Below are 54671 nucleotides of genomic sequence, written 5' to 3'. Positions count from 1 at the left end.
CGGTCTCGCCCGCGCGTGCATTGCGGCGGCCGATGCGCATCTTCTGGCCCGACGGCGCCGGCAGCACGTCAAGCCCCGCGCTGCGCGCCAGCCGGATCATCGGATTGGTGTCGGGATTGTGCATCCAGCGCGCGCCGCGGTCGAACGGCGCGTCGAAGGTCGTGCTGTCAGTGATACAGCGGCCGCCGAGCTGGGACGCCGCCTCCACCACGATGACCTTGCGGCCCGCCGCCATGATCCGCCGCGCCGCAGCGATGCCGGCGGCCCCCGCACCGATCACCACGATGTCGGCCTCGCGCGGCAGGTTCGCTGCGGTTGCGCGCAGGACGGGCACCGCGGCAAGAACCGCCGACGCCGAAAGGAAACCGCGGCGCGTGATTGTCATGTCATGGTTTCCGAGGACTTGCGGCGAACGGGAACAGTCCGCGAACCTTGCCGCATCTGATGTTGCACGGCAACCATCATGGTGAATCAATCATGCTTGATGGCGCAGGCTGATGAACCGAATTGCAACACGTTCCGACCATGATAGAGAAGGGAAAAAGACGGCCGGAAAAGGCCGTGGGGGGAGTTTTGAAATGGGGACGGTCCTAGATTCAGTCGGCAAGCTGATTGCCGCGTACCTCTCCAAGGAGGTGCCCGGCTACGAGCCGTTCACGCCGAGCGACCCGGAGCATCTGCGCGGCGTCATCGAGCCTGGCGACGTACTGCTGGTCGAGGGCAACAACCGCATCTCCGGCATCATCAAATATCTGACGCAGTCGACCTGGTCCCACGCCGCACTCTATGTCGGTGCGATCGAGGGCGCCGAAGAGGCGGATGGCGAGCCGCATGTGCTGATCGAAGCCAATATCGGGGAAGGCGTCACCTCGGCGCCGCTGTCGAAATATTTCCCGTATCACACCCGCGTCTGCCGCCCGGTCGGGCTGTCCTATGAGGACCGCACCACGGTCTGCCGCTATGCGATCAACCGCATCGGCTTCGGCTACGATACCAAGAACATCGTCGACCTCATGCGCTTTCTGTTTCCGCTGCCGATTCCGCAGCGCTGGCGGCGCCGCATGATCTCGATCGGCTCCGGCGATCCCACCAAGATCATCTGCTCGGCGCTGATCGCGCAGGCCTTCGACGCCGTGCGCTATCCGATCCTGCCCAAGATCACCAAGGCCGGCAGCCGTGCTGCCCGCCGCGAGATCCTGCATATCCGCGATTCCTCGCTCTACATGCCCCGCGACTTCGACATCTCGCCCTATTTCGAAGTCGTCAAACCCACCATCGTGCACGGCTTCGACTACACCGCCTTGCATTGGGCCGACAAGCAGAAGCCGCTCGAGGAGGTAGCCGGCACCTTCGGTGTGTTTCCAGAAACGCTCCGTGCGCCGCCGCTCGTTCCTGAGGCGATTGACGAAGAGGCGTCGGTTGAGACTCCGGCTGAAGAAGTGAGGACGCAGCCTGCGGAGATGACGACCAATTCCTCCGAGCACTTTGTGCAGCTGAGCGAACTTGCGATGTACCGCACGCGGCGCCGGGGAGATATCTGCGAGATCGCGGCGTAGCCCCGGTGCAGCGTCTAGCATCGTCATTGCGAGCGAAACGAAGCAATCCAGAATCCGTCGGCGGTGGGATTCTGGATTGCTTCGTCGCTACGCTCCTCGCAATGACGAAATAAAAACCTACCGCTCTGCCCGTCCGATCACCGCCATCAGCTCCGCGATCTTCTCGCGCTGTTCGGCCTTGTCGCCGCTCGCGATGGCGTGCTCGACGCAATGGGCGACGTGGTCCTTCAGGACCTCCTCCTCGACCCGGCGCAGCGCGGCACGTACCGCCGAGAGCTGCGTCACGATGTCGATGCAGTAGCGGTCTTCTTCCACCATTTTGGAGAGGCCGCGAACCTGACCTTCGATCCGTCCGAGGCGTTTTCCGACAGATGCCTTGATGTCCTTGCGCATGGGCTCTATATACCCCCCTAGGGTATATACCGCAAGGCCGGAGCGTCGCCATGAAACACGGGGATCACGGGCACCATCACAAGCCTGAAACACATTCCGGATGCGGCTGTTCCAGCAAAGCTGCGCCGGCGGCGAAGCCGGCGCAGGCTTCCTGCTGCGGCGGACACGGCGATCACGCCGGCCACGCTCATCATCATGCGCATGACCATGGTGATGGCGCGACCAAGGTGCTCGATCCGGTCTGCGGCATGACCGTCGATCCCGCCACCTCGAAGCACCACCTCACACATCACGGCGAGACCTTCCATTTCTGCTCGGCCGGCTGCCGCACCAAGTTCGCTGCCGATCCCGCCAAATATCTTGCCAAGGAGAAGGCGCCCGCGCCGGAGATGCCGGCGGGCACGATCTACACCTGTCCGATGCATCCGGAGATCCGCCAGGCCGGACCCGGCAGCTGCCCGATCTGCGGCATGGCGCTGGAGCCGGAAGTGGCGAGCCTGGAGGCCGGCCCCAATCCGGAGCTTGCCGACATGACGCGGCGGTTCTGGATCGGCGGTGCGCTGGCGCTGCCGGCCGTGGTGCTGGAGATGGGCGGCCATCTGGCAGGTCCCCACAACTGGATTGATCAGACGCTCTCGAACTGGATCCAGCTCGCATTCGCCACACCCGTCGTGCTGTGGGCCGGCTGGCCGTTCTTCGTTCGCGGCTGGCAATCGCTGCCGACCCGCAACCTCAACATGTTCACGCTGATCGCGATGGGCACCGGTGTTGCCTATGTCTACAGCATCATCGGCACCGTCGCGCCGCAGATTTTTCCTGCCACCTTCCGTGGCCATGACGGCGCGGTCGCCGTCTATTTCGAGGCGGCTGCCGTCATCACCGTGCTGGTGCTGCTCGGTCAGGTGCTGGAGCTGCGTGCCCGTGACGCAACCTCGGGCGCGATCAAGGCGCTGTTGCAGCTGGCACCGAAGACCGCGCGCCGCGTCGACGCCGATGGCAGCGAGCATGAGGTCGAGATCGATACGCTTCACGCCGACGATCGCTTGCGCGTCCGTCCCGGCGAGAAGGTGCCGGTCGATGGAATCATCCTGGAGGGCCGCTCCTCGCTCGACGAATCCCTGGTCACCGGCGAGTCCATGCCGGTCACCAAGGAAGCCGGCGCGAAAGTCATTGCGGGCACGCTGAACCAGTCGGGCAGCTTCATCATGCGTGCCGACAAGGTCGGACGCGAGACGCTGCTGTCGCAGATCGTGCAGATGGTCGCGGACGCGCAGCGCTCGCGCGCGCCGATCCAGCGGCTGGCCGATCAGGTCGCGGGCTGGTTCGTGCCGACCGTCATTGCCGTCGCGCTCGCCGCCTTTGCGGCCTGGTCGTGGTTCGGTCCGGAGCCGCGGCTCGCCTTCGGGCTCGTCGCTGCCGTCAGCGTGCTGATCATCGCCTGTCCCTGCGCGCTGGGCCTTGCGACCCCGATGTCGATCATGGTCGGCGTCGGACGCGGTGCGCAAGGAGGCGTGCTGATCAAGAACGCCGAGGCGCTGGAGCGAATGGAGAAGATCGACACGCTGGTGGTCGACAAGACCGGAACGCTGACCGAGGGCAAGCCCAAGGTGGTCGCGATCTCGCCGGCATCCGGCCTTGCGGAAGACGACATCCTCCGGCTTGCGGCCAGCGTCGAGCGCGCCAGCGAACATCCTTTGGCTGACGCGATCGTGCGTGCAGCCAATGAGAAGCAGCTTGCCCTCGGCCAGATCGAGCAATTCGACTCGCCGACCGGCAAGGGCGCCACCGGCAAGGTCGACGGCAAAACCATCGTGCTCGGCAATGCCAGATATCTCGCCTCGATCGGCATCGACACGACGGCGCTCGACACTGAAGCCGAACGGCTGCGCCAGGACGGGGCCACGGTGATCAACATGGCCGTCGATGGCCGTGTCGCCGGCCTGTTCGCGATCGCCGATCCGGTCAAGGCCACAACGGCGGAGGCGCTGAAGGCGCTGGCCGAGGAAGGCATCAAAGTGATCATGCTCACCGGCGACAACCGCACCACGGCTGAGGCGGTGGCGCGCCGGCTCGGCATCGCCGAGGTCGAGGCGGAGGTGCTGCCGGATCAGAAGAGCGCGGTGGTGACCAGGCTGCAAAAGGCCGGTCGCGTCGTCGCGATGGCCGGCGACGGCGTCAACGACGCGCCGGCGCTGGCCGCCGCCGAGGTCGGCATCGCCATGGGCACCGGCACCGATGTGGCGATGGAGAGCGCGGGCGTGACCCTGCTCAAGGGCGATCTCACGGGCATCGTCCGCGCCCGAAAACTGTCGCAGGCGACCATGAGCAACATCCGCCAGAACCTGTTCTTCGCCTTCATCTACAACGCCGCCGGCATTCCGATTGCCGCCGGCATCCTCTATCCCACCTTCGGCGTGCTGCTGTCGCCGATCATCGCCGCGGCGGCGATGGCGCTGTCCTCCGTCAGCGTGGTCGGAAATGCGCTGCGGCTGCGTGCGACGAAGTTATAAAGAACCGGGAAGCCCGGATGGAGCAAAGCGAAATCCGGGTTTGCCCATAAATTGGCGCCCGTCCCGGATTGCGCTTCGCTCCATCCGGGCTACGGTTCACGGCACGGGACCGGGGGAAATCGAATGCAGCGAATTACGATCACGATCGAGGACGATCTACTGGCGGAGATCGACGCGGCGGCGGAAGCACGCGGCTACCAGAACCGCTCCGAGATCATCCGCGATCTCGCCCGCGCCGGCCTGCAGCAGAGCACCGAGGACACCGCGCAGACCGGCCCCTGCGTCGCCGGCCTCGTCTATGTCTATGACCACGCCGCTCGCGATCTGTCGAAGCGCCTGGTGCAGGAATTCCACGGCCATCACGACCTCGCGCTGGCGACGCTGCACGTCCATCTCGACGATAACAATTGCATGGAGATGACCGCGCTGCGCGGCGACGCCGCCGAGGTCCGGCATTTCGCCGACCACATCATCGCCGAACGCGGCGTGCGCTACGGCCGGGTGGTGATGATCCCGACAGGGGAAGGCAAGCAGGCCAAGGCGCGGAAACACGGGCATCGGCACGGGTAGCTTGCGTGCCTCGGACGCAGCCGTGCCTTGGGCCATCACCCTCCCTTGCCGAAACCGCCGTGCATCTCTACCTCTCGCGGGTGATTTCGTGAAAGGGGCCCCCATGCTGGATGCCGCCGTGAAGGCGCTGTCGCAAATGATCTCGCCGCCGATGCGCTCGATCCTGTGGCGATCGATCGGGCTTGCGCTCGTGCTGATCATCGTGCTGGCGATCGGATTGCAGCGGCTGCTGAGCTGGTTTGCGACCTCCGGCGAGGTCTGGCTGGAGGGCCTGCTCGGACCCGGCTGGCATACATCGCTCGAAATCCTGTCCTGGATCGTCTCGATCGCGGCGGGCCTCGGCGTCGTGTTCGGCGGCGTCTTCCTGATGCCGGCGATCACTTCGGTGGTGGCGAGCCTGTTCGTCGACGACGTCGCCGATATCGTCGAGCGCGAGCATTATCCGGCCGAGCAGCCCGGCCGCGCGCTGCCGTTCAACCAGGCGATCTTCGAGGGGATCAAGACCGCGCTACTGACGATCCTGATCTATCTGATCGCGCTGCCGCTGGTGCTGTTCGCTGGCGCCGGCTTCCTGGTCTTCTTCCTCGCCGCCGCCTGGCTGCTGGGACGTGAATATTTCGAACTCGCGGCGATGCGCTTCCGCTCGCCGGAAGAGGCCAAAGCGATGCGGCGCGACAACGCCGTCACCATCTTCACCGCCGGCCTGTTCATCGCCGCCTTCGTCTCGATCCCGATCCTCAATCTGGCGACGCCCATCTTCGGCATGGCCTTCATGGTCCACATGCACAAGCGGCTGTCAGGCCCGCGGCCGGAGCTGATCGAGCCCGCGCGGCAAATGCGATAACGGCGGGCCGGCTGATCGAGGCCCTACAGATCATGGAAGTGAGGGGGCCGGGGAAACCAGGCGCCCGGTGTGGCGAAGAATGCCTTAAACCGTCTTTTCCGGCCACCGGCAAAGATCGTTGATCAGGCAGACCTCGCAGCGCGGCCTGCGTGCGAGGCAAGTATAGCGGCCGTGCAGGATCAGCCAATGATGCGCGTGCAGCATGAACTCCGCCGGGATCACCTTTTCGAGACCGAGCTCGACCTCAAGCGGCGTCTTGCCGGGTGCAAGCCCGGTGCGGTTGCCGACACGGAACACATGCGTGTCGACCGCCATGGTGTGCTCGCCGAACGCCATGTTGAGCACGACGTTGGCAGTCTTGCGACCGGCGCCGGGCAACGACTCGATCTCGGCGCGCGTGCGCGGCACCTCGCCGCCGAACTCGCTCAGCACCTTTGCCGACAGCGCGATGACATTCCTGGCCTTGGTGCGGTAGAGGCCGATGGTCTTGATGTACTCGCGTAAGCGCTCCTCGCCGAGGTCGAGCATCTTCTGCGGGGTGTCGGCGACTTCGAACAATGCGCGCGTCGCCTTGTTCACGCCGGCATCGGTCGCCTGCGCCGACAGCACCACGGCCACCAGCAGCGTGAACGGATTGACATGCTCGAGCTCGCCTTTCGGTTCCGGATTGGCCTTGCGGAAACGGCTGAAAGCTTCGTGGACCTCGGCGGGGGTCCAGGGTCTTATCGCCTTGAGCGATTTCTTGGCGGGAGCTTTCGGCTTCGCGATGGCCGGCTTTGCCTTTTTCTTCGGCACGGGCGCTTTGCGCGGAGCCGGCTTGCGGGTGATTTTCGCCATCATCGGGATATACTGAGGGACGATGAGCACAGGCAACGAAATTGAGCGCGAGCGATCTGAAAGCGAGGACGAGCCTCAGATCTTCTCGGCGCTGCTGACGCCACACCGCTCGTTGAACCGCACGGGATTCCTCGCCGTGATGCTGTTTCTGAGCGTGGTGAGCTTTGCCACCGGCCTTGCTTTCCTGTTGAAGGGGGCCTGGCCGGTGCTTGGTTTCTTCAGCCTCGACGTGCTGGTGATCTGGTGGGCATTCCGGGCCAATTTCCGCACCGCGCGCGCACGCGAGGAAATTACGGTCACGACCTCCGAATTGCGCGTGCGGCGGATCAGCCATCGCGGCCAGGTCGCCGAATGGACCTTCAATCCGCTCTGGGTGCGCCTCGACATGGAGGTCGACGAGGACTTTGGCATCGAGCATCTCTATCTGATCTCGCGCGGCCACCAGATCCAGGTCGCCCGCTTCTTGGGTCCGGAAGAAAAAGCAAGTTTTTACAAAGGCTTGGTTGAGGCACTCAACGCCGCCAGGCGCGGCCCGACCTACAACCCGCTTCGCTGATCTGAGGTCGGAAATCGGGTGGTTTCGCGCCCGTCTCTCCCCTACATTTCCGATCATGATGACACTCGCCATACATGACCAGCGCCTGGCCAAGCCGGGCCCCCAGAACGCCGCGCTGCGCGACTATGATTCGGTGCGCCGGGCCATTGCCTTCATCTCGGCGAACTGGCGCGCGCAGCCGGCCATCGAGGCGATGGCCGATGCGGCCGGCGTCACGCCTGATGAGCTGCACCATCTGTTCCGCCGCTGGGCCTCGATCACGCCGAAGGCTTTCATGCAAGCGCTGACGCTCGATCACGCCAAGGGCTTGCTGCGGGACTCCGCGAGCATTCTCGACGCCGCGCTCGACTCCGGCTTGTCGGGCCCGGGGCGGCTGCACGATCTCTTCGTCACCCATGAAGCGATGTCGCCGGGTGAATGGAAGAACGGCGGCGCCGGCCTGACCTTGCGCTACGGTTTTCACCCCTCGCCGTTCGGCACCGCGATCGTGATCGCCACCGACCGCGGCCTGTCAGGCCTTGCCTTCGCCGACCATGGCGAGGAGAAGGTCGCGCTTGCCGACATGACGCGGCGCTGGCCGAACGCCAGCTATGTCGAGGACCACGAGGGCACGGCCCCGCTCGCTGCGCGCGTCTTCGACACCAAGCTCTGGCGGCCGGACCAGCCGCTGCGCGTGGTGATGATCGGTACCGATTTCGAAGTGCGGGTCTGGGAGACGCTGCTGAAAATCCCGATGGGGCGTGCGGTGTCCTATTCCGACATCGCCTGCAACATCAACAGCCCGAAGGCCTCTCGCGCTGTCGGCGCCGCGGTCGGCAAGAACCCGGTCTCGTTCGTCGTGCCCTGTCATCGCGCGCTCGGCAAGAGCGGCACGCTCACCGGCTATCACTGGGGCATCACCCGCAAGCAGGCGATGCTGGGCTGGGAAGCCGGGCAGCTGGGGATGCAGTAATCACGCTGCTGTAGGGTGGCAAAGGCGCGCAGCGCCGTGCCCACGATCTCTCTGAAACCGCCGACAGAACGTGGGCCCGCTTCCCGCTTCGCTCTTCGAGCTACGGCGGACAAGTCGCTTTGCCGACCCTGCGAGATCTCGCTTAGCCCGCCAGATCCAGCTTCGAGGCCACGGTCGAATCCGCATTGAGCCGGTAAATGATCGGCACACCTGTCGCGAGGTCGCGCTTCAAAATGCCTTCAGGCGAGAGCTTTTCCAGCACCATGATCAGCGCGCGCAGCGAGTTGCCGTGGGCGGCAATGAGGGTGCGCTTGCCGTTGAGCACGCCGGGCAGAATCTCCTGCACGTAATAGGGCAGTGCCCGCGCCAGCGTGTCCTTCAGGCTTTCGCCGCCGGGCGGCGGCACGTCATAGGAGCGGCGCCAGATCAGCACCTGGTCCTCGCCCCATTTCTTGCGGGCGTCGTCCTTGTTGAGGCCAGAGAGATCGCCATAGTCGCGCTCGTTCAGCGCGAGGTTCTTCGTCGTTGGCAGGCTCCTCTGGTCGAGCTCGCCGAGAATGAGATCGAGCGTGTGCTGCGCGCGCGTCAACACGGAGGTGTAGGCGACGTCGAACACCAGCCCCTGCGCCTTCAGCTTGCGGCCGGCTTCCGTGGCTTCCTTCACGCCGAGCTCGGTGAGGTCAGGGTCCTTCCAACCCGTGAACAGGTTCTTCAGATTCCATTCGCTCTGGCCGTGGCGCACGAGCACGAGAAGACGTTCGCTCATTGACTGCTTTCCGTTGCTTATTGTCGACTAGAGATCGGCAAGGCCGAGCACGTCGGCCATGGAGTAGTGCCCGGGCTTCTTGCCATGCGCCCACAGCGCCGCCTTCAGCGCGCCATGGGCGAACAGCATGCGGTCCTCGGCCTGATGCGACAGCGTCAGGCGCTCGAACGGGCCGAGGAAGGTCACGCTATGGTCGCCGGCGACGGTGCCGCCACGCAACGAGGCGAAACCGATATTGCCCGGCCTGCGCGCACCGGTGATGCCGTCACGGCCGCGCTCGGAATGTTCATCGAGGGCGACGCCGCGGCCGGAAGCTGCGGCCTGGCCCAGCATCAGTGCGGTGCCCGACGGCGCGTCGACCTTCATGCGATGATGGGTTTCGATGATCTCGATATCGAAGCTCTGGTCGAGCGCCTTGGCGACGCGCTTGACCACCGCGGCCAGCAGATTGACGCCCAGGCTCATATTGCCCGATTGCACCACGACCGCGCGATTGGTGACGCTCTTGATCACGGCGTTGTCGGAGCCCGACAGCCCCGTGGTGCCGACGACATGCACGATACCGCGCTCGGCGGCGATCGCGACATTGGCGATCGTCGCCGCCGGCACGGTGAAATCGAGGATGCCGTCGGCCTCCTTCGACATCGCCCAGATATCGGCCGACAGCTTGATGCCGTTGGCGGGCAGGCCTGCGAGCACGCCGGCATCCTTGCCGAGCAGCTCGGAGCCAGGCGCCTCCAGCGCGCCGGCCAGCACCGCCCCTTTGCTCTCGGCAATCGCCCGCACCAACGCGCGCCCCATCCGGCCGCCGGCTCCAGCAACAATCAAGCGCATGTCGGACATGGTGTGATCCTCTTCGGAGCCGTTTGTAGCCGGGGGAGGCAGTTCCGGCAACCGAGGGGGATCAGGCGGCGACATTCACCGTCGTTCCGGGGTGGTCCGAAGGACCAGACCCGGAATGACGGTGCCTATCGCGCCTCAGCCGTCCGACGGCTGCGGGCCGTCATAGCCCTCGATGATGATGAGATCGGCGACCGAGTGCGGCTGGCGCACCTTGATGTTGGCCTGGTATTCCGGTGAGTTGTAGCAGGCGATCGCGGTTTCGTAGTCCGGGAATTCGATCACGACGTTGCGGGTGCGGCTGGCGCCTTCGACGGTGGTGAACTTGCCGGCGCGCACGACGAAGCGGCCGCCCCATTTCTTGAAGATCGGACCGTTGGCGACGGCGTAGGGCTTGTAGCCCTCGTCACTGCTCACATCGACGCGCCCGATCCAGTAGCCTTTTGCCATTGTTCTTCTCCCTGCTGTGGTTCTATTTGAGCATGATCTGATCGGAAAACCGCTGCACAGTTTTCCGGATCATGCTCCGAGCGCCTGCGCGATCTCGGCCTGGATTGCTTCCGCAATCGCCTTCGGGTCGGCGGCTTCGACGATCGGCCGTCCGACGACGAGATAGTCGGCGCCGGCGGCGATCGCACGGCCCGGCGTCATGATGCGTTTCTGATCGCCGCTTGCCGCGCCCGCCGGCCGGATGCCCGGCGTGACCAGGCTCATCTGGTGGCCGACGATCTTGCGCAACGCACCGACCTCCTCGGGCGAGGACACGAGACCGTCGACGCCGAGCACCTGCGCCTGCTGCGCGCGCGCCTCGACCAGCTCGGAGACGCCGAGCCGATAGCCGGCAGCGTGCAGATCGTCCTCGTTGTAGGAGGTCAGCACCGTGACGGCGAGAATCTTCAGGCTCGAATCGCCGCGGCCTTCGACGGCGCCCTTCATGGTCTGCGGATAGGCGTGCACGGTGACGAAGGTTGCGCCCAGCTTCGCCACACTTTCCACACCACGCGTAACCGTGTTGCCGATGTCGTGCATCTTGAGATCGGCGAAAACCTTCTTGCCCCTGTCGGCGAGCTTGCCGACCAGCGGCAGGCCTGCGGCATAGGCGAGCTGATAGCCGATCTTGTAGAAGGTGACGCTGTCGCCGAGCTGAGCGATCATCGCTTCCGCGGCATCGACGCTGGGCAGATCGAGCGCGACGATCAGGCGGTCCTTTGGGGCGATCTCGGCTGGCGTCATGTCACCTCACATCATGCGTTGGGAAATGTCGATCAACTGCGCGACCAGCTCCTTCAACGCGGCGATGTCGCCCTCGTTCTTCAGCCTGTCCATATCGTCATAGGCCTGGTCGGCGAAGGCGAGCGTGAGCTGGCTGGCAATCACATTGGCGTGGCACGAGGTCAGGATCAGCCGCAACGCCTGAAGCGCGCGGGCAGCTCCCAGCCGGCTCTGCGAGGCGCCGGCGAGCGCGAAGGTGCGGTTGCGGAAGACTTCGCCGCGCGCCTCGTGCAGCTCGTGCACGCGGCTGACCCAGTCGATCGCGTTCTTGAGCAGCGGCGGCACCGAGGCGTTGTATTCGGGCGAGACGATCAACACGCCATGATGCGCGCCGATCATGCGCTTGAGATTGATCGCATACTTGGGCACGCCGGATTTGGCCTGAAGATCGCCGTCGTAGATCGGCAGCGGGAAGTCGGCGAGCGAGATACGGGTGACGTCGACGCCGGCCCGGGCGAATTCATACGCGGCGACCGCCGCCAGCTTCGCATTGTGCGAACCGGTGCGCAGCGAGCCGGGAATGACCAGGATTTTGGGTGCGGACATCCGCTTCCATGCGTTCGGCGAAACCAGCCCGCCGCGCAAGAAAACAAGCCGGCGGAATTAGTCCTTGCGATACACCCAGACGCGGGCGGGCGGAAGGTTCATCCAGATCCGTTCCGAAGCCTCTGTGGACACGCCGGGCAGCGATTTCGGGATCGGCGGCACTACCGCATAGGTGAACTGGACGAAGGGCGCCCCGGGCGCGAGCGCCGTGAAGGCGTCGCGGATCAGCCGCAGCCGGGTCAGCATCGGCTTTGTCACGAGCGGCAGGCCCGAGACGACCGCGGAGGCCGGCGCGCTCAGCACGTTCCAAAGCGTGTCGCGGAGGCGATAGGCATCGCCCTGCACCACCTTGGCCTGCGGATAGCGGTCGCGCAGCAGCGCGCAGAAGCCGGGATTGTATTCGACGAGAACGAGACGCTTCTGATCGACACCGCGCTCGACCAGGGCCGAGGTGATGGCGCCGGTCCCGGGCCCGAGTTCGACCACAGGCGCGTCCGAATCGACATCGACGTAATGGGCCATGGTCCGGGCCAGCAGCTTGCCCGACGGCGTCACGGCGCCCATGTGCAGCGGCTTTTCGATCCATGATCTGAGAAAGCGCACCTCGTCGTCGAGACGAGGCTTCTTCAACGCACGCGCGGACGATGGCAATGGCATGTCAGGACCGGACGGGACCGCGGGACCGCGTGTCAGAAAATGGTCATAAAGACGTATAGCCCGAAGGCGGTACGGTCAAGCCAAGTCAACTCGCCCGATTGCCGAAGAAATCCTTGACCTTGGCGAAGAAGCCCTCGGATTCCGGCTGGGTGTTGCCGGAGGACAGCTTTTCGAACTCGGCCAGCAATTCCTGCTGCTTCTTGGTGAGGTTCTGCGGCGTCTCGACCACGACCTGAACATACATGTCGCCCATCTGGCGCGACCGCAGCACCGGCATGCCTTTTGACGCGATGCGGAATCGGCGGTTGGACTGAGTCCCGGCCGGCACCTTCACCTTGGCCTTGCCCTTGTCGATGGTCGGCACCTCGAATTCGCCGCCGAGGGCGGCCGTCACCATCGAGATCGGCACACGGCAATGCAGATCGGCGCCGTCGCGCTGGAAGAACTGGTGCTGGACCAGCGACAGAAAGATGTAGAGGTCGCCGGGCGGACCGCCGCGAACCCCCGCCTCACCCTCACCGGCGAGCCTGATCCTTGTGCCGTCCTCGACACCCGGGGGAATGTTCACCGACAGATTCCGCTCGCGGGTGACGCGGCCCTGGCCCGAGCAGGACGGGCAGGCATCCTCGATCATCTGGCCGCGGCCCTGACAACCCGGACAGGTCCGCTCCAGCGTGAAGAAGCCCTGCGACTGCCGCACGCGGCCGGCGCCGCCGCAGGTCGAACAGGTCTTGGGCTTGGTTCCGGCCTTGGCGCCGATGCCCGAGCAGGCCTCGCAGGTGACCGAGACCGGAATCTCGATCTGCGCGGTCTTGCCGCCAAAGGCTTCCTCGAGCGTGATTTCCATGTTGTAGCGCAGGTCGGCGCCGCGCTCACGGCCGCCGCGGCCGCGCTGCCCGGCCATGCCGAACAAATCTTCGAAAATGTCGGAAAAAGAGGAGGCGAAGCCCGCGCCGAACCCGGCACCACCGCCGCCCTGCTCGAAAGCGGCATGACCGTAACGGTCATAGGCGGCGCGCTTGTCCTTGTCCTTCAGGACCTCGTAGGCCTCGTTGAGTTCCTTGAATTTGACTTCGCTGGTCTCATCCCCCGGGTTGCGGTCGGGATGGAATTTCATCGCGAGCTTGCGGAACGACGACTTCAGCTTGCCTTCGTCGGCGTCGCGGTCGACCTCGAGGGTCTCGTAGTAGCAGCGCTTGGTGGACGTGGACATGTCGGACTCGGTCTATCCAATCGCGATTCAAGTCGGAGCGAAACAACGTCGCCACGCGACAATATAGGCGGCCTTCCGCCTGGCGGCAGAGGGCCCCATAGCGGCGTTCAGCATAACGGCTGGGAATTGATTGATCGTAACGGGCACCCGTCCCGTCGAGCCCGACGCGACGGCCTCCCCCGCAAGGGAGGAGGCCTTTAGCGCGTATGGGGTCCAAGCCGTCCGCATCGTCACCCTCTCGGGGTTCAGGCGGACTTCTTGTTGTTCTTGTCGTCGTCGACCTCGGTGAATTCCGCGTCGACGACGTCGTCCTTGGCCGCGTCCTTCTTGGCGTCGGCCTCGGCCTGCTGCTTGTACATGGCCTCGCCGAGCTTCATCGAAGCCTGGGCCAGCGTTTGAGTCTTGGCCTTGATCGCCTCGGCATCGTCGCCCTTCAGCGCTTCCTTGAGGTCGCCGACGGCATCCTCGATGGCGCGGCGCTCGGTCTCGCCGACCTTCGAGCCGTGCTCGGCCAAAGCCTTCTCGGTCGAATGCACCAGACCATCCGCCTCGTTCTTGGCAGTGACGGCCTCGCGGCGCTTCTTGTCCGCCTCGGCATTGGCCTCGGCGTCCTTGACCATCTTCTCGATGTCAGCTTCCGACAGGCCGCCGGAGGCCTGGATGCGGATCTGCTGCTCCTTGCCGGTGGCCTTGTCCTTGGCCGAGACGTTGACGATACCGTTGGCGTCGATGTCGAACGTCACCTCGATCTGCGGCATGCCGCGCGGAGCCGGCGGAATGCCCATCAGGTCGAACTGGCCGAGCATCTTGTTGTCAGCCGCCATTTCACGCTCGCCCTGGAAGACGCGGATGGTGACCGCGTTCTGGCTATCCTCGGCGGTCGAGAACACCTGGCTCTTCTTGGTCGGGATCGTGGTGTTGCGGTCGATGATGCGGGTGAACACGCCGCCCAGCGTCTCGATGCCCAGCGACAGCGGGGTGACGTCGAGCAGCAGCACGTCCTTGACGTCGCCCTGGAGCACGCCGGCCTGGATCGCGGCGCCGATCGCCACGACTTCGTCCGGGTTGACGCCCTTGTGCGGCTCCTTACCGAACAGCTGCTTCACGACTTCCTGGACCTTCGGCATGCGCGACATGCCGCCGACCAGAACCACTTCGCCGATCTCACCGGCGGTGACGCCGGCGTCCTTCAGCGCCTTGCGGCAGGGCTCGACGGTCTTCTGGACGAGATCGTCGACCAGCGCCTCGAACTTGGCGCGGGTGAGCTTCATCGTCAGATGCTTCGGACCGGTCTGGTCCGCGGTGATGAAGGGCAGGTTGATCTCGGTTTGCGTCGTCGATGACAGCTCGATCTTGGCCTTTTCAGCGGCTTCCTTCAGGCGCTGCAGCGCGAGCTTGTCGTTGCGCAGGTTGATGCCCTGCTCCTTCTGGAATTCGTCGGCGAGATAGCCGACCAGACGCATGTCGAAATCTTCGCCGCCGAGGAAGGTGTCGCCGTTGGTCGACTTCACCTCGAACACCCCGTCGCCGATCTCGAGGATCGAGATATCAAACGTGCCGCCGCCGAGATCGTACACCGCGATGGTACCGGTCTTGGTCTTGTCGAGGCCATAGGCGAGCGCAGCCGCGGTCGGCTCGTTGATGATGCGCAGCACTTCGAGGCCCGCGATCTTGCCGGCGTCCTTGGTCGCCTGGCGCTGGGCGTCGTTGAAGTAGGCGGGAACGGTGATGACGGCCTGGTCGACCTTCTGGCCGAGATGGGCTTCCGCGGTCTCCTTCATCTTCTGCAAGATGAACGCCGAGACCTGCGAGGGCGAGTAGGTCTGGCCGTCGGCCTCGACCCAGGCGTCGCCGTTGGAAGCCTTCACGATCTTGTAGGGGACGAGCTTCTTGTCCTTCTCGACCATCGGGTCGTCGTAGCGGCGGCCGATGAGGCGCTTCACTGCGAAGAAGGTGCGCTCGGGATTGGTAACGGCCTGGCGCTTCGCCGGCTGGCCGACGAGGCGCTCACCGTCGTCCGTGACGGCGACGATCGAGGGCGTCGTGCGCATGCCTTCGGAATTTTCGATGACTTTGGCGTTCTTGCCATCCATCACGGCGACGCACGAATTCGTGGTGCCGAGATCGATCCCAATGACCTTTCCCATGGTCCTGATATCCTTGTTTTTGCGGCAGGTTGGCTGGGCCCGGAAGGCACCCAAACCGAAACCCCCTAAGATCAAACATCCGCGATATTGCGATGATTGAGGCTCATATAGGAGGGGGGGAGGGGCCCGCAAGGACCGAAGCCAGGTTTCTGCCGCGAAAACATTGGGTTTTGGAAGAACATATCCGGGCTTCACCGCCTTGCGGGTGAGGAATTATTAACAGGTTCAGGTCTCGGCAAGTCCCCGCGCCGCAGGTGGTCCTCACCCTGTTGCCGCAAGCCCAAACCCGCTAAAAGGCGAACCGGCCGGGCCGCCGCCATGGCTGCTCCGCGCGACAAAGCGGCCCGGTGGCCGACCATCGAACGGCCTCAATGTGAACCAATCAGAGTGCCCATGAAGCTGATCCGTCCCCTTGCCGCGCTCGCCCTCTTTGTTGCCTCCGCGTTTCCGGCGCTTGCCGCCGACGCCGTGTTTCCGCCCGGCTTGCGCCTCGGCATGGTGCCGCTGGTCGGCCTCAACACCGCAAAAACCTTTCCGGGCTTCGAGAGCGAGGACGGCAGCGTCAAGGTGCTGATCACCGAGCTGCCGCCGGCGGCCTATGGCGAGGTCGTGAGCGCCTTCAATTCCAATCCGGCCGGCACGAATGGCGTCAAGCAGGACAAGGTCGAGACTCCCGCGGGCCTTGCCTATTTCACCACCGAAAGCGGCAAGGCCGGCGACACTCCGGTAAAGCGCTATTCGATGATCGTGCCGGGCGCCGGCTTCTCCGGTTATGTCGCGGTGCAGATCCCGGAGAATGCGGCCAAGATCTACACGGACGAAGCGGTGCGGCAGATGTTTGCGACCGCCGCCACCCGCAAGCAGGTCTCGGCCGAGGAGCAGATCGCGCTGATGCCGTTCAAGATCACCGATCTCGCCGACTTCAAGGACGTGCGCACGCTGGCGCCGGGCTCGAGCATCATCCTGGCCGATGGCGACGAGAGCACCGGCTATGAGTCGAAGCCGTTCATGATCCTCGGCGTGATCGGCGCCACCCCGCAAGCCGCCGACGACCGCGCCCGCTTCGCTCAGGAGGCGGCGCTTCAGATCCCCGGCGTGCGCGAATCGCGCGTCACCATGTCGGAGCCGATCCGCATCAATGGCCAGCAGGGTTTCGAGACGCGGATCGACGGCGTCAGCGGCAAGGAAAAGACCCCGGTCACGGTGGTGCAGTGGATCCGCTTCTCCAGCGGAGGCGCCTCGCTGCGCATCGTCGCCAGCGCCCCGCGCGACCAGTGGCCGGCCGCCTTCACCCGCTTCCGGGCGGTCCGCGACGGCATCCAGCCGAAGGGCTAAAGCGCGATGCGATTAGGATCAATCGCCACCGCGCTTTAGGTTGTTGTTTAAGCATGATCTTTTCGGAAAACCGCTGCGCACTTTTCCGGATCATGCTTTAGCCCAACCCCTCACCAAACCCGGCTGCATTTTGGGCTTCTGTTCGTATACGAACGGAACTAGGCTTCCCTTTATTGGATCATCCCGAGGGAGGCGAACGATGCTGGACCGACGACAAGTCTTGGCAATGCTTGGAACGACGGCGCTGGCGAGCCTCGCGCCGACCGCGCTGTTTGCGGCGGCATCGATCAAGCCGGACGATGCATCCGCGCTGCTCGTGATCGACGTGCAGAACTGCTTCCTGCCCGGCGGCAGCCTCGCCGTGAAGGAGGGCGAGCAGGTGGTGCCCGTCATCAACAAGATGGCCAAAGCGTTTGCGAATGTGGTGATGACGCAGGACTGGCACACGCCGGGCCACGTCTCGTTCGCGTCGGTGCATTCCGGCAAGAAGCCGTTCGAAACGGTCGATCTTCCCTACGGCAAGCAGGTGCTGTGGCCGGACCATTGCGTGCAGGGGACCGAGGGCGCTTCGCTGTCGAAGGACCTTGCGATCCCGCATGCCGAGCTCATCATCCGCAAGGGCTTTCACAAGGACGTCGACAGCTATTCGGCTTTCCTCGAAGCCGACGGCAAGACCTCGACGGGACTTGCCGGATACCTCAAGGGGCGCAAGATCAAGCGCGTCTTCGTGGCGGGGTTGGCGACAGACTTCTGCGTCGCCTGGACCGCGCTCGACGCGCGCAAGGCAGGCTTCGAGGTCTATGTGGTGGAAGACGCCTGCCGCGGCATCGACAATCAGGGTTCGCTGGCAAAAGCCTGGGCCGATATGGCCAAGGCCGGCGTGAAGCGGATTCAGTCTGCGGACATCGCGGCGAGCGCGTAAGCGACACGCAACACGGCAAAACCCTCATCCTGAGGAGCGCGCTTCTTCGCGCGTCTCGAAGGATGAAGGCCCCGCTGCTGCACCTTGGCCTTCATGGTTCGAGACGCCGCGCAAAAGCGCGGCTCCTCACCATGAGGGACGACTTTAGTTCGGCGCGTCGCTCGACTCGTTGTTGTTCGCCGCGGGCGCGGCCTTTGCGCCGCCCTTGGCGACGCCGACCAAGGCCGGGCGCAGCACGCGCTCGCCGATGGTATAGCCGGCCTGCATGATCTGGACCACGGTGCCTGAGGGCACGGAGGGATCGGGCACTTCGTACATCGCCTGATGGAAGTTCGGGTCGAACTTCTGCCCCTGCGGATCGAGCTTCTTGACGCCATGCTTTTCCAGCGCGTTGAGCAGCGAACGCTCGGTGAGCTCGACGCCCTCGATCAGCGAGGTCAGGCCGGGATCGGCGGTGGCACGCGCCTCGGCCGGAACGGCATCGAGCGCGCGCTGGAGATTGTCGGCGATGTCGAGCACGTCGCGGGCAAAGCCGGTGATGCCGTAGAGGCGGGCATCGGCGACCTCCTTGGCGGTGCGCTTGCGCAAATTCTCCATCTCGGCCAGCGTCCGCAGCATGCGGTCGCGCGCTTCGCTGGCTTCCTTCTGCAAGGTTTCGACCGAGCCGGGCTCGGGATCGTCGGGCATGATGTAGGGCTTTGACACCACGGGCTCGGGCGTCGGCGCGGTCGTGTCTTCGGGTTGCCGGTCTCGATCGGTCATCGGCTCTAATCTCGAACTCGTTTCCAGGGATTGTTGGCCCGGATATCGGGCCTGGAGCCACGAAAATCAAGCGCCCGTGATCGGCGAAACGCGGGTCAGCCTCCCAAAAGGCGGCTGACGATGCGGGCGGCGTAGTCCACGGTCGGGATCACGCGGGCATAATTCAGCCGGGTCGGGCCGATCACGCCGAGGACGCCGACGATGTGGCCGGCGGCATCCCGATAGGGCGAGATGATGGTGGAGGAGCCCGACAGGGAAAACAGCTTGTTCTCGCTGCCGATGAAGATGCGCACGCCTTCCGCGGTCTCGGCGCGGCCCAAGAGGTCGATGACCCCGCGCTTGGTCTCGAGATCGTCGAACAAAAGGCGCACCCGCTCCAGATCCTCCAGCGCGTGCAGATCCTCCAGCAGATTGGCGTGGCCGCGGACGATGAGCTGGCGGTCCTCGTTCTCGCCGCCGGACCAGCTGGCGATTCCGGCCGAGATCACCTTCTGCGTCAGCTGATCGAGTTCGGCGCGGGCTTCCCCGAGTGCAGTCTCGAGTTCGAGCCGCGCCTCGGCCAAGGTGCGGCCGCGGATTCGCGCATTGAGGAAATTGCCCGCCTCGGTGATCGCCGAGGAGGGAACTCCGGGCGGCAGCGACAGCACGCGGTTTTCGACCTGGCCGTCCTCGCCGACCAGGATCACCAGCGCCTTTTCCGGTTCCAGACGGACGAATTCGATGTGTTTCAGCCGCGCATTGGATTTCGGCGTCAGCACCACCGCGGCGGCACGGGTCAGTCCCGACAGCCGCGTCAGCGCCTGGTCCAGCGCCGCCTCCACCGATTGCGCCTGGCCTACGGTGGCAAGCTGGCTCTGGATCGCCGCACGCTCGGCTTCAGTGAGGTCGCCGACCTGCATCAGGGCATCGACGAAAAAGCGCAAGCCCAGTTCCGTCGGCAGCCGGCCAGCGGAGGTGTGGGGCGCGTAGATCAGGCCGAGGTGTTCCAGATCGGCCATGACGTTGCGGACCGAAGCCGGCGACAGCGGCATCGCGATCAGGCGCGAGATATTGCGCGAGCCCACGGGCTCGCCGGTCGCCAGATAGCTTTCGACAATTTGACGAAAGATATCGCGGGAACGCTCGTTGAGCTGGGCAAGACCTGCGCCCGGCGCGATCAGATGGATCGGATCGTGATGGGCCACAGACGTAACTCCTCTCAGGTGCTCATAATTTGTCCATCCCGGGCGCTTCTGACAAGCGTGGCGTTTGCTGGCGCGAAATCAAGGGGTGAAAAAACCTTGCCGCCCACCCTGACCCCACCTACAAGCACCGCGAACAGCCCATTTCCGAGAGTTTTGGAGGATTCCCATGCGGCCAAGCCGCCGTGCGCCCGACGAATTGCGCCCCGTGACGCTGGAGCGCGGCGTGGTCAAATATGCGGAAGGCTCGTGCCTCGTGAAATTCGGCGACACCCATGTGCTGGTCACCGCCACGCTGGAAGACCGCCTGCCGCCGTGGCTGAAGGGCCAGGGCCGCGGCTGGGTCACCGCCGAATACGGCATGCTGCCGCGCGCGACCTCCGAACGCACCCGTCGCGAGGCCTCCGCCGGCAAGCAAAGCGGCCGCACCGTCGAGATTCAGCGCCTGATCGGCCGCTCGCTTCGCACCATCGTCGATCTCGAAGCGCTCGGTGAGCGCCAGATCACGGTCGATTGCGACGTGCTCCAGGCCGACGGCGGCACGCGCACGGCCTCGATCACCGGTGCCTGGGTCGCCCTCGCCGATTGCATCAACTGGATGAAGACGCGCAACATGATCAAGGCTAATGTGATGCGCGACAACGTCGCTGCGATCTCGTGCGGCATCTACAACGGCACGCCGGTGCTCGATCTCGACTACGCCGAGGATTCGGAAGCCCAGACCGACGCCAATTTCGTCATGACCGGCGATGGCCGCATCATCGAGGTGCAGGGCACGGCGGAACGCGAACCCTTTACGCAGGACGAGTTCCTGAAGCTGATGGCGCTGGCCCAGAAAGGCATCGCGCGCCTGGTGGACTTGCAGAAACTGGCTGTGGCGTAGTCAATAGGCCCATGCACCGCCGAATCACGGACAAGCTCGTCATCGCGACCCATAATCCCGGCAAGCTTGCCGAGATGCGGGAGCTGCTTGCGCCGTACGGCATCGCGGCGGTGTCGGCCGGCGAGCTCGGCCTCGCCGAGCCTGAAGAGACCGGCGGCGATTTCCGCAGCAACGCGGCGATCAAGGCGATCGCGGCGGCGCAGGCGACCAAGCTTCCGGCCTTCGCCGATGATTCCGGCATCGTGGTCGACGCGCTCGACGGCGCCCCCGGCATCTACAGCGCGCGCTGGGCGGGCCCGTCCAAGGATTTCAACGCGGCGATGGCGCAGATCGAGCGCCTGTTGCAGGAGCGCGGTGCCACCACCCCTGACAAGCGCAAGGCGCACTTCGTCTCCGCACTCTGCGTCGCCTGGCCCGACGATCATCTCGAAGAGGTCGAGGCGCGCGTCGACGGCACGCTGGTCTGGCCGCCGCGCGGCACTGCCGGCTTCGGCTACGATCCGATGTTCCTGCCGGACGGCCACAACCGCACTTTCGGCGAAATGGAAAGCATCGAGAAGCACGGCCTGCCGCCGCTTGGGCTCGGCCTGTCGCACCGCGCCCGCGCCTTCGTGAAACTGGCGGAGATCTGCCTTGAGCCACGCTAAGGAAGCCTTCGGCGTCTACGTGCACTGGCCGTTCTGCCTGTCGAAATGTCCCTATTGCGATTTCAACAGCCACGTCCGCCACGCCCCGATCGATGAAGCGCGCTTCGCCTCCGCCTTCGCGCGTGAGATTGAAACGACCGCGCAGCGTTCGCCCGGCCGCGAGGTCACCTCGATCTTTCTCGGCGGCGGCACGCCATCATTGATGCAGCCTGCAACCGTCGGCGCCGTGCTCGACGCCATCGGCAAGCACTGGACCGTCGCAACCAACGTCGAAGTCACGCTGGAGGCGAACCCGACCAGCGTCGAGGCCACGCGCTTTGCCGGCTATCGCACCGCCGGCGTCAATCGGGTCTCGCTCGGCGTGCAAGCGCTCGACGATGCCTCGCTGAAGGCGCTGGGCCGGATGCACAGCGCGCGCGAGGCGCTCGATGCCGTCGCCATCGCACGCCGCTCGTTCGATCGTTACTCGTTCGACCTGATCTACGCCCGCCCCGACCAGACGCCAGCGATGTGGGCCGATGAACTTCGTCTCGCGATCGATGAGGCGGCCGAGCATCTGTCGCTGTATCAATTGACGATCGAGGAAGGCACGCCGTTCTTCGGCCTGCACCAGGCCGGCAAATTGAAGACGCCGGACGAAGCGGTTGCGCGCGCGCTCTACGACGTCACGCAGGAAAGCTGCGACAAGCTCGGCCTGCCCGCCTACGAGATCTCCAACCACGCGCGGCAGGGCGCCGAGTGCCGGCACAATCTGGTCTACTGGCGCGGCGACGAATATGCCGGCATCGGCCCGGGCGCGCACGGCCGGCTCGACATCGACGGCGTGAGGCATGCCACCGCCACCGAGAAGCGTCCGGAAGCCTGGCTGATGCGGGTCGAGACCAACGGTCACGGCATCGTCACCGACGACCTCCTCAACAGCGAGGAGCGGGCCGACGAATTCTTGCTGATGGGATTGCGCCTCGCGGAAGGCATCGACCCCGAGCGCTACAGAGCCCTGTCCGGCCGGACGCTCGATCCCAAACGCATCGCTCTGCTGCGCGAAGAAGGCGCGATTACCGTCGATGCGACGGGACGCTTGCGCGTGACCAGCAGCGGATTTCCGGTGCTGGACGCGGTGGTCGCGGATCTCGCGGCGTAGCGAGACGCCGCAGGGTGGGCAAGCGGAGCGTGCCCACCAATTCTATGCGATCTAGCTAAGAGATCGTGGGCACGGCGCAAGTGCGCCTTTGCCCACCGTACGGCAGCGGCGTCCTGAGCTACGCCCCAAAACTCTTCGGCGAGCCCGCGACCGCAACGCCGCCACCCTGCGTCACCTTCATCACCGCGAGACCGCGTTCATTGGTGCCATCGGCGCGGAAGCGGAACAGGCCGTCGATGCCGGCGAAACCCGAAGGGTTGGTGAGCACGTCGGGCGAGAAGCGCGTCGTGCCTTGGGTGCGGGCGAGGGCGGCGACGAGGGCGACCGCGTCATAGGCGAGCGTCGCGGTGCGGATCGGCTCGGCGCCGTATTTGGTACGGTAACGGCCGGAGAATGCGCGAAAACCGGCCGGGTCCGGCGCGGCGTAGAGACCGCCTTGCAGGGCGGCGCTGGCATAGACGCGCGGACTGTCCCACAGGCCGGTGCCGAGCAGCTGGATGTTGCGCAAATTCGCGCCCGCAGCGGTCATGGCGTCCGCCACCGACACGACGGCATCGCCGTCATCGGCCATGAACAGCGCATCCGCGCTGCCGAGCTGCTGGGCGACAGTGCGCGCCGGCGTGGCGCGATCGGCGCCGTATTTTTCGAAGGCGACGATGCGCCCGCCGCGCCGCGGCACCGCCGCCTTCACGGCGGCCTCGACGACGTTGCCATAGGCATTGTCGGGCACGAGCACGGCGACCGAGCGCTTTCCGATGCTGGCGGAATATTCGACGATGCGATTGACGTCGGACTCCGGCAGGAAGCTGAGCAGATAGACGCCGCGGCCAGCGATGCTGGAATCGGTCGAGAAGGCGATCACCGAGATGCCGCGCGTCCGCGCGACCTGCGCTACCGCCGGCACCGATTGTGCGAACAGCGGTCCGAGGATGATCTCGGCGCCCTCGTCGACCGCCTGCTGCGCGCTGGCCTGCGCGCCTTGCGGGCTGCCATTGTCGTCCTTGATCAGGAGCTGGATGTTCGGGTTCTGGAACTCGGCCAGCGCCATTTCGGCGGCGTTGCGCATGGACTGCGCGGCAAGGCCGGCATTGCCGGCGGCCGAGAGCGGCAGGATCACCGCGACTTTCACCCCGCCGGTGCCCGCAGTCGTGGCCTGCTGCGGCGGGCCGGCCGGCTGGGCCGGCGGCGCGGAGGAATTGCTGAACGGGTTGGAGAACTGGCTGAGACTTTGCTGCACGCCGGCGCAGGCCGACAGCAGGGGTGCCCCCAGCAACAGGCCGAGCGCGCTCCTTCGGGTGGCCCCTGACATCAGGGACCCCGGAACGGGAGACTTTGGATAACGCGGGCCCACCATGGCAGCTTCTCTTCTGACCCGCCTTCTCGCCAGCCGGTCACGACATTCTTCCACGACACAAGCCGCGGATTCAGGCATATTGTCGGCAAATAGTTAACCGAAACAAAAGGATAATGGCGGTTTAACGCGACCGCCTTTCCGTCCGGCAGCTGTTTGCCCTCGCTCACGCAGCATCAAGGCGGCGTTTCGGTCGCGAATATGGCGCGAGGGCCCTCACTCCCTCTCGACGTGATCCTGGATCGCTCACATTCCCGTCCGTTGCTCGCCCCCTCACCTCGGCACGATCTTTTTCGGCGAGCCGGTTCCCAGCCCGGCGGATCGTGCCTAAGTTGACCTGATTATGCGCGCAAAGCCGGCCCCGATAAATACGCCTGAAGCTGAAGATGCCGCCTCGCGCGGTTTCTCCATCGATGCGCACCGGCTTCCTGCGCCGAAGGCGGCACCGGGCCTCCACCTGGTCGCAACCCCGATCGGCAATCTCGGCGACATCACGCTGCGCGCGCTCCAGACCCTCGCCGGTGTCGATGTCATTGCCTGCGAAGACACCCGCATCACACGGCGCCTGACCGAGCGCTACGCCATCGCAGCAACGCTCAAGCAATATCACGAGCACAACGCCGAAGCCGCGCGCCCAAAAATCCTGGAGGCGCTGGGGCAGGGCGGCTCGATCGCGCTGGTATCGGACGCCGGCACGCCGCTGATCTCCGATCCCGGCTTCAAGCTGGTGCGCGAGGTCTGCGCCGCCGGCCATGCGGTGTACGCGCTGCCGGGCCCATCCTCCGTGCTCGCCGCGTTGTCGGTCGCCGCGCTGCCGACCGACCGCTTCTTCTTCGAGGGTTTTTTGCCGACCAAATCCGCCGCGCGCCGCGCGCGCCTTGTCGAACTCGCCCGCATCGATGCGACGCTGGTGATGTTCGAATCCGGCAACCGTGTGCAGGATACGCTCACCGAACTCGCCGAGATCATGGGCACGCGCGAGGCCGCGATCTGCCGCGAGCTGACGAAGCTGCATGAGGAAATTTCGCGCGCAAAGCTGGCCGATCTCGCGCGCGATGCTGACGCACTGGAAACGCGCGGCGAATTCGTGCTGGTGATCGCTCCGCCAGCAGCCGACGCCGAGGTGCTGACAGCGGATGCGCTGGACAGTCTCTTGCGCGAACAGCTCGCCACGCACAGCGTCAAGGACGCGGTGGCGCATGCCGTCGCGCTCTCGGGACGCCCGCGCCGCGAGGTCTATGCCCGCGCCCTTGAGCTTGCAAAAGATTTGCAGGGCGGCGATGGCGAAGACTGATATCCCCCGGGAGCCAAAGGTCGCCTCGCCGGAGCGGCTCGCCGCGTTCCGCACCGGCATCTCGGCCGAGAGCCGTGCCGCCGCCTATCTGATGGCGAAGGGCTATCGCATCCTCGCCAAGCGCTACCGCACCCCGCATGGCGAGATCGACATCGTGGCGCGCCGCCGCAATCTGATCGCCTTCGTCGAGGTCAAGGCGAGGGCGACGCTGGACGATGCCGCTTTCGCCGTGACGCCGCGCCAGCAGCGGCGCATCATCGACGCCGCGCAAGGCTGGCTCGTAGCGCATCCCGAGCATGCCGAATTCGAATTGCGATTCGACGCCATGCTGATTGCGCCGCGCTCACTTCCGCGCCATGTGTTGGCGGCATTCGACGCCTCGACCTGAAAGGCAGACCATGAAACTGAACGTCGCCGTCCAGATGGATCCCATCGCCCGCATCAACATCAAGGGCGATTCCACCTTTGCGCTGCTTCTGGAGGCGCAGAAGCGCGGCCATGGCCTGTCCTATTACACGCCCGACAAGCTCTCGATGGTCGGGGAGGAGATCGTCGCTCCGGTTCAGCTCCTGACCGTGCGCGACGAGCCCGGCAACCACTTCACGCTGGGTGAGCCCAGGCGCGAGGCGCTCAACGGCTTTGACGTGGTGCTGCTGCGCCAGGACCCGCCGTTCGACCTCTCCTACATCACCTCGACGCATCTTCTGGAGCGCATTCATCCGAAGACGCTGGTGGTCAACGATCCGGCCTCGGTCCGCAACGCGCCGGAAAAGCTGTTCGTGATGAATTTTCCGCAGCTGATGCCGCCGACGCTGATCTCGCGCGATCTCGACGAGATCAACGCGTTCCGCGACAAGCACGGCGCCGTGGTGATGAAGCCGCTGCATGGCCACGGCGGCGCGGCGGTGTTCCGCGTGATGCCGCAGGACATGAATTTCGGCTCGCTGTTCGACATGTTCTCGGTCACCTTCAGGGAGCCCTGGGTGATCCAGCAGTTCATCCCCGAGGTGAAGCATGGCGACAAGCGCATCATCCTGGTCAACGGCGAGTTCGCCGGCGCGGTGAACCGCGTGCCGGCCGCGGACGACCTTCGCTCCAACATGGTGCGCGGCGGCGCCGCGCAGGAGACCGAGCTCACCCCGCGCGAGCGCGAGATCTGCGCCACGGTCGGCCCGGCGCTGCGCGAGCGCGGCCTGTTGTTCGTCGGCATCGACGTCATCAACGGCAACCTCACCGAGATCAACGTCACCTCGCCCACCGGCATCCGCGCCATTGCAAAGCTCGGCGGTCCTGACGTTGCGGCGAAGATCTGGGACGTGATCGAGCAGAAGCGGGCGAAGTAGCCTCAGCTCGTAGCCAAGCCACTTGGCGCGCACTAACCACCCGTTCACCATGATGCGCCGCGTCCACGCGCGGGCCGCGAGCTGCGTGAAACTACGGGGCCGCTGGCCGGCCAGCTAACGCCGCGTTCACCATCTGCGGAGAACCAGCAACGCGGCCGGTCATCGGGTTCGGCCTCGCAACACCCCTTATACTTTTACTCCCTACTCATCGATACGGGGGAACACGCCAGGTGCGGTTCGAGTGCCCCGCGTATGAGTAAAAGCGTATGAACACCGCACGCATTGTCGTTCTCGTCATCGCGCTGGCCGCTGGCGGCGTCGCTGCGTATCTGGCGAGCGGCTATCAGAATGCGCCCGCGCCCGCCGTGCCCGTTGCCGAGAAACTGCCGACGGTCGAAGTCCTCATCGCCAAGAACGACATTCAGCTCGGCCAGGCCCTCAAGCCCGAGGACCTGCAATGGCAGACCTGGCCGGCCGCGACTGCGAGCAGCGCCTTCATTCGCCGCGACAACAGGCCGGAGGCGCAGAGCCAGATCGCCGGCTCGATCGCGCGCGTACCGTTGATGCAGGGCGAGCCGATCCGCGAGCAGAAGCTGGTCAAGGCCGACGGCTCCGGATTCATGGCTGCGATCCTGCCGTCGGGCATGCGCGCCGTCTCCACCGAGATCTCCGCCGAGACCGGCGCCGGCGGCTTCATTCTGCCGAACGACCACGTCGACATCGTCTTGACCCGTCGCCTGAAGAATCCCGATGTCGCCAACGGCGGCAACGACCTCATCCTGTCCGAGGTCATCCTGAGCAACATCCGCGTGCTCGCGATCGACCAGGCGCCGAAGGAAAAGGACGGCCAGAACGCAGTGATCGGCAAGACCGTCACGCTCGAGCTCAAGCCGGATCAAGTCGCCACGCTGTCGGCCGCGCGCCAGGGCGGCACGCTCCAGCTCGCGCTGCGGAGCATCGCCGATGCCAAGGCCGTGGAGAGTCCGGTCGAGGAACAGACGGCCAAGCGTTCCGACGGCGTCAACGTGATCCGCTACGGGGTACAGGCGCGGCAACTGACGTCACAGAAGTGATGATGGGGATAGCATGAAGGACGGGGATGATCGGACGGGCCTGCGCATTCGGGGGAAGCGCGCGCGCTCGTTCCTGACCGGGACGATGCTGATGCTGGGGCTGCTCGCAGCACCCGACCGCATCAGCGCCGCTGATGCGCCGGTCGGCGACCAGGCACCGATGCAGGCGCCGGATCTCGAGGTATCGTCGGTCGCGACGATCGCGCCCGCGAGGTCGCGTTTTCTCTCCCTTGGCGTCGGAAAATCCGTCGTCGTCGACCTGCCCCGCGAGGTCAAGGACGTGCTGGTGGCCGATCCCAAGATCGCCAATGCCGTCATCCGCTCGTCCCAGCGCGCCTATATCATCGGCGGCCAGGTCGGCCAGACCAACGTCGTGTTCTTCACCGCCGACGGCCAGCAGGTCGCCTCCTACGACATCGCGGTGAAGCGCGATCTCAACGGCATGCGCGCGGCCCTTCGCCAGTCCCTGCCCGGCGTGCAGATCGAAGGCGTCGGCGACAGCGTGATGCTGACCGGGTCGGTGTCGAGCCCGGTCGAGGCACAGCAGGCCGGCGACGTCGCCGCAAAACTCGTCGGCGGTTCGGACAAGGTCGTCAACAACATCGTCGTGCGCGGCCGCGACCAGGTGATGCTCAAGGTCGTCGTCGGCGAAGTGCGCCGCGACATCGTCAAGCAGCTCGGGGTCGATCTCAGCGCCAGCCTGAATGCCGGCACGGCGGTGGTGAATTTCAACAATTCCAACCCGTTCTCGGTCTCGGGCGGGCCGATCGTCGGCAGCAACGGGCTCGGCGTCGCCGGCCTCGCCAAGGGCTTCGCCACCGTCAGCGCCACCATGCGCGCGATGGAAAGCGCCGGCGTCATGCGCACCCTCGCCGAGCCGAGCCTGACAGCGATCTCGGGCGAATCCGCCACCTTCATCGCCGGCGGCGAATTCCCGATTCCCGCAGGCTATTCCTGCGATCCGGTCACCCACGTCTGTACCACCCAGGTCACCTACAAGAAATTCGGCATCTCCCTGAACTTCACCCCGGTCGTGCTGGCCGAAGGCCGCATCAGCCTGCGCGTGATGACCGAGGTCTCGGAGCTATCGAATACGAACGCCATCACGCTGACGCAGGCGGTGTCCTCGAACTCGAGCAACTCGATCACCATTCCCTCAATTCAGACCCGCCGCGCGGAGACCACGCTGGAAATTCCCTCGGGTGGCTCGATGGCGATGGCCGGCCTGATCCAGCAGAAGACCAAGCAGGCGATCAACGGCCTGCCCGGCGTCGACCAGGTGCCGATTATCGGCGCGCTGTTCCGCAGCCAGGACTTCGTCAACAACGAAACCGAGCTGATGGTGATCGTGACGCCCTATGTGGTGCGCGCGGTCGCCCAGAAAGAACTGGCACGGCCCGACGACGGCTTCGCGCCGGCCTCGGACGCGCAGTCTGCGCTGCTCGGCCGCATGAACCGTCTCTACGGCATCGCGCGCCGCGTCGATCCGATCGCCGGCACGTCGGGTGATTTCGGCTTCATCATCGACTGAGACGGACGGTTTGGGGACCGGCAAGAAACGGGGCTAGAGGGGACGATGACGACAACATCAGCCGATCGACGTCGCAACCTGCGGATCGCACTGACACTGACGGGCGTCTCCATCATGCTGGGCGCGTGCAACACCGCCGGCGAGATCGTCACCCAGACGGTGCCGACCGACTATCGTCAGCGTCACCCGATCGCGGTGCAGGAAGGCAAGAAGTCGATCGTCATTTTCGTCGGCAAGGCGAGGGGCGGCCTCTCGGCTGCGCAGCATTCGGACGTCACGGGCATCGCGCGGGACTGGGTTCGCGAAGGCACCGGCTCCGTCGTCGTCGACGTCCCCGTCGACAGCGCCAATTCGCGCGCGGCGGCCGCGACCTATCAGGAGATCCGATCCGTGCTCGCATCCGGCGGCGTGCCGTCGCGGGCCATCGTTCAGCATCCCTATCGCCCTGAAGATCCCGGGCTGCTGCCCACCATCCGCCTGAGCTATTCCAGGATCGCCGCGGTCGCAGGCCCCTGCGGGCTGTGGCCGGAAGACGTCGGGCCCAACATCCTCGATCCCGGCTACAGCGAGAACCGGCCCTATTTCAATCTGGGCTGCGCCAGCCAGCGCAATCTCGCCGCCATGATCGACAACCCCGCCGATCTCGAGCAGCCGCGCGCCGAGACTCCCGCCTATACCGCGCGACGCGACATCGCCTTCGAGCGCTACCGCAAGGGCACGCCGATCGCGACCCCCTCACCCGATTCCGACAAGGCCAAACTCAGCGATACCGGCAAATGACACGTCTCCACGACGAAGACGCGGACGATCCGCAACACCCCGAGGAACACATTGCGCCGGTTCCTCGGATCTCGGTGCAGGCCTTTTGCGAGACCGAAAAAACGCTCGCCGCGGTGACCGCGGCGGGGCAGGACCGCCGGCTCGCCAAGGCGCATCTCACCGCCAAGGACGGCGGCCTTGCCGCGGCGATCGAAGTCTATGAGACGATGCCGACGCCGAACGTGATCGTGATCGAATCCGACGGCACGCGCGACATCCTCGAGGGGCTCGACGACCTCGCCGGCGTCTGCGATCCCGGCACCCGCGTCGTCGTGATCGGCAATCCCAACGACACCGCGCCCTATCGCGAGCTGGTGCGCCGCGGCGTCAACGACTATGTGATCGGACCGGTCGAAACCCTCGATGTCGTCCGCTCGATCTGCAGCCTGTTCTCGGCCTCCGAGGCCATCATCACCGGCCGCGTCATCGCGGTGGTCGGCGCCAAGGGCGGCGTCGGCGCCTCCACGGTCGCGCATAATGTGGCCTGGACCATCGCCCGCGACCTTTCGCTCGATTCGGTCGTGATCGACCTCGACCTCGCCTTCGGCACCGCGGGCCTCGACTACAATCAGGACCCGGCGCAGGGCATCGCCAACGCTGTGCTGTCGCAGGACCGGCCGGACACGGCGCTGATGGAGCGCCTGCTCTCCAAATGCACCGACCGCCTCAGCCTCCTCGCTGCGCCCGTCACCCTCGACCGCGTCTACGATTTCGGCGCCGAAGCCTTTGACGCCATCTTCGACACGCTGCGCATGACCACGCCCTGCATCGTGCTCGACGTCCCGCACCAATGGTCCGGCTGGACACGGCGCGCGCTGGTGAATGCCGACGACATCGTGATCGTGGCCGAGCCCGATCTCGCCAATTTGCGCAACACCAAGAACATGCTGAGCGTGCTGAAGGCAGCACGACCGAACGACCGGCCGCCGCTGTACTGCCTCAACCAGGTCGGCATGCACAAGCGCGCGGAGATCGAGGTCAAGGCCTTCGCCAAGACCATGGAGAGCCAGCCGCTGGCGGTGATCCCGTTCGATTCGAAGCTGTTTTCGACCGCGGCCAATAACGGCCAGATGATCGCAGAGGTCTCCAAGAACCACCGCACCACCGAGCTGTTTCAGAACATGGCCAACCGCCTCGCCGGCCGCGGTGAGGTGAAGAAGCCGAAGCGCTCGTTGCTCGAGCCGCTGCTGAAGAGGCTGAAGGGCAAGCCGGGGCGCGGATCAGCCCCGCATCGCAAGGCGTCGTAAGGCCGGAGGCCTTTTCAAGCGTAGTGGAAAGAGAATCTATGCGGGCGGGCTATTTGTCCGCCCGTTGCTGCTGTTTCTTCGCCAGCAGTTGCCGGAGCGCAGTGACCTTGGCCGCGGCCTGCTCGGGCGGCAAGTCGGCCTTCACGAGGATTTCGGCCTCGGCCTCGCGGCCTTGCAATCCCAGCACGAGCGCCAGATTGGCGCGGACCCGCACATCGTTCTGATCGCGTTGATAAGCGCGGCCGAGCACCTGTTCGGCCTTCGGCAGATTGTTTTGCAGCATATAGGACAGGCCGAGATTGGACAGCACGGTCGGCTCGTTCGGCACGATCTTCAACGCCGCGGCGTAATATTGCTGCGCTTCCTCGTTGCGGCCGAGCTGATCGAGCGCCGCGCCCTGCGCTGACAGGATGCGCCAATCGGGATCCTCAGGCGAATGCGCGCGGCCGAGGACGTCGAAGGCCTGCTGGAAATTACCGTTGTCGGCAAGCGCGCGGCCATAGCCAGCGAGCAGCGCCTTGTTGCTGGAATGACCGAGCACGGCCTGCTCCAATACCGCGACCGCTTGTGCGCGTTGACCGCTCTCGCGCAACGCCTTGCCGTAGGCAAGCGCAACGTCGGGATCACCAGGCTTGGCACGATAGCGCGCACGCAAAGCGTCCATTTCCGGCGTGGCGTCGGCCTTGACAGCCGCTTCCGATTTGACGCCGAGCGCGCCGGTCACATCCTCGATGCCGGCGGTCTGGCAGCCGCCGAGGACGAGCACCAGGAGTGCGGGAAGCAGCAATCTCGCCGCAGGAGAGGCGAGGGACGAACGCTTGGACATACTCTGATCACTCGGCAACTGATCAGAGATGCTTACCGATTAACGCTAAAGTCCCGTTAAGGAGCGCGGCCCTGACACCCTAATCGGTGAATTCGGCGCCGAACTCGCAGCCGATGCGCCAGCGCAGGCGGCATTGCCGGGAGTAATCGGGCGCGAAGATAATGGTGAATTGCGGCGGCACTTCCAGAAATTCCGCCACCACTTTCACGCCACCGTCCGAAATATCGGTGATCGTGCAGTCCCGCGGCAGCGAGCCCGCGCCAAAATGGATCTTGGCGAGCCGGCTGCACATCCGACGTTCGGTTCTGCGGCGATTTGCAAGCATTTGAATTGTTCACCCGTTAGACCACGGCCCATCCCGTAGCCCTAGGAGTAGCGGACATTCATTGGGATGTGCTGAGGACAGAAGCCGGCATTCGAGGCGTAGTGTCGGCTTGGTGTTTAGGGCTGGTTAGGGTTTGCTCCCCTTGTGGGGATCGTTCCCCTATTGTTCTTGCGGAGAGGGCCGAGCTCTGCTACCCCTAATTGTGCGAAAGGGGCAGGCTGGTTTGAGCATGGTTCAGCGGGTTTCTACCGTCGCCTTTGAGGGGATCGAGGCCCGCGCGGTCGACGTGCAGGTGCAGGTCGCGCCGGGACTGCCGGCCTTCGCCATCGTCGGCCTGCCGGACAAGGCGGTGTCGGAGGCACGCGAGCGGGTGCGCTCGGCGCTGATCGCCTCGGGCCTCGCGCTACCGGCGCGCCGGATCATCGTCAATCTGGCGCCCGCCGACCTGCCCAAGGAGGGCAGCCATTACGACCTCCCGATCGCGCTCGGCCTGATGGCTGCGATTGGTGCGATCCCGCCGGATGCGCTGACCGGATTTACCGTGCTCGGCGAACTCGGGCTGGACGGCTCGATCGCGCCCGTGGCCGGCGCTCTTCCCGCCGCCATCGGCGCCAATATGCGCGAGGAAGGGCTGATCTGCCCGGCGGCTTGCGGCTCCGAAGCGGCGTGGGCGAGCCCGGACATCCAGATTATCGCAGCAAGCTCGCTGATCCAGATCGCCAACCACTTCAAAGGCACGCAGGTGCTGTCGCGACCCTCGCCGAAGGTGCACGAAGCCGCGGCGTCCACGCTCGACCTGCGCGACATCAAGGGTCAGGAAAGCGCCAAGCGCGCGCTGGAGATCGCGGCTGCCGGCGGTCATCATTTGCTGATGATCGGCGCGCCCGGCGCCGGCAAATCGATGCTGGCGGCGCGGCTGCCCTCGATCCTGCCGCCGCTGTCGCCGGGCGAGCTGCTCGAGGTCTCGATGATCGCGTCCGTCGCCGGCGAGATCGAAGGCGGCGCGCTGACGGCGCGGCGGCCGTTCCGCTCGCCGCATCATTCCGCCAGCATGGCCGCGCTCACCGGCGGCGGCATGCGCGCCAGGCCCGGCGAAATCTCGCTGGCGCATCAGGGCGTGCTGTTCCTCGACGAGCTGCCCGAATTCGATCCGCGCGTGCTCGATTCGCTGCGGCAGCCGCTGGAGAACGGCGAGGTCGCCGTGTCGCGCGCCAATCATCGCGTCACCTACCCTGCACGCTTCATGCTGGTCGCGGCGATGAATCCGTGCCGCTGCGGCAACGCGTTCGAGCCCGGCTATGCCTGCAAGCGTGGCCGCATCGACCGTTGCACCGGCGATTACCAGGCGCGCATCTCGGGTCCGCTGATGGACCGCATCGATCTGCGCATCGAGGTGCCGGCCGTGACCGCGGCCGATCTGATCCTGCCGCCGCCGGCGGAGGGATCGGCCGACGTCGCCGCGCGCGTGGCGGCGGCGCGCGACATCCAGCTCGCGCGCTATGCCGATGCCGGCCTGCCCAAGGTCCGCACCAATGCCGAGGCCCCCGCCTCCGTGCTGGAGGAGATCGCCAAGCCGGATGCGCAAGGCCAGAAATTGCTGCGCGATGCCGCCGAGACGATGCGGCTGTCGGCGCGGGGCTACCACCGCGTGCTGCGGGTGGCGCGCACGCTGGCCGATCTCGATTCCGCCGACAAGATCGGCCGGCTGCATCTGGCCGAAGCGCTGTCCTATCGCGCACTCGCGGAGGATGTGCGTCAGCTGGCCTGATCATTGCGCGCATCAACTCGGTGGTAACGAGTTTCCTTTACGCTCTACAAACCATAAGGCCCGATGAGTTCCGAGCGGCCTGCGCGAGTAGAGTGTCATGTTGCGTTTCAAGATCCTGGTCTCGGTTGTTCCCCTGTTGGCGGCAGCGGTGTTTGCTCGCGCCGAGATCGGATCGGTCTCACAGCCCTGCATCGCGCTCGGCGACACCTCGGTCGAGCTGACCTCGCTGTTCTGGACCGCCGGCGTGCACGTCGCCTTCACCGAGGATCCGGAGCGCGCCACGGTGCGGGTTCAGATCACCGATGATGCTGACGCTGCGGACTTCGCCGTGGTCGACGACGGCCCAGGTTCCGAGCCGGACTCCTGCCATGCCAATCCGTCGACACGATTGATCTCGATCGCCGCGCAGCCGGTCGATGGCGGACCGGTGGTCTACCTCTCCAGCGAGGGCCCGGCCGATTACCGCATCTATGTGCGCTCGAAGTCGTTCTCGCAGCGCGAGGCCGCGGCGCTGATCGCCGGTGCCCATGGCGGTCATCGCCCGCTCCCGCTCCAGGCCGCCTCGCTGTAAATTGCGTGAGCATGATCTCCGCGCAAACGCTTTCGCGTTTGTCGCGACGGAAAACCGCCGAACACTTTGCGCTAACGCGGCCCTTCGGGTCCGGATCACGCTCTGAGGCGTTAACACCTCGTTAGTCCTGTTCGGAGGCGGCGCCAAAGTCTCAAGCTGTTCGCAAGGTCGGCGCGACATCGTCACAGCCGGCGGTGGCAGGATTTCGAAAAAGAGTCGGGGTCGGTGACGATGGGTCGGACGTTCCGGATCAAGGTGCGCATGCGCCGCTTCAGGCGACAGCACCCCCGAATTGCCTTTGCGATCCGCTCTTTCATGATCTTCTCGGCGACCTTCGGCGGCGCCTATGGTTTCGTGACCGGCAGCCGGTCCGAGAATTCCGGCTACGATCCCCACGCGTTTGCGATCGGCGCCAGCTTCCTGTTCGCGCTCGCCTGCCTCGGCCTTGCGACGCTGAGCATGCGCCTGCGCTTCGTCAACAAGCGGCTGCGGACGCTCGCCGCCCATAACGAGGCGCTGATCGACCGCAATTGGGAGCTGAAGGAAGCGGAAGAACGCGCCCGCAGCCTGTTCGAACAGCAGGGCGACCTCATCGTGCTGCGCGACACAAGCGGCCGCATCACCTTTGCCAACGAGGCCTATTGCGCCCTCGCCGGACAGCTGCGCAGCGCGCTGGTCGGCACGCGTTTCGACTTCGACGTGCTGGAGCAGGGCGACAGCGCGCGAGAGAGCAACGGCACGCGCATCCACGACCAGAAGATCGCAACCCCGCTCGGCGCGCGCTGGATTGCCTGGCGGGAGGGCTACGTCCGCCTCGATGCCGGGCAACCCGCCGAATTGCAGAGCGTGGGCCGCGACGTCACCGATCGCACCGAGACCGAACGCGCGCTGTCCGATGCGCGTGACCAGGCCGACGCCGCCAACCGCGCCAAGTCGCGCTTTCTCGCGATGGCCTCGCACGAGATCCGCACGCCGCTGAACGGCATCATCGGCATGGGCGGCCTGTTGCTCGACACCACCCTGACGCCGGAGCAGACCACCTACGCCAGAGCGGTGAAGACGTCGGGCGAAGCCCTGATGGCGCTGATCGAGGAGCTGCTCGACTATTCCAAGATCGAGGCCGGCAAGCTCGACCTGGAGCAACGCCCGTTCGCGCTCTCGACCCTGGTCGAGGAGATCACCGAACTGCTCGCGCCGCGCGCGCAGTCAAAGCAGCTCGAGATCGCGGCCTATGTCGACGAGCGCCTGCCGCTCGAAGTCGTCGGCGATGCCGCGCGGCTGCGCCAGGTGCTGCTCAATCTCGCCGGCAATGCCATCAAATTCACAAGCAACGGCGGCGTCGCGCTGATCGTCGAACCCGGCATCTGGCCGAACGAGATCAGCTTCCTGGTCCGCGACACCGGCATCGGCATTGCTCCGGAAGCACAGCAACGCATCTTCCGCGAGTTCGAGCAGGCCGACGAGCGCGTCGCCCGAACCTATGGCGGCACCGGGCTTGGCCTCGCCATCAGCGAACGCATCGCCAGGCGCATGGGCGGCCGGATCACGCTCACGAGCGAGCCGGGCAAAGGCTCGACTTTCGAGATCGCGGTGCCGCTTCCGCCGTCGCAAGCCGGCGCGGGACAGACGGCTTTTCCGAGCCCCGACCTCGCCGGCAAGTCGATGCTGCTCGTCGCCCACGGCATCGAGGCGTCCCTGATCGCGCGCCGTCTGGAACGTTGGGGTGGCCAGACCTGCATGGTCGCGGACGCGGCGGTCGCCGAAGCGCTGCTGCCCGAACGCTCATGGCACGCCGTGCTGATTGATCGCGCGATCGGCCCTGCCGTGGCCGACCGTCTGGGTGAAATGGCTCGCCCGCATGCGCCACAGCGCCTCGTGCTGCTGACGTCGAGCTCGCGCCATGAAAAGCTGTCGCCGGCCTTCACCGGTTTTCTGGTGAAGCCCCTGCGGGCAGCCTCGCTCGCCGCGCGCCTCGCGCTGACGCCGGAGGTCGCTTCACCCGATATTGCGCCGGAACCGCCGGCTGAAGCCACCGGCGCGAAACCTGCAAAGGGCCTGTCTATCCTCGTTGCCGAGGACAACGAGATCAACGCGCTGTTGATGCGCTCGCTGCTGACGAAACTCGGCCATCGCGTTGTCATCGCCGTCCACGGCGAGGCCGCGCTGGAATCCTGGCTCGCCGCGTCCTCGGCCGGCACGCCCTATGATCTCGTGCTGATGGATATCCAGATGCCGCAGCTCGACGGCATCGAAGCGACGAAGCGGATCCGCGCGCATGAGGCCGCGACCGGCGGCCACCACACGCCGATCCTCGCGCTCACCGCCAATACGCTCGTGGAGGATCGCTATGCCTGCTTCGAGGCAGGCATGAACGGATTTCTGATCAAGCCGCTCGACCGGGAGAAGCTCGAAGAGGCGCTGGCTGCCCTGGCGGCGTCACGGCGGCTGGCCGTCTGATCCGGAACTTCGCGGGAACCTTCATCCGGCAGGAAATCGATAATTGAAATCGACCGCGTCGGGCGTCACCATGCTTGGGGGCGTTTTGCAATGAAGGACTTTGCGCATGAACGTGCTTTGCCGCCTCGCACTCGTTGTTTTTCTCGCTGGAATGTTCCGCCCCGCCGCAGCCGATACGCCGGAGCTCATCGCCTCGCTCAAGCAAGGCGGCTTTGTCCTGATCTTCCGGCACACGGCCACCGACGACAGCCAAAAGGACGTTTACCCCTTCAAGTTCGACGACATGAGCGCCCAGCGTCAGCTCAGCGAGAAGGGCAGGGATATGGCGCGGCAGATCGGGGCCGCCGTCAAGGAACTCACGATCCCGATCGGCGACGTCTACACCAGCCGGCTCAACCGCGCGATCGAGGCCGGCAAGCTGATCTCCGGCCGCGAGGTCAGGCCGGTTGACGCGTTGACGGACAGCAGCAACGCCAGCGCATCGGGAATGGCAAACCCAACGGGCGCCAATGCAAAGGCCGGCCAGGCCGTGCGTCAGCTCGTCGACGCGCCGCCGAAAGCAGGCACCAACACCTTCCTGGTCACCCACAAGACCAACATCGCCGACGCCTTCGGAAAGGAGGCCGGCGACGTGCAGGAAGGCGAAGCCTTCGTCTACAAGGCCGGCAGCTCCGGCCCCGCCAGCTTTGCGGGACGCATCAAGATTGCGGATTGGGCTGCGAACACCGGCAAGTGAAAGTCCGTAGGCAACGTGGCGACGGTGACGGGGGCGGGGCGTGACTTGCCGCTCCGCCACGCACCTGTGATACCAACGTCCCGAGAGAGCGACTGGAGGGCCGGCGACACGTGAGAACATCGGAAGACCGCTCATTCCTCGTCTGGCTTGGCGTGATCTCCGTCGCGTTCGGCTGGCTGCTTTGGCCATTCTCCGGTGCCCTGTTGTGGGCCACGCTGCTGGCGATCATCTTCGCGCCGCTCTACCGACATTGCGTGGCAGCGTTCCCGGCATGGCGCAACCTTGCCGCACTTTCCACCGTCATCGTCGTCGTCGTCATGGTCCTGATTCCGGTCGGGGTCGTCATCGCTTCGCTCGTCGACCAGGGAGGCGAGCTGTATCAGCGCGTTCAGTCCGGGGAGATCAATCTGGCGCATCCCCTGCAGCAGCTGAAAGCCGCGCTGCCGGGCTGGGCTGCGTCGCTCTCGGATCGCCTGGTCGGCATCGATCTGTCGGCGCTGAAGGAGCGCCTGTCCAGTCTGGTTGTCCCCGCCGGCCAGCAGCTCGCCGGACATGCGATCAACATCGGTCAGCTGACGCTGGAGTTCGTCGCGAGCCTGCTCGTGATGCTGTACCTGCTGTTCTTTTTCCTGCGCGACGGTGACGAGCTGAACCTACGCATTCGCGACGCGTTGCCGCTGCGGGCGAGCCACACCGCCGAGATTCTTGACACGTTCACCCTGGCGGTTCGCGGGACGATCAAGGGGATCATCCTGGTTGCCCTGCTCCAGGGAGCGCTGGGCGGGGTGATCTTCTGGCTGCTCGGCCTGACTGCGCCGCTGCTGGCAGGCGCCATCATGGCGCTGCTCTCGCTTCTGCCCGTGCTCGGCTCCGCCCTGGTCTGGGCTCCGGCCGCCATCTACCTGCTTGTGTCCGGCTCGGTCACGAAGGGGATCATCCTGCTCGCTTTCGGCACCTTCGTGATCGGTCTTTCCGACAATTTTCTCCGCCCCATCCTGGTCGGCCAGTCGATCCAAATGCCGAGTTATGTCGTGCTGCTTGCCACCCTGGGCGGCCTTGCGGCTCTCGGAGCGAACGGCTTCGTCATCGGCCCACTCGTCGCCGCAATGTTTCTGACGGCTTGGCGCATCTTCGTGACCTCTAAAGCGCGATGCGATTAGGATGAATCGCCATCGCGCTTTAGGTTGTTGTTTGAGCACGATCTTTTCGGAAAACCGCTGCGCACTTTTCCGGATCATGCTTTAAGCGCGGCGGGACGTCCGGGAATGACCCTCACTCCTTGCGGGGTCGGTCCAGCACCTCGCGCACGCGCAGCGCCAGCTTTGCTTGGGAAATCGGCTTTTCGAGCAGGTCGACGCCTTCATCGAGCCGTCCCTGATGGACCACGGCATTCCTCGAATAGCCGGTCATGTAGAGGACCTTCAATCCCGGCCGGATCTGCTGCGCCCGTCTGCCGAGTTCGCGCCCATTGATTCCGGGCATGACGACATCGGTGAGCAGCAGGTTCACCTTGGACTCCTCTTGGAGCAGGATCGTCAGCGCGCCCTGGGCATTCGGGGCAGAAACGACCCGGTAGTTCAGATCACGCAGCACATTGGCCACGTAAGCCCTGAGGTCGGAATCATCTTCGACAACGAGAATGGTCTCGACCTTTTCTCCTTCAGGCAAGACATCGTCCGGCTCGCTCACGGCCGGCTGGAGCGTGCCGTGATAGCGCGGGAAATACATCTTGATGCTCGTGCCCTGGCCTACCTCGCTATAGATCTTCACGTGCCCGCCGGACTGCTTGACGAAGCCGTAGACCTGACTGAGTCCGAGCCCGGTCCCCTGGCCCGGCTCCTTGGTCGTAAAGAAGGGCTCGAAGGCGTGATCGACGACGTCCGCGGTCATTCCGCTTCCGGTATCGGTCACGCAGATGACGACGTACTGGCCGGGAGACAGCTCGGGATTGAGCCGGCTATAATCATCGTCAGCTGCGACGTTCACGGCCTCGACCGTGAGCTTGCCGCCTTCCGGCATGGCATCGCGGGCGTTGATCGCAAGATTAATGATCGCCGATTCGAGATGATTGGTATCGGCCTCGATTTGCCAGACACCAGCGCTGCCGACGGTCTCGACCTCAATGCGCTCGCCCAGTGTGCGCTGGAGAAATTCCTGCACGCCATTGAGGAAGTTGTTGACGTTGATCGGTTTGGGATCGAGCGCCTGCCGGCGAGAAAAGGCAAGAAGACGGCTGGTGAGCGCCGCGGCTCTCTGAGCGCCACGCTTGGCATGCGATAAAGAGCGCTGCAGATTGCCGCTGCCGGCCAATTGGCGGGCATTGCGCTCGGCGGTTTCGATATTCCCGAGCACGATCATCAGCAGATTGTTGAAATCGTGCGCAATGCCACCACTGAGCTGCCCGACGGCTTCGAGCTTCTGAGACGCAAGCAGCTGCTCCTGGACCTGCTTGAGCTCGTCCTGCGCACGCTTGCGCTCGGTCAGATCGCGGGTGACCTTTGCAAAGCCGATGATGTGGCCTGCCTCGTCGACGATCCGATCGATGACGACCGAGGCCCAGAAGCGCGACCCATCCTTGCGCATGCGCCAGCCTTCAGCCTCGAAGCGGCCGTGCTCGGCAGCTTCCGCCAGCGCGCGTTTCGGGACTCCGATTTCGAGATCCTCGGGCGTATAGAACTGGCTGAAGTGGCGCCCGATGATCTCATTCGGTGCGTAGCCCTTGATGCGCTCGGCGCCGGGATTCCAGCTCGCCACGTTACCCTCGGGGTCGAGCTGGAAGATGGCATAGTCGATGACGGCTTCGATCAATCGGCGGTAGCGTCGCTCGCTCTCCAACAGATCGAGATGGGCCTGCTGACGTTCGGTGATGTCACGCGTCACCTTGGCGAAACCGATCAACCGACCCTGCTCGTCCTTGATGGCATCGAGCACGACGAGCGCCCAAAACCGGCTGCCATCCTTGCGGACGCGCCATCCTTCGGAATTGAAGCGTCCGGTCTCACGTGCCGTCGCCAGCGCCTTCCCGGGCGAATCTGCAGCGCGGTCCTCGGGCGTGTAGAACACTGAAAACGATTTGCCGACGATCTCGCTGGCGAGATATCCCTTGAGACGCTCCGCGCCCGCGTTCCAGCTTCTCACCGTGCCGTCGATGTCGAGCATGAAGATGGCGTAATCGACGATCGCGTTGACGAGCAATTCAAGGCGGCGGCCGTCCCCGATCTCGTCGAGTGGCGTTTGGCTCATTTTTGTCCTGAAGGTACTCGCGGGATGGCTGACCAGCCCAACGGCCCTTCAGCCGACATTGTTCCCTGCCAGCGTACGATTATACCTGCGCCTAGATCAGCGAGGGATTATGGCTTGCGGGAGCGGCCCCTCAGGGGGCGTAAGCGAGAAAGCGCGGCGCAGAAAGCTTTTCGGGCGGCACCTGGGTTCCCTTGAAGATGGTGTCTGCCTTGGCTGCGCGCTTGCAATGCGGGCAAACGAAGAGATGCGCGATGACCGGGATCGGCTCGTCCGCGAGCAGTTCAGAGCGAAACCACTTCATTTCGATGCGGCAGTCGGGACAGATCGGTGCTTCGAGGTGCTCAGCGGCACTTCTGAGACGGTCAACCATGGGGCCTCTCACGTTATCGAAGGCCATAACGGAATACCCTTTGTTGGTCAGCAACAAAAGACACTCAGTCTGAAATTAAACGACGGACCGCGCCGAGCGCGGGATTACAGCCGCCTGAGCGCCACGCTCTCCACCGTGTGGTCGGCGCCCTTCTTCAGAATCAGCGTCGCGCGGGGGCGGGTCGGCAGAATGTTGTCCTCGAGATTGGCAAGGTTGGTGCGCTCCCAGATCGCGATCGCCGTGGCGGTAGCTTCCTCGTCCGACAGCAGCGCGTAGCGGTTGAAGTAGGATTTTGGATTCGTGAACGCGGTGTCACGCAGCGCCAGGAAGCGCTTGATGTACCATTGCCGCAGCGCCGCTTCGTCGGCGTCGATATAAACCGAGAAATCGAAGAAGTCGGAGACGACGGGCACCGCCTTGCCGTCGCGCGGCAGCTTGCCAGTTTGCAGCACGTTGACGCCCTCGACGATCAGGATGTCGGGCTGGTCGATCTCGGCCCACTGGCTCGGCACGATGTCGTAGGTCAGATGCGAATAGACCGGGGCGCGCACGTGGCGGCGGCCGGATTTGATGTCGGAAAGGAAGCTGAGCAGCAGCGGCAGGTCGTAGCTCTCCGGGAAGCCCTTCTTCTGCATGATGCCCTGCCGCTCGAGCACCGCGTTGGGATAGAGAAATCCGTCGGTCGTGATCAGTTCGACCTTCGGCCGGGGCGACCAGCGCGCCAGCAGCGCCTGAAGCACGCGAGCCGTGGTGGATTTCCCGACCGCCACCGAGCCGGCGACGCCGATGATGTAGGGCACCTTGCGGTCGCGGATGTCGAGGAATTGGCGCTCGGCGTAATACAGGCGCTGCATCGCGTCGACATAGATGGAGAGCAGACGCGACAACGGAAGATAGATGTCCTCGACTTCCTTGAGATCGAGGCGATCGTGCAGCGAGCGCAACCGGTCGAACTCACCAGGCTCCAGCGTCATCGGCGTATCGTCGCGCAGACGCGCCCACTCCTCGCGCGTATAGATGCGGTACGGATTGTACTGCTGCTCGGGTGCGCGGATATCCATGACGCGACCTCTCCACTCGGCTAGTTGCCGCCCTTGCGCGACGCCTTCTCTTCCAAGCCCGACATCGTGGTTCGCTTCTCGAGCGTCGCCTCGACCTCTTCCAGCTTTACGCCGCGTGCCTTGAGCAACACAAGGAAATGATAGAGCAGGTCCGCGCTCTCGGCGACCAGATGCGCGCGATCGTTTTCGACTGCTGCGATTACGGTTTCGACTGCTTCCTCACCGAACTTCTTGGCGCAATGCTCGGCGCCCTTGTCGAGGAGCTTGCGGGTATAGGACGCTTCGCCGCCGGCCGCCGCGCGGGCGTCGATGGTCTCGGCCAGATCGTGGATCGTGAAACGCGGCATCGGAATTACTCGGAAACACGATTGGCAACAGACTTGGCCACGGAGGCCATTCCCCGCCGCCTCATGTAGCACTTTTGCGAACGGGAGTCGTCAGGCATCGAGGCGCATCGCCAGTCCGCGCCGGGCCATGTGCTCCTTGGCTTCGCGAATGGTGAATTCCCCGAAATGGAAGATCGAGGCGGCCAGCACCGCCGTCGCGTGGCCGTCGCGAATGCCGTCGACGAGGTGGTCGAGATTGCCGACACCGCCCGAGGCGATCACGGGAACGGGAATGCTGTCGGCGATCGCCCGGGTCAGCGGGATGTCAAAACCTTGCCTGGTGCCGTCGCGATCCATCGAGGTGAGCAGGATTTCACCGGCGCCGAGCGAGACCACCTCCTGGGCATATTCGATGGCGTCGATGCCGGTCGAGTTGCGGCCGCCATGGGTGAATATCTCCCAGCGCTCTCCGCCACCGGCGCGCTTGACCCGCTTGGCATCGATCGCGACCACGACGCACTGTTCGCCGAATTTTTCGGCGGCTTCCTTGACGAACTCGCGCCGCGACACCGCCGCGCTGTTGATCGAGACCTTGTCGGCGCCGGCGCGCAGCAGCGTCTTGATATCGTTGACCTCACGCACGCCGCCGCCGACGGTGACAGGCATGAAGCAGGCTTCCGCCGTGCGGCGGACGACGTCCAGCATGATGCCGCGGTTCTCATGGGTGGCGGTGATGTCGAGAAACGTGAGCTCGTCGGCGCCGGCCGCGTCATAAGCGATCGCGGCTTCGACGGGGTCGCCGGCATCCCTGAGATCGACGAAGTTGACGCCCTTGACGACGCGGCCGTCCTTGACGTCGAGGCAGGGGATCACGCGCACCTTGAACATGTGTCAGCTCCCAGGCGCGCGTGCGCTGCGGATCAGAGTGAGGGCGGCCGCAGGATCGAGCCGGCCGTCGTAGAGCGCACGGCCCGCAATCGCGCCGGCGAGCCGCGATGCCCGTGGCGTCAGCATCGCCTTGACGTCCTCGATCGAGGCGAGGCCTCCGGAGGCGATCACGGGAATCGAGATGGCGTTGGCCAGAGCAATGGTCGCATCCAGGTTCAGGCCCTTGAGCAGGCCGTCGCGCGCGATATCGGTGAAGATGATGGCGGCGACGCCGGCGTCCTCGAAACGCTGCGCGATCTCGAGCACCGTCACCTGCGAGGTCTCGGCCCAGCCTTCGACCGCGACCTTGCCGTCACGCGCATCGAGCCCGACCGCGACACGGCCGGGAAACTTCTTCGCGGCCGCCTTCACCAACTCCGGATCGCGCACCGCGGCGGTGCCGATGATGACGCGGGTGATGCCCTTGGCGAGCCAGGCTTCGACGGTTTTGAGATCGCGAATGCCGCCGCCGAGCTGCACCGGGATCTTGATCGTCTTCAGCATCGCCTCGACAGCCTCGGCATTCACCGGCTTGCCGGCAAATGCCCCGTCGAGGTCGACGACGTGGAGATACTCAAAACCCTGCCCGGCAAAGCTCTGCGCCTGCGCTGCGGGATTGAGGTTGAACACGGTCGCGCGCGCCATGTCGCCTTGCTCGAGGCGCACGCATTGGCCATTCTTGAGGTCGATCGCGGGAAAGAGAATCATGTGTTGGCAGCGCCCTTTCCGCGCGCACGGTCCGCTCCCTCCCCCCTTGTGGGGGAGGGTTGGGGAGAGGGGTAGGCGCGGGCACCGCCGTTGGGGCTTACCCCCCTCCCGAATGCTTCGCATTCGACCTCCCCCACAAGGGGGGAGGTAACAAGAGAGGCGGCCATCACGGTTTCCATCGCAAGAAGTTCGAGATCAGGGCCAGGCCGAAACGCTGGCTCTTCTCGGGGTGAAACTGCGTGCCGATCGCGGTGTCCTTGCCGACGATCGCGGTTACGGGCCCGCCGTAATCGGCGCGCGCGAGCACGTCCGCCTCGTTGGCGGGGTTGAGGTGATAGGAGTGCACGAAATAGGCGTGCTGGCCCTTGGGGCCGAGCGGCAGCTTGTCCAGCACCGGATGCTCCCTGAGCACCTCGAGCGTATTCCAGCCCATGTGTGGGATCTTCAGGCTTTCATCGCGTGGCGTGATCTTCTCGACGTCCCCGCCGATCCAGTTCAAGCCTTCGGTGATGACATGCTCCTTGCCGCGGCTCGCCATCAATTGCATGCCGACGCAGATGCCGAAAAAGGGCCGCGCCTTGACGCGCACCGCCTCGGTGATCGCCTCGACCATACCGTTGACGGCATCCAGCCCGCGCCGGCAATCGGCGAAGGCGCCGACGCCCGGCAGCACCAGACGATCGGCTTCATAGGCCTGGTCCGGATCGCTGGTGACGAAGACCTTCTGCGGGTTCTCCAGGCTGCGCGCGGCGCGCTCGAACGCCTTGGCGGCGGAATGCAGGTTGCCGGAACCGTAATCGATGATGGCGACGCTCATCTTGACCCTCCCGGCTCTGGAAACAATCCAATGATGCCGCCGGCCGGAATCGGCGGCGGGTTCGAAAATTGCTGACCCGGCACACTCCGGGTCGGCGGCGGGCCGCCGCGATCGACAGCCCATTGATCGTTGACAATACCGTGCTGCTTCTGGCTCCAGCGCTCGAAGAAGCGCCGCTCGGCAGTGTCCTCGTCGTCGGCAACGACCACGTCGAGCTGCCGCCATTTGCCGCGCGACAGCGTCCAGCGACGCAGGCTGGAGGCCTCAAGACCCGTCAGCAGCGCGACGATGAGATCGGCGAAGAAGATCGAAGAGCGTCCGACACCGAGGCTCGACAGCCCCGCGTTGAACGCGGCGAGGAAAATCAGAGAGCCGATCAGTACCAGCCATAGCCGATGCCACAGCAGCCAGAACGGACCGAAGATCATCGCCCAGAAATGAAAACCGTCGCGCACGAACACGAACTTGTCGGTCGCGCGCAGATCGGCTCCGGCAGGTGAGGGAGCATGAACTGTGTAGACAGGCATGGTGATGCCCCGTTCCTAGGAATTCAGTGATACCGCAAGCGGCGCGCGCCGCGGGCCGAAAGACGTCAGCCGCCGAGCGAGCCTTTGGTGGACGGGATCTCGCCCGCCGCTTTCGGATCGATCGCTACCGCCGTGCGCAGCGCCCGCGCCAGACCCTTGAAGCAGGACTCGGCGATGTGGTGGCTGTTATCGCCATATAGGGTCTCGACGTGGAGAGTCACGCCGGCGTTGATGGCGAAGGCCTGGAACCACTCGCGCACCAGCTCGGTGTCGAACTCACCGATCTTGTCGCGGGGGAAGTCGGCCTTGAACACCAGGAACGGACGGCCCGAGATGTCGATGACCACGCGCGACAGCGTCTCGTCCATGGGCATGTGCACGCCGGCATAGCGGGTGATGCCCGCCATGTTGCCGAGCGCCTGCCTGACCGCCTGGCCGAGCGCGATGCCGGTGTCTTCGGTGGTATGGTGATAATCAATGTGCAGATCGCCCACCGCCTTGACCGTGAGGTCAATGCGGGAATGGCGGGCGAGGAGATCGAGCATATGGTCGAAAAAGCCGACGCCGGTCGCGATATTGGACACGCCGGTGCCATCGAGGTTCACGGTGACCTCGATGTCGGTTTCCTTGGTCTTGCGCTTGATCGTCGCGGTGCGCATTGAAGGCTTTCGCTGGGGTTTGGCCTGAAACGCCAGTCTATTAACAGCCAAATGCCCCCTTCGCTACTGCGGGAACGGCCGGCGGGACCTCTACTTCTGCCTATGGTGAGTGAAATTCGGCCCGGAACGGCCGTTGTGCGCCAGTTGTCCCCTTCGCCCTGACCGCCTAAATCAGGCGGACAACGAGGTACTTCATGCAGGATTCCCAAAGCAGCTCGCCGGGCTGGCACGGCACCACGATTTTGACGGTTCGCAAGGCCGGCAAGGTGGTGGTCGGCGGCGACGGCCAGGTCTCGATCGGCCAGACCGTGATCAAGTCCAACGCCAAGAAGGTCCGAAAGCTGGGCAAGGGCGACGTGATCGGCGGCTTTGCTGGCGCGACCGCCGACGCCTTCACCCTGTTTGAGCGGCTGGAAGCCAAACTCGAGCAATATCCGGGGCAGCTGACCCGGGCCGCAGTGGAGTTGGCCAAGGACTGGCGCACCGACCGCTATTTGCGGCGGCTGGAGGCCATGATGATCGTGGCCGACAAGGACGTCTCCCTGGTGCTGACAGGCACCGGCGACGTGCTGGAGCCCGAGGCCGGGGTGATGGCGATCGGCTCCGGCGGCAATTACGCACTGGCGGCGGCACGGGCCCTGCTCGATACCGACAAGGACGCCGAGACCATCGTCCGCCGCTCCCTCGACATCGCCGCCGACATCTGCGTCTACACCAACCGGAATTTGACCGTCGAGAGCCTGGCGACGGGGTAGAGGATCCATCTGTGGATGAACAGCGCAGCTCCGGGCTCGGTCTAACCTCTCCCGCTTGCGGGAGAGGTCGGCGCGTAGCGCCGGGTGAGGGCTCTCGCCTCTTGGGGGTTCTTGCTAGCGGAGATACCCTCTCCCCAACCCTCTCCCGCAAGCGGGCCAGGGAGCGCAGCGCCGCCTTGGCATGACGCTCGCGCCCGTTAAAAAAGCCACGACAGCGATCCCTCCAGCCTACTGGGTCGGCATCGCGCTGTTGCTGCTGGCGCTGCAGGCCTCCATCCTGCTTGCGATGGGGCGGGTGCCGATCTGCACCTGCGGCTATGTCAAACTCTGGCATGGCGTGGTCAACAGCTCGGAGAATTCCCAGCACATTGCCGACTGGTACACCTTCTCGCACATCCTGCACGGCTTCCTGTTCTATGGCCTGACCTGGCTGCTGTTCGCGCGGCTGCCGTTGCTGACTCTGTCGTGGCCGGCACGGCTGATCGTCGCCATGCTGATCGAGGGCGCCTGGGAGATCGTCGAGAACTCGCCGTTCATCATCGAGCGCTACCGCGCCGGCACGATCTCGCTGGATTATTTCGGCGACAGCATCGTCAATTCGGTCTCCGACAATCTGGCCATGGTGCTGGGGTTCCTCGCTGCGCGTGTGCTGCCCGTGTCCGCGACCGTCCTGCTCGGGATCGCCTTCGAAATCATGCTGGCGCTGCACATTCGCGACAATCTGACACTCAATATCCTGATGCTGATCCATCCGGTCGAGGTCGTGAAGCAATGGCAATCCGGCCCGCCGATCATCTGACGGTCGAAAAAACCGGCTTGTCCCGGCCCGCAACTGACCCTAGCTAAGGTCCCATGACAGACTTCTCTCCCCGTGAAATCGTTTCCGAACTCGATCGTTTCATCGTCGGCCAGGCCGATGCCAAGCGCGCCGTGTCGATCGCGCTGCGCAACCGCTGGCGGCGGCAGCAGCTCGAAGGCTCCCTGCGCGAAGAGGTGTTGCCGAAGAACATTCTGATGATCGGGCCCACCGGCGTCGGCAAAACAGAGATCGCGCGGCGACTGGCGAAACTTGCGAATGCGCCCTTCCTGAAGGTGGAAGCGACCAAATTCACCGAGGTCGGCTATGTCGGCCGCGATGTCGAGCAGATCGTGCGCGATCTCGTCGAGGTCGCGATCGCCCAGGTCCGCGAGAAGAAGCGCAAGGACGTGCACGCTCGCGCGCAGCTCGCCGCCGAGGAGCGCGTGCTCGACGCGCTGGTCGGCGCCAATGCCAGTCCCGCGACGCGCGAATCCTTCCGCAAGAAGCTGCGCGCCGGCGAGCTCAACGACAAGGAAATCGAGGTCGAGACGCAGTCGTCCGGTAGCGGCATGCCGATGTTCGAAATCCCCGGCATGCCGGGCGCGCAGATGGGCGCGATCTCGATCGGCGACATTTTCGGCAAGCTCGGCGGCCGCAGCAAGACGCGGCGGCTGACCGTGGAAGGCTCGCACGAGATCCTCGTCAACGAAGAGTCCGACAAGCTGCTGGACACCGATCAGCTGACGCTGGAGGCGATCAGCGCGGTCGAGAACAACGGCATCGTGTTTCTCGACGAGATCGACAAGATCTGCGCGCGTGACGGCCGCGTCGGCGGCGATGTCTCGCGCGAGGGGGTGCAGCGCGATCTCCTGCCCTTGATCGAAGGCACCACGGTCTCCACCAAGCACGGCGCGGTCAAGACCGACCACATCCTGTTCATCGCCTCCGGCGCCTTCCACGTCGCAAAGCCGTCAGACCTGTTGCCGGAATTGCAGGGTCGCTTGCCCATCCGCGTCGAATTGCAGGCGCTGACCCGCAATGACATGCGCCGCATCCTGACCGAGCCCGAGGCCTCGCTGATCAAGCAATATGTCGCCTTGATGCAGACCGAGGGCGTGACGCTCGACATCACCGACAGCGCCATCGACGCGCTCGCCGATGTCGCGGTCGCCGTGAACTCGACGGTCGAGAACATCGGCGCGCGGCGGCTGCAGACCGTGATGGAGCGGGTGCTGGACGAGATCTCCTTCACCGCCCCCGACCGCAGCGGCGAGACCGTCCGGGTCGATGCGGATTTCGTGCAGAAGCACGTTGGCGACCTCGCCAAGAATGCGGATTTGAGCCGGTTTATTTTGTGATTTCGGGCGGTCACGCTATTGATGCGGCGTGACCGTACGCATCCTGCAAAATCCCTGGCGTCTCCTGCTCGCGGTCAACGCGGCTGTCATCATTGGCGTGTTCGTCCACAAGATCGAGCTGCCGCCTTACGTCCCCTATATCCATCTCCTGGTCGACTATCATTTCGGCTTCATCAAGCGCGCACTGATCGGCGCGATCGTCGCGCTGTTCACGGACAAGGTGCCGGTATGGTCGGTGTTCGCGCTCGGCGGCGCGACGTGGCTGGTGACATCGGCCCTCTATGCAAGACTGTTCCAGAAGACCTTCGGCTTCACCGCGCAAACGCTGCCGCTGTTCGTCTTCATGGCGGGTTCGCCGTTCTTCCTGAAGAACTTCATGCACACGCTCGGCCATTTCGACATCTATGGCTGTGCGCTGGCGCTCGTCCTGCTGCTGATGCCAGCGGGCTCATTGCTTTTCGTGGCGACGGCTGCGCTGTTCTCGATCATCCTCGTGCTGATCCACCACATTCATCTGCTGATGTATGTGCCGACGATCGTCACCATCGTCGTGGTCAGGCACTATCTCGCTTGCGGGCTCGATCGCAGCAACGTCATCTTCGGCATCCTCGCCTTGCTCATCGTCGCGGTGCTGTTCTTTGCCGCGCAATTCCTGGGAACGATGCCGATCCCGGAAGCGGATTTCGTCGCGTATCTGAAGAGCCGGATGGCCGATCCCGCGCGAACCGACCTGCTGCAATTCGCCTACATCTGGTACCAGCCGCTCGCGAAGGAGGTTTCGGACACCTGGGGCCGCCTGCCGCACAACATCCTCGGCGTGCCCGTGTTCGCGCTGCTGGTCTGGCTGCACATTCCGCTGTGGCGCTTTTTTGCGGAGCTGATCGGCGCGCTCGCAAGCGAGACGCACCGCCGCCTGGTGATCGCGGCGCTGATCGGGATCAGCCTCGCCTATGTCGTGATGTTCGCGATGGTGTTCGACTATTCCCGCTGGATCTCGAACTGGGCGGTGTGCATGTTCCTGATCCTGCATGCGGTGAAGATGCTGCCGGCTGCGCGCGAGACGGCGCCGGTTCCGGCGGAGGATCAGAACACCAATATCTTCGGCTTGATCATCGCGCTGATCCCGCGCGTCGGAATCATCCGGCCGTTTTAGGCGGTGCGCCCCCTCGCCCGCTTGCGGGAGAGGGCTGGGAGAGGGTGTCTCCGCAACGGGACAATCTCCAAGCGGAGAAAACCCTCACCCGCCGCGCTTGCGCGCGACGATCTCTTCCGCAAGCGGGAGAGGTTACAGCGAGCCCGCGTTAAAACTTCGCCCGACGAATCCGCACGTAAAGCGCGCCCGCGCCGCCATGGCCGATACCGGCCTCTTCAAACCCCACGACGAAGGCGCGGAATTCCGGCAGGCTCAGCCATTCCGGCACCTGACGCCGCAGCACGCCGCTTTCGCCGCCGCTACGGCCCTTGCCGGTGATGACGAGCACGAAGGTCAGGCCGTCGTGATGGGCGCGGTGCAGGAAGCCGGTCAGCGCTCGATGGGCGCGCGTCTGGGTCATGCCGTGCAGATCGAGCCGCGCCTCGATCTCGCTGCGGCCGCGCGACAGTTTTGTCCGCTCGCGCTTGCCCAGCGGCGCCAAAGGCGGGACGGATGGTTTTGCGGCGCGCGGTGCCGGCGCTGCGGCAATCGGGCGGGGCGATGACGCAGGCCGCGCGACCGGTGCGGCAGGTGAAGGCTCGGCGCGCGGCGGAGCATGCGCCTTCGCCGTGCGGTGCTTCCGCAGCGGCTTGACCTGTTTGGCAACGATCTGCCACAGCTCGCGCTCCTCCTCGCTCAAGGCGCGGCGGCGCGGCGAGGGACGAGGCTCCAGCACGGGCGGACGGGACGATCGCTTCATTGCTGCCGATGGGGACGTTTCTTCGCCGGCCGCTGCGGTTCGGACGCAGGCTCGATCACGGGACGCGGCGCGGGCAGCGGGACCGGACCGGCGATGGCGACGGTGTCGGTCTTGGTTTCGGCAGGACCTGTGGCGGCAGCAGGCTTCGCCGTTGCTTTGCCCGGATCGGTTTGCGGAAACAGCTTTGCGATCTTCTCCGAAGGGCGCGGATCGGGCACCGGCAGCCGGGCGCCGCGCGCCGTGGGATCGAGGCCCTTCGGCACCAGCATCACGAAGTGCATGGGATGGCGCAGCCGCCCGGAGACGCGGCCCGCTTCCTGGCCAGCGCCGAAAAACAGATCGGCGCGCGCGGGACCGATGATGGCCGAGCCGGTGTCCTGCGCGATCATCAGCCGGTGGAACGGTGTCTTGGAGCGCTCCGAATCGATCGGAAGCTCGCCCTCGATGAAGAACGGCGTGCCGTAGACATGCAGCGATTTGTCGACGGCAATGGAGCGCCCCGCGGTCAGCGGAATGCCTTGCGCACCCACCGCCTCGTCCTTGTCGGAGAGGTTGACCTCGCGGAAGAAGATGTAGGCGCGGTTCGCGCGGCGCAGCTCCTTGGCGCCATCAGGGTTTTGCGTCATCCATTCCCTGATCTTCTGCATCGACATCTCCTCTTTCGGGATGATGCCGCGCTCGATCAGGATGCGACCGACAGCCGTATAGGGATAGCCGTTATAGGCGTCGTAGTTCAGCCGGACCGAGCTGCCGTCGTCGAACTTGATCCGCGCCGAGCCCTGGATCTGCGCGAACAGCAGATCGGTCGGATCCTTCAGCCAGGCGATCTCCAGCCCGCGGCCGGCGATCTTGCCATCCTCGATCTCGCCGCGATCGTAATACGGCACCAGCTTGCGCCGGCCGATCTTGCGATAGACCGGCCCCTTGTTGGGCAGGCTGACCGAGTCCTGCTTGTAGCCGCGCACGAACAGATTCGAGGGACGGCGGTAGACCGGAACGTTGTAGACATCGGTCTGGGTTCGCGATCCCTCCAGCACCGGCTCATAATAGCCGGTGACGAAGCCGTCGGGCTCGCCGAGACGCGAGATCCGCAGCGGCGAAAAGTTCTCCTCGAAGAAGGTCTTTGCCTTGGCATCGTCGGTGAGCTCGAGCGATTTGGCGAGCCGGCAAGGTTCGCTCAGCGAGCCGCCAATTGCTTTTGATTCGCCCTTCGCCTCGGCCGCGCCGGTCTGCGCATTGATCGGCCGGCAGCTGGCGCGGAACGTTTTGTAGGCGGCGAGATGATTGTCATCGCCCCAGCCTTTCATGTCCGCCCAGGCCAGTGGCAGATATTGCGCGCCTGATATTTCGAACGGCAGCGGCAGTTGCGGATAGGGCAAGGCCCGCGGCGGAGCGGCAGGCAGTTGCGGAGGATGATGGTGGTGGTGGCTTCGATAGTGGCGCCGCGCCGCTTCGGCGCCGAGCGAAAACGACGACAGCACGACGACGCCTGCGCAAAGCGCGGTCGCGCTGGTCTTCAGAAAGACCTTAATTCGCGCTTCCGGTGCCAACCAGCTTCCAGTTCGGATCGCGAGAGGTGATGTCGCGGGCGAAAGTCCAGATGTCGGTGATGTCGGCGACCGTATCGGCGCTGCCGTCGACGATGTTGCCGGCCTTGTCTCGGGTTGCCGAGATCATCTGCGAGACGAAACGGATCGTGAGCTGGGCGGTACGGTCGCGCAGCTCGGCGCCGACGAGCTCGGCCTTGTCGATCGAGACGAAGCGGGTCTCGGTCTTCTGCTCGTTCTTCTCGCGCTCCTTGATGGCGGCGTCGAAGCTGTCATAGACCTCCGACGACAACAGGTCGCGCAGCGCGCGGCGGTCGCCATTGGCAAAGGCCAGCACGATCATCTCGTAGGCGCCGCGGGCGCCCGAGACGAAATGACGCGGATCGAACGTGGAATCCTTCTCGACGATGGCATCCAGGCCCTGCGCCAGCACGGTACCCGGCTCGGTCAGGCCCTTCCAGCGGTCGGAGGGCGGGGTCGGCTCGGCCGTCGGCGCCAGCGGGGCCTGGTCGATCACCTTGCCTGGCATGGTCACGACGTTGTTGTCCTGGGCACCCCCCAACGCATTGCGGGCGGCGGTCCGATCGAACGGCGGCCGCTCGTTTCCAGTTCGCTGCCCGAGCACGCTGCGCAGCCGCAGAAAGATGAAGACCGCCAGCGCCAGGAAGATAATGGTGTAGATGTCCACGTCGTATTCGCTTTCTGGTCTTTGCTCTGGGTCTTCGCTTTGGGGTCGTCGCCGGGAAAATCAATCCGGCCAGTAGACCGTTCCATACGGGAACGGCAAGTCTACATCGCCATTTTAGGTCCGCGTCAGGTCCGTGGGATGTAGGCACGAAATCTTGCCCGGCCAATGGCGCCTTTTGGCACAGCGCCGAGTGTAGCGCGTTTTATGCTTAAGGGGAAACCCGATCCTGCCCGGAAATCGCGCATCTTCAATCGTTTAAGGCGCAACTTGGCGGAAAAGGGGGTGAGCGTCACGGTGGCGGGCGCGGCCCGAATCCCCCTCCGGGACCGTTCGTCCTTGTGGAATGAGGCGGCCCTATGTTAGCCAACCGCCGCGAAATTCAGCCCCGATCGGGTAAGGAGAGACTTTCATGACCAATGGTAACGGCACCCCTCCCGAGGCGGCCCAGGCTCCCCAGCTCAACGTGCTGGCGCAATATACCAAGGACCTGTCGTTCGAAAATCCGAACGCGCCTGGCTCGCTGCAGCAGCAGAGCCAGCCGCCCCAGATCAACATTCAGATTAATGTCAGCGCGAACAATCTCAGCGAACAGGAGTTCGAGGTGACGCTGTCGGTCGAGGGCAAGGCCGAGACCGCCGGTAAGATCATGTTCTCGTTTGAGCTCGCCTATGCCGGCGTGTTCCGAATCGCCAACGTGCCGAAGGACAATCTGCACCCGCTGGTGATGATCGAGTGCCCGCGCCTGCTGTTCCCGTTCGCCCGCGAGATCATCGCAACCGCAGTGCGCGACGGCGGGTTCCCGCCCCTGATGCTGGATCCGGTCGACTTCGTTGGTCTCTATCGCCAGAACATGGAGCGGCAAATGGCCGCTCAGGGTGGCCAGACCGGCCAAGCCTGAAGCCTCTAAATCTGGCCTAACCAGCTGGAGGGGCTGCTGGAGCGACGAGATACTCGTTCCAGATCGCCTTGTCACCGAGCGTCGCAATGAAGGCCCGATGGGCCTCACGCTCGGCGTCCGAAGTCCGCGGCGCAAGCGGCACCAGGCGCTGCCGCCGCGGCGCATCGCCAGCCGCATTGACGCGTATCTCCTGAGTGTCCGACGCCAGCAGCAGCTGTGACTGCC

57 protein-coding genes (2 of these 57 running past the window's edge) are annotated in these 54671 nt (G+C 65.0%); 28 read left to right on the top strand and 29 right to left on the bottom strand.

The annotated features are described in order from the left end of the window. Window positions 1-385: the 5' end (the start) of an NAD(P)/FAD-dependent oxidoreductase gene (locus IVB28_RS08225; protein ID WP_247525573.1), read on the bottom strand. Its footprint begins 1004 nt before the window's first position; 385 of the gene's 1389 nt are visible here — the first part of the coding sequence; the start codon lies at window positions 383-385; its stop codon lies off the left edge, out of view. A gap of 193 nt (window positions 386-578) precedes the next feature. Between IVB28_RS08225 and IVB28_RS08220 the strand changes: the two genes are divergently transcribed. Then, window positions 579-1556 carry a YiiX/YebB-like N1pC/P60 family cysteine hydrolase gene (locus IVB28_RS08220; RefSeq protein WP_247525572.1) on the top strand — a complete coding sequence of 326 codons (978 nt, stop codon included), beginning with the start codon at window positions 579-581 and terminating at the stop codon, window positions 1554-1556. 117 nt (window positions 1557-1673) lie between these two features. Here IVB28_RS08220 and IVB28_RS08215 read toward each other — a convergent pair whose 3' ends face one another. Continuing rightward, the gene (locus IVB28_RS08215; protein WP_247525571.1) at window positions 1674-1949 is read right to left on the bottom strand and encodes a metal-sensitive transcriptional regulator; all 276 of its coding nucleotides are present in this window, start codon (window positions 1947-1949) and stop codon (window positions 1674-1676) included. A 50-nt stretch (window positions 1950-1999) separates the two neighbouring features. On the opposite strand from IVB28_RS08215, the gene IVB28_RS08210 reads away from it, so the two are divergent. The 3 genes from IVB28_RS08210 (at window position 2000) to IVB28_RS08200 (ending at window position 5873) form a co-directional block, all read left to right on the top strand. Then, entirely contained in the window at window positions 2000-4459 is a 2460-nt protein-coding gene (locus IVB28_RS08210) for a heavy metal translocating P-type ATPase (protein ID WP_247525570.1), read from the top strand. Window positions 4460-4582: 123 nt separating this feature from the next. Next, complete coding sequence (gene nikR, locus IVB28_RS08205; RefSeq protein ID WP_247525569.1) at window positions 4583-5029, top strand: nickel-responsive transcriptional regulator NikR; 447 nt, start codon at window positions 4583-4585, stop codon at window positions 5027-5029. A 103-nt stretch (window positions 5030-5132) separates the two neighbouring features. Then, window positions 5133-5873 (top strand): sulfate transporter family protein, encoded by a 741-nt coding sequence (locus tag IVB28_RS08200; protein WP_247525597.1) that lies wholly within the window; start codon window positions 5133-5135, stop codon window positions 5871-5873. Between the two features lie 84 nt (window positions 5874-5957). Here the strand turns inward: IVB28_RS08200 and nth are convergent, their stop codons facing one another. After that, window positions 5958-6710, bottom strand: a complete 753-nt coding sequence (gene nth, locus IVB28_RS08195; RefSeq protein ID WP_247525596.1) for an endonuclease III — start codon at window positions 6708-6710, stop codon at window positions 5958-5960. A 22-nt stretch (window positions 6711-6732) separates the two neighbouring features. Between nth and IVB28_RS08190 the strand changes: the two genes are divergently transcribed. Together IVB28_RS08190 and IVB28_RS08185 are read left to right on the top strand one after the other, a co-directional pair. Further along, entirely contained in the window at window positions 6733-7266 is a 534-nt protein-coding gene (locus IVB28_RS08190) for a DUF2244 domain-containing protein (RefSeq protein WP_247525568.1), read from the top strand. Between the two features lie 55 nt (window positions 7267-7321). After that, entirely contained in the window at window positions 7322-8218 is an 897-nt protein-coding gene (locus IVB28_RS08185; RefSeq protein WP_247525567.1) for a bifunctional helix-turn-helix domain-containing protein/methylated-DNA--[protein]-cysteine S-methyltransferase, read from the top strand. Window positions 8219-8360: 142 nt separating this feature from the next. On the opposite strand, the gene IVB28_RS08180 is transcribed toward IVB28_RS08185, so the two are convergent. The 8 genes from IVB28_RS08180 to dnaK form a co-directional block, all read right to left on the bottom strand. Further along, entirely contained in the window at window positions 8361-8984 is a 624-nt protein-coding gene (locus tag IVB28_RS08180) for a 2,3-bisphosphoglycerate-dependent phosphoglycerate mutase (protein ID WP_247525566.1), read from the bottom strand. Between the two features lie 27 nt (window positions 8985-9011). Beyond that, window positions 9012-9827: a 4-hydroxy-tetrahydrodipicolinate reductase gene (gene dapB / locus IVB28_RS08175; protein WP_247525565.1), complete on the bottom strand. Its 816-nt coding sequence runs from the start codon at window positions 9825-9827 to the stop codon at window positions 9012-9014. Window positions 9828-9962: 135 nt separating this feature from the next. Then, window positions 9963-10274 carry a DUF1330 domain-containing protein gene (locus IVB28_RS08170; RefSeq protein ID WP_027566211.1) on the bottom strand — a complete coding sequence of 104 codons (312 nt, stop codon included), beginning with the start codon at window positions 10272-10274 and terminating at the stop codon, window positions 9963-9965. Between the two features lie 69 nt (window positions 10275-10343). Then, entirely contained in the window at window positions 10344-11057 is a 714-nt protein-coding gene (gene pyrF / locus IVB28_RS08165) for an orotidine-5'-phosphate decarboxylase (protein ID WP_247525564.1), read from the bottom strand. A 6-nt stretch (window positions 11058-11063) separates the two neighbouring features. After that, on the bottom strand, window positions 11064-11642 hold the full coding sequence (locus IVB28_RS08160) for an NAD(P)H-dependent oxidoreductase (RefSeq protein WP_247525563.1): 579 nt from the start codon (window positions 11640-11642) through the stop codon (window positions 11064-11066). A gap of 57 nt (window positions 11643-11699) precedes the next feature. Continuing rightward, window positions 11700-12299 carry an rRNA adenine N-6-methyltransferase family protein gene (locus IVB28_RS08155; protein ID WP_247525562.1) on the bottom strand — a complete coding sequence of 200 codons (600 nt, stop codon included), beginning with the start codon at window positions 12297-12299 and terminating at the stop codon, window positions 11700-11702. 85 nt (window positions 12300-12384) lie between these two features. Beyond that, window positions 12385-13512, bottom strand: a complete 1128-nt coding sequence (gene dnaJ / locus IVB28_RS08150; RefSeq protein WP_247525561.1) for a molecular chaperone DnaJ — start codon at window positions 13510-13512, stop codon at window positions 12385-12387. Between the two features lie 245 nt (window positions 13513-13757). Next, complete coding sequence (gene dnaK, locus IVB28_RS08145; RefSeq protein WP_028139411.1) at window positions 13758-15659, bottom strand: molecular chaperone DnaK; 1902 nt, start codon at window positions 15657-15659, stop codon at window positions 13758-13760. Between the two features lie 393 nt (window positions 15660-16052). Between dnaK and IVB28_RS08140 the strand changes: the two genes are divergently transcribed. Further along, on the top strand, window positions 16053-16994 hold the full coding sequence (locus IVB28_RS08140; protein ID WP_247525560.1) for a hypothetical protein: 942 nt from the start codon (window positions 16053-16055) through the stop codon (window positions 16992-16994). Window positions 16995-17193: 199 nt separating this feature from the next. Beyond that, window positions 17194-17916, top strand: a complete 723-nt coding sequence (gene pncA / locus IVB28_RS08135) for a bifunctional nicotinamidase/pyrazinamidase (RefSeq protein WP_247525559.1) — start codon at window positions 17194-17196, stop codon at window positions 17914-17916. 144 nt (window positions 17917-18060) lie between these two features. Here the strand turns inward: pncA and grpE are convergent, their stop codons facing one another. Continuing rightward, the gene (gene grpE, locus IVB28_RS08130) at window positions 18061-18678 is read right to left on the bottom strand and encodes a nucleotide exchange factor GrpE (RefSeq protein ID WP_247525558.1); all 618 of its coding nucleotides are present in this window, start codon (window positions 18676-18678) and stop codon (window positions 18061-18063) included. A gap of 95 nt (window positions 18679-18773) precedes the next feature. Then, window positions 18774-19862, bottom strand: coding sequence for a heat-inducible transcriptional repressor HrcA (gene hrcA / locus IVB28_RS08125; protein WP_247525557.1), 1089 nt, complete (start codon window positions 19860-19862; stop codon window positions 18774-18776). A gap of 166 nt (window positions 19863-20028) precedes the next feature. Here hrcA and rph point away from each other — a divergent pair, with 166 nt between their 5' ends. The 3 genes from rph to hemW are packed head-to-tail and all read left to right on the top strand — an operon-like array spanning window position 20029 to window position 22530. Further along, window positions 20029-20742, top strand: coding sequence for a ribonuclease PH (rph, locus tag IVB28_RS08120; protein ID WP_247525556.1), 714 nt, complete (start codon window positions 20029-20031; stop codon window positions 20740-20742). A gap of 11 nt (window positions 20743-20753) precedes the next feature. Next, window positions 20754-21389: an RdgB/HAM1 family non-canonical purine NTP pyrophosphatase gene (gene rdgB / locus IVB28_RS08115; protein ID WP_247525555.1), complete on the top strand. Its 636-nt coding sequence runs from the start codon at window positions 20754-20756 to the stop codon at window positions 21387-21389. Further along, complete coding sequence (gene hemW, locus IVB28_RS08110) at window positions 21376-22530, top strand: radical SAM family heme chaperone HemW (protein WP_247525554.1); 1155 nt, start codon at window positions 21376-21378, stop codon at window positions 22528-22530. Before rdgB ends, hemW begins: the two co-directional genes overlap by 14 nt. Window positions 22531-22648: 118 nt before the next feature. Here hemW and IVB28_RS08105 read toward each other — a convergent pair whose 3' ends face one another. After that, complete coding sequence (locus IVB28_RS08105) at window positions 22649-23884, bottom strand: penicillin-binding protein activator (protein WP_247525553.1); 1236 nt, start codon at window positions 23882-23884, stop codon at window positions 22649-22651. Between the two features lie 340 nt (window positions 23885-24224). Between IVB28_RS08105 and rsmI the strand changes: the two genes are divergently transcribed. From rsmI to IVB28_RS08070, 7 genes are all read left to right on the top strand, one after another. Continuing rightward, entirely contained in the window at window positions 24225-25175 is a 951-nt protein-coding gene (gene rsmI, locus IVB28_RS08100; RefSeq protein ID WP_247525552.1) for a 16S rRNA (cytidine(1402)-2'-O)-methyltransferase, read from the top strand. Beyond that, window positions 25162-25563, top strand: a complete 402-nt coding sequence (locus IVB28_RS08095; RefSeq protein ID WP_247525551.1) for a YraN family protein — start codon at window positions 25162-25164, stop codon at window positions 25561-25563. Before rsmI ends, IVB28_RS08095 begins: the two co-directional genes overlap by 14 nt. 10 nt (window positions 25564-25573) lie before the next feature. Then, on the top strand, window positions 25574-26518 hold the full coding sequence (gshB, locus tag IVB28_RS08090; RefSeq protein ID WP_247525550.1) for a glutathione synthase: 945 nt from the start codon (window positions 25574-25576) through the stop codon (window positions 26516-26518). 266 nt (window positions 26519-26784) lie between these two features. Further along, a complete protein-coding gene (gene cpaB, locus IVB28_RS08085) occupies window positions 26785-27591 on the top strand; it encodes a Flp pilus assembly protein CpaB (RefSeq protein ID WP_247525549.1) in 807 nt (268 codons plus the stop codon). A 13-nt stretch (window positions 27592-27604) separates the two neighbouring features. Beyond that, a complete protein-coding gene (locus IVB28_RS08080) occupies window positions 27605-29122 on the top strand; it encodes a type II and III secretion system protein family protein (protein ID WP_247525548.1) in 1518 nt (505 codons plus the stop codon). Between the two features lie 45 nt (window positions 29123-29167). Beyond that, on the top strand, window positions 29168-29902 hold the full coding sequence (locus tag IVB28_RS08075; protein WP_247525547.1) for a CpaD family pilus assembly protein: 735 nt from the start codon (window positions 29168-29170) through the stop codon (window positions 29900-29902). Then, entirely contained in the window at window positions 29899-31188 is a 1290-nt protein-coding gene (locus IVB28_RS08070) for an AAA family ATPase (RefSeq protein ID WP_247525546.1), read from the top strand. Before IVB28_RS08075 ends, IVB28_RS08070 begins: the two co-directional genes overlap by 4 nt. A 49-nt stretch (window positions 31189-31237) precedes the next feature. On the opposite strand, the gene IVB28_RS08065 is transcribed toward IVB28_RS08070, so the two are convergent. Together IVB28_RS08065 and IVB28_RS08060 are read right to left on the bottom strand one after the other, a co-directional pair. Then, window positions 31238-32014, bottom strand: a complete 777-nt coding sequence (locus IVB28_RS08065) for a tetratricopeptide repeat protein (RefSeq protein WP_247525545.1) — start codon at window positions 32012-32014, stop codon at window positions 31238-31240. A 79-nt stretch (window positions 32015-32093) separates the two neighbouring features. Then, on the bottom strand, window positions 32094-32339 hold the full coding sequence (locus tag IVB28_RS08060; protein ID WP_247525544.1) for a PilZ domain-containing protein: 246 nt from the start codon (window positions 32337-32339) through the stop codon (window positions 32094-32096). 229 nt (window positions 32340-32568) lie between these two features. On the opposite strand from IVB28_RS08060, the gene IVB28_RS08055 reads away from it, so the two are divergent. From IVB28_RS08055 to IVB28_RS08035, 5 genes are all read left to right on the top strand, one after another. Continuing rightward, complete coding sequence (locus IVB28_RS08055) at window positions 32569-34107, top strand: YifB family Mg chelatase-like AAA ATPase (RefSeq protein ID WP_247525542.1); 1539 nt, start codon at window positions 32569-32571, stop codon at window positions 34105-34107. Between the two features lie 97 nt (window positions 34108-34204). Continuing rightward, window positions 34205-34678, top strand: a complete 474-nt coding sequence (locus tag IVB28_RS08050; RefSeq protein WP_247525541.1) for a hypothetical protein — start codon at window positions 34205-34207, stop codon at window positions 34676-34678. Between the two features lie 231 nt (window positions 34679-34909). Further along, a complete protein-coding gene (locus IVB28_RS08045) occupies window positions 34910-37135 on the top strand; it encodes an ATP-binding protein (protein WP_247525595.1) in 2226 nt (741 codons plus the stop codon). Between the two features lie 106 nt (window positions 37136-37241). Beyond that, a complete protein-coding gene (locus IVB28_RS08040) occupies window positions 37242-37871 on the top strand; it encodes a histidine phosphatase family protein (protein WP_247525540.1) in 630 nt (209 codons plus the stop codon). A 152-nt stretch (window positions 37872-38023) separates the two neighbouring features. Then, window positions 38024-39031, top strand: a complete 1008-nt coding sequence (locus IVB28_RS08035) for an AI-2E family transporter (RefSeq protein WP_247525539.1) — start codon at window positions 38024-38026, stop codon at window positions 39029-39031. Between the two features lie 112 nt (window positions 39032-39143). On the opposite strand, the gene IVB28_RS08030 is transcribed toward IVB28_RS08035, so the two are convergent. From IVB28_RS08030 to hisB, 9 genes are all read right to left on the bottom strand, one after another. Next, window positions 39144-41114: a PAS domain-containing sensor histidine kinase gene (locus IVB28_RS08030; protein WP_247525538.1), complete on the bottom strand. Its 1971-nt coding sequence runs from the start codon at window positions 41112-41114 to the stop codon at window positions 39144-39146. A gap of 130 nt (window positions 41115-41244) precedes the next feature. Beyond that, entirely contained in the window at window positions 41245-41484 is a 240-nt protein-coding gene (locus IVB28_RS08025; RefSeq protein WP_247525537.1) for a hypothetical protein, read from the bottom strand. A 104-nt stretch (window positions 41485-41588) separates the two neighbouring features. Further along, window positions 41589-42545, bottom strand: coding sequence for a type I pantothenate kinase (coaA, locus tag IVB28_RS08020; protein WP_247525536.1), 957 nt, complete (start codon window positions 42543-42545; stop codon window positions 41589-41591). A 20-nt stretch (window positions 42546-42565) separates the two neighbouring features. After that, window positions 42566-42892, bottom strand: coding sequence for a phosphoribosyl-ATP diphosphatase (locus IVB28_RS08015; protein WP_247525535.1), 327 nt, complete (start codon window positions 42890-42892; stop codon window positions 42566-42568). A 90-nt stretch (window positions 42893-42982) separates the two neighbouring features. Continuing rightward, entirely contained in the window at window positions 42983-43759 is a 777-nt protein-coding gene (gene hisF / locus IVB28_RS08010; protein ID WP_247525534.1) for an imidazole glycerol phosphate synthase subunit HisF, read from the bottom strand. Window positions 43760-43762: 3 nt separating this feature from the next. Beyond that, window positions 43763-44506 carry a 1-(5-phosphoribosyl)-5-[(5-phosphoribosylamino)methylideneamino]imidazole-4-carboxamide isomerase gene (gene hisA / locus IVB28_RS08005; protein WP_247525533.1) on the bottom strand — a complete coding sequence of 248 codons (744 nt, stop codon included), beginning with the start codon at window positions 44504-44506 and terminating at the stop codon, window positions 43763-43765. A 166-nt stretch (window positions 44507-44672) separates the two neighbouring features. After that, on the bottom strand, window positions 44673-45323 hold the full coding sequence (hisH, locus tag IVB28_RS08000; RefSeq protein ID WP_247525532.1) for an imidazole glycerol phosphate synthase subunit HisH: 651 nt from the start codon (window positions 45321-45323) through the stop codon (window positions 44673-44675). Then, window positions 45320-45850 carry a DUF2628 domain-containing protein gene (locus IVB28_RS07995; RefSeq protein ID WP_247525530.1) on the bottom strand — a complete coding sequence of 177 codons (531 nt, stop codon included), beginning with the start codon at window positions 45848-45850 and terminating at the stop codon, window positions 45320-45322. The genes hisH and IVB28_RS07995 overlap by 4 nt, the downstream gene beginning before the upstream one ends. 65 nt (window positions 45851-45915) lie before the next feature. Next, window positions 45916-46509 (bottom strand): imidazoleglycerol-phosphate dehydratase HisB, encoded by a 594-nt coding sequence (gene hisB, locus IVB28_RS07990; protein WP_247525529.1) that lies wholly within the window; start codon window positions 46507-46509, stop codon window positions 45916-45918. Window positions 46510-46703: 194 nt separating this feature from the next. Here hisB and hslV point away from each other — a divergent pair, with 194 nt between their 5' ends. The 4 genes from hslV (at window position 46704) to IVB28_RS07970 (ending at window position 50574) form a co-directional block, all read left to right on the top strand. Continuing rightward, window positions 46704-47264, top strand: a complete 561-nt coding sequence (hslV, locus tag IVB28_RS07985) for an ATP-dependent protease subunit HslV (RefSeq protein ID WP_247525528.1) — start codon at window positions 46704-46706, stop codon at window positions 47262-47264. Window positions 47265-47445: 181 nt separating this feature from the next. Further along, window positions 47446-48063: a DUF2585 domain-containing protein gene (locus IVB28_RS07980; protein WP_247525527.1), complete on the top strand. Its 618-nt coding sequence runs from the start codon at window positions 47446-47448 to the stop codon at window positions 48061-48063. A 53-nt stretch (window positions 48064-48116) separates the two neighbouring features. Continuing rightward, window positions 48117-49421, top strand: coding sequence for an ATP-dependent protease ATPase subunit HslU (gene hslU / locus IVB28_RS07975; protein ID WP_247525526.1), 1305 nt, complete (start codon window positions 48117-48119; stop codon window positions 49419-49421). 28 nt (window positions 49422-49449) lie between these two features. Beyond that, window positions 49450-50574: a hypothetical protein gene (locus IVB28_RS07970; RefSeq protein WP_247525525.1), complete on the top strand. Its 1125-nt coding sequence runs from the start codon at window positions 49450-49452 to the stop codon at window positions 50572-50574. A 148-nt stretch (window positions 50575-50722) separates the two neighbouring features. On the opposite strand, the gene IVB28_RS07965 is transcribed toward IVB28_RS07970, so the two are convergent. From IVB28_RS07965 to IVB28_RS07955, 3 genes are read right to left on the bottom strand one after another with little or no spacing between them, the layout of a single operon-like run. Further along, complete coding sequence (locus IVB28_RS07965; protein WP_247525524.1) at window positions 50723-51313, bottom strand: Smr/MutS family protein; 591 nt, start codon at window positions 51311-51313, stop codon at window positions 50723-50725. Beyond that, window positions 51310-52863 carry an MltA domain-containing protein gene (locus IVB28_RS07960; protein WP_247525523.1) on the bottom strand — a complete coding sequence of 518 codons (1554 nt, stop codon included), beginning with the start codon at window positions 52861-52863 and terminating at the stop codon, window positions 51310-51312. Before IVB28_RS07960 ends, IVB28_RS07965 begins: the two co-directional genes overlap by 4 nt. After that, window positions 52841-53548, bottom strand: a complete 708-nt coding sequence (locus tag IVB28_RS07955; protein ID WP_247525522.1) for a Tim44/TimA family putative adaptor protein — start codon at window positions 53546-53548, stop codon at window positions 52841-52843. Before IVB28_RS07955 ends, IVB28_RS07960 begins: the two co-directional genes overlap by 23 nt. A 409-nt stretch (window positions 53549-53957) precedes the next feature. Here IVB28_RS07955 and secB point away from each other — a divergent pair, with 409 nt between their 5' ends. Next, a complete protein-coding gene (gene secB, locus IVB28_RS07950) occupies window positions 53958-54446 on the top strand; it encodes a protein-export chaperone SecB (RefSeq protein ID WP_247525521.1) in 489 nt (162 codons plus the stop codon). 16 nt (window positions 54447-54462) lie between these two features. On the opposite strand, the gene dnaQ is transcribed toward secB, so the two are convergent. Beyond that, window positions 54463-54671: the 3' portion of a DNA polymerase III subunit epsilon gene (dnaQ, locus tag IVB28_RS07945; RefSeq protein WP_247525520.1), read on the bottom strand. It continues 508 nt past the right edge of the window; 209 of the gene's 717 nt are visible here — the last part of the coding sequence; its start codon lies beyond the right edge, outside the window — the gene reads right to left on this strand; the stop codon is at window positions 54463-54465.

Origin of the sequence: Bradyrhizobium sp. 199 (assembly GCF_023073355.1) — a bacterium.
GTDB lineage: Bacteria > Pseudomonadota > Alphaproteobacteria > Rhizobiales > Xanthobacteraceae > Bradyrhizobium.
This window is presented reverse-complemented; position numbering and strand designations above follow the sequence as displayed.

What these genes read in the sequence shown, in the direction of transcription:
- IVB28_RS08220 (WP_247525572.1), top strand. Translation starts at nt 579, where the DNA reads ATGGGGACGGTCCTAGATTCAGTCGGCAAGCTGATTGCCGCGTACCTC.
- IVB28_RS08215 (WP_247525571.1), bottom strand. Translation starts at nt 1,949, where the DNA reads ATGCGCAAGGACATCAAGGCATCTGTCGGAAAACGCCTCGGACGGATC.
- IVB28_RS08210 (WP_247525570.1), top strand. Translation starts at nt 2,000, where the DNA reads ATGAAACACGGGGATCACGGGCACCATCACAAGCCTGAAACACATTCC.
- nikR (WP_247525569.1), top strand. Translation starts at nt 4,583, where the DNA reads ATGCAGCGAATTACGATCACGATCGAGGACGATCTACTGGCGGAGATC.
- IVB28_RS08200 (WP_247525597.1), top strand. Translation starts at nt 5,133, where the DNA reads ATGCTGGATGCCGCCGTGAAGGCGCTGTCGCAAATGATCTCGCCGCCG.
- nth (WP_247525596.1), bottom strand. Translation starts at nt 6,710, where the DNA reads ATGGCGAAAATCACCCGCAAGCCGGCTCCGCGCAAAGCGCCCGTGCCG.
- IVB28_RS08190 (WP_247525568.1), top strand. Translation starts at nt 6,733, where the DNA reads ATGAGCACAGGCAACGAAATTGAGCGCGAGCGATCTGAAAGCGAGGAC.
- IVB28_RS08185 (WP_247525567.1), top strand. Translation starts at nt 7,322, where the DNA reads ATGATGACACTCGCCATACATGACCAGCGCCTGGCCAAGCCGGGCCCC.
- IVB28_RS08180 (WP_247525566.1), bottom strand. Translation starts at nt 8,984, where the DNA reads ATGAGCGAACGTCTTCTCGTGCTCGTGCGCCACGGCCAGAGCGAATGG.
- dapB (WP_247525565.1), bottom strand. Translation starts at nt 9,827, where the DNA reads ATGTCCGACATGCGCTTGATTGTTGCTGGAGCCGGCGGCCGGATGGGG.
- IVB28_RS08170 (WP_027566211.1), bottom strand. Translation starts at nt 10,274, where the DNA reads ATGGCAAAAGGCTACTGGATCGGGCGCGTCGATGTGAGCAGTGACGAG.
- pyrF (WP_247525564.1), bottom strand. Translation starts at nt 11,057, where the DNA reads ATGACGCCAGCCGAGATCGCCCCAAAGGACCGCCTGATCGTCGCGCTC.
- IVB28_RS08160 (WP_247525563.1), bottom strand. Translation starts at nt 11,642, where the DNA reads ATGTCCGCACCCAAAATCCTGGTCATTCCCGGCTCGCTGCGCACCGGT.
- IVB28_RS08155 (WP_247525562.1), bottom strand. Translation starts at nt 12,299, where the DNA reads ATGCCATTGCCATCGTCCGCGCGTGCGTTGAAGAAGCCTCGTCTCGAC.
- dnaJ (WP_247525561.1), bottom strand. Translation starts at nt 13,512, where the DNA reads ATGTCCACGTCCACCAAGCGCTGCTACTACGAGACCCTCGAGGTCGAC.
- dnaK (WP_028139411.1), bottom strand. Translation starts at nt 15,659, where the DNA reads ATGGGAAAGGTCATTGGGATCGATCTCGGCACCACGAATTCGTGCGTC.
- IVB28_RS08140 (WP_247525560.1), top strand. Translation starts at nt 16,053, where the DNA reads ATGAAGCTGATCCGTCCCCTTGCCGCGCTCGCCCTCTTTGTTGCCTCC.
- pncA (WP_247525559.1), top strand. Translation starts at nt 17,194, where the DNA reads ATGCTGGACCGACGACAAGTCTTGGCAATGCTTGGAACGACGGCGCTG.
- grpE (WP_247525558.1), bottom strand. Translation starts at nt 18,678, where the DNA reads ATGACCGATCGAGACCGGCAACCCGAAGACACGACCGCGCCGACGCCC.
- rph (WP_247525556.1), top strand. Translation starts at nt 20,029, where the DNA reads ATGCGGCCAAGCCGCCGTGCGCCCGACGAATTGCGCCCCGTGACGCTG.
- rdgB (WP_247525555.1), top strand. Translation starts at nt 20,754, where the DNA reads ATGCACCGCCGAATCACGGACAAGCTCGTCATCGCGACCCATAATCCC.
- IVB28_RS08105 (WP_247525553.1), bottom strand. Translation starts at nt 23,884, where the DNA reads ATGGTGGGCCCGCGTTATCCAAAGTCTCCCGTTCCGGGGTCCCTGATG.
- rsmI (WP_247525552.1), top strand. Translation starts at nt 24,225, where the DNA reads ATGCGCGCAAAGCCGGCCCCGATAAATACGCCTGAAGCTGAAGATGCC.
- IVB28_RS08095 (WP_247525551.1), top strand. Translation starts at nt 25,162, where the DNA reads ATGGCGAAGACTGATATCCCCCGGGAGCCAAAGGTCGCCTCGCCGGAG.
- gshB (WP_247525550.1), top strand. Translation starts at nt 25,574, where the DNA reads ATGAAACTGAACGTCGCCGTCCAGATGGATCCCATCGCCCGCATCAAC.
- cpaB (WP_247525549.1), top strand. Translation starts at nt 26,785, where the DNA reads ATGAACACCGCACGCATTGTCGTTCTCGTCATCGCGCTGGCCGCTGGC.
- IVB28_RS08080 (WP_247525548.1), top strand. Translation starts at nt 27,605, where the DNA reads ATGAAGGACGGGGATGATCGGACGGGCCTGCGCATTCGGGGGAAGCGC.
- IVB28_RS08075 (WP_247525547.1), top strand. Translation starts at nt 29,168, where the DNA reads ATGACGACAACATCAGCCGATCGACGTCGCAACCTGCGGATCGCACTG.
- IVB28_RS08070 (WP_247525546.1), top strand. Translation starts at nt 29,899, where the DNA reads ATGACACGTCTCCACGACGAAGACGCGGACGATCCGCAACACCCCGAG.
- IVB28_RS08065 (WP_247525545.1), bottom strand. Translation starts at nt 32,014, where the DNA reads ATGTCCAAGCGTTCGTCCCTCGCCTCTCCTGCGGCGAGATTGCTGCTT.
- IVB28_RS08060 (WP_247525544.1), bottom strand. Translation starts at nt 32,339, where the DNA reads ATGCTTGCAAATCGCCGCAGAACCGAACGTCGGATGTGCAGCCGGCTC.
- IVB28_RS08055 (WP_247525542.1), top strand. Translation starts at nt 32,569, where the DNA reads ATGGTTCAGCGGGTTTCTACCGTCGCCTTTGAGGGGATCGAGGCCCGC.
- IVB28_RS08050 (WP_247525541.1), top strand. Translation starts at nt 34,205, where the DNA reads ATGTTGCGTTTCAAGATCCTGGTCTCGGTTGTTCCCCTGTTGGCGGCA.
- IVB28_RS08045 (WP_247525595.1), top strand. Translation starts at nt 34,910, where the DNA reads ATGGGTCGGACGTTCCGGATCAAGGTGCGCATGCGCCGCTTCAGGCGA.
- IVB28_RS08040 (WP_247525540.1), top strand. Translation starts at nt 37,242, where the DNA reads ATGAACGTGCTTTGCCGCCTCGCACTCGTTGTTTTTCTCGCTGGAATG.
- IVB28_RS08030 (WP_247525538.1), bottom strand. Translation starts at nt 41,114, where the DNA reads ATGAGCCAAACGCCACTCGACGAGATCGGGGACGGCCGCCGCCTTGAA.
- IVB28_RS08025 (WP_247525537.1), bottom strand. Translation starts at nt 41,484, where the DNA reads ATGGTTGACCGTCTCAGAAGTGCCGCTGAGCACCTCGAAGCACCGATC.
- coaA (WP_247525536.1), bottom strand. Translation starts at nt 42,545, where the DNA reads ATGGATATCCGCGCACCCGAGCAGCAGTACAATCCGTACCGCATCTAT.
- IVB28_RS08015 (WP_247525535.1), bottom strand. Translation starts at nt 42,892, where the DNA reads ATGCCGCGTTTCACGATCCACGATCTGGCCGAGACCATCGACGCCCGC.
- hisF (WP_247525534.1), bottom strand. Translation starts at nt 43,759, where the DNA reads ATGTTCAAGGTGCGCGTGATCCCCTGCCTCGACGTCAAGGACGGCCGC.
- hisA (WP_247525533.1), bottom strand. Translation starts at nt 44,506, where the DNA reads ATGATTCTCTTTCCCGCGATCGACCTCAAGAATGGCCAATGCGTGCGC.
- hisH (WP_247525532.1), bottom strand. Translation starts at nt 45,323, where the DNA reads ATGAGCGTCGCCATCATCGATTACGGTTCCGGCAACCTGCATTCCGCC.
- IVB28_RS07995 (WP_247525530.1), bottom strand. Translation starts at nt 45,850, where the DNA reads ATGCCTGTCTACACAGTTCATGCTCCCTCACCTGCCGGAGCCGATCTG.
- hisB (WP_247525529.1), bottom strand. Translation starts at nt 46,509, where the DNA reads ATGCGCACCGCGACGATCAAGCGCAAGACCAAGGAAACCGACATCGAG.
- hslV (WP_247525528.1), top strand. Translation starts at nt 46,704, where the DNA reads ATGCAGGATTCCCAAAGCAGCTCGCCGGGCTGGCACGGCACCACGATT.
- IVB28_RS07980 (WP_247525527.1), top strand. Translation starts at nt 47,446, where the DNA reads ATGACGCTCGCGCCCGTTAAAAAAGCCACGACAGCGATCCCTCCAGCC.
- hslU (WP_247525526.1), top strand. Translation starts at nt 48,117, where the DNA reads ATGACAGACTTCTCTCCCCGTGAAATCGTTTCCGAACTCGATCGTTTC.
- IVB28_RS07965 (WP_247525524.1), bottom strand. Translation starts at nt 51,313, where the DNA reads ATGAAGCGATCGTCCCGTCCGCCCGTGCTGGAGCCTCGTCCCTCGCCG.
- secB (WP_247525521.1), top strand. Translation starts at nt 53,958, where the DNA reads ATGACCAATGGTAACGGCACCCCTCCCGAGGCGGCCCAGGCTCCCCAG.